This is a genomic window from Afipia birgiae 34632 (assembly GCF_000308295.2).
Taxonomy (GTDB): Bacteria; Pseudomonadota; Alphaproteobacteria; order Rhizobiales; family Xanthobacteraceae; genus Afipia; species Afipia birgiae.
Genome location: NZ_HG326652.1, coordinates 35,769 through 93,439, shown reverse-complemented (window position 1 = coordinate 93,439; position 57,671 = coordinate 35,769). Strand labels below are relative to the sequence as shown.

The window sequence follows — 57,671 nt, the reverse complement described above, 5'->3', positions numbered from 1 at the left end:
CCGAACGGGTCAGGTCATCGGATGGCCAGATCGGCTCCCACGGCGTCAGAAACGTCCGGCTGATCTCGCGCAGTTGGCTCCACTGCGGGTAATCGGGCATTTGCGGCGCGCGCAGCAGAAGGCCGTGTCCGCGCGGGGCGAGCGCCGGAGCCGTTGTCGTGGGCAAGCGAAACAGGGCCATGCCGGACCCTCCTTCCGTGTCCGGATGCAGATACGCATCCACGTACCTATTCTAGCACAATCTTCCGGCCATTCCGATCCGGCAGCAGTGCGATCGAAACACTACGACGGCCTCGAAAACACATAAACGAAGCCCGTCAGCATCAAGCCGCCGACAGCTAGCGCGAGCGGTAAGCCAGGATTGGCGGTAATCCAGAACAGGGTGAAACCGACGATGATCCCGGCAAGCGCAGCCAGCTTCGCCCTGCGAGGAATGGCGCCGCGCGAACGCCACGCGCGCAGGGTCGGCCCAAAGCGCTCATGCTCCAGAAGCCAGGTCTCGAACCGCGGAGAAGACCGCGCGAAGCACGCCGCCGCCAGAATCAGGAAAGGCGTCGTCGGCAGCACCGGCAGAAATGCACCGATAACGCCAAGCGCAACGAAGGCGAATCCAAAACCAAGGAACAGGGCCCGCACAAGACGCGGGAAGCGCGAAACCTTTCCGGCAGGATCGCCACTCACCTCGTCACATGCGGGGTCCCGCGTCAGTGCAGCAGCGCCTTGGCCTTCGGGCGCGCCAGGCCCTCGGCCAAGCTGACCGCGGTATCGAGCCCGCGGCCTCCGCCCAACGCCACCACCGCAGGACGGCTGCGGCTCAGCAAACCCCGCGCGGCATTGCGGGTCGATTCCACGTTGACTGCATCGATCCGCGCTACCAGTTCGTCCACCGTCAGCGGACGCCCATAGGCCAGCATATGCCGCGCCATCTGCTCGGCGCGAGCGCTGCAGCTCTCCATTCCCATCAGAAGGCCAGCCTTCATCTGCGCCTTGGAGCGGGCGATCTCCTTTTCGGTCAGCGTCTCGACCGCGTTGTTCATTTCATCGACGATGACTTCCACCATCTCCGGCGCATCGGCGGGATCTGTCCCGGTATAGAGTCCGAAAAATCCGGTGTCGGCATAGGCGGCGTGGAATGTGTAGATCGAATAGCAAAGCCCACGCTTCTCGCGAACCTCCTGGAACAGGCGCGATGACATGCCACCGCCGAGGATGTTCGAGAAAACCTGCACGCTGAACAGCGACAGATCCGATTGCGGCACACCTTCGAGCGCCAGCGTCAGATGCGCCTGTTCGAGGTCGCGGTGAACAACGCGCGAGCCGCCCTTGCCGAACATCGCCGGAGCCGGCTTCGGCGCCGGCGTGTCGGCGAAGCTCGCGAAGCGCTGCTCAACCTCGGAAACAACTTGCTTGTGATCGACTGCGCCGGCCGCAGCGACCACCATTTCGGGGCCGCGATAGTGCGTCGACAGGTAGTTATGCAGATTGTCGCGATTGAAACTGGCAAGCGTCTGCGGCGTTCCGAGCAGCGAACGGCCCAGCGGCTGGTCTGGATAACACAGTTCGCTGAGATGCTCGAAGATCACGTCGTCCGGCGTATCCTGCGCCGCGCCGATTTCCTGCTCGATGACGCCTTTCTCGCGCTCAAGCTCCTCGGAGTCGAACGACGGATTGGCGAGAATGTCCGACAGCACGTCGAGCGCCAGCGGCACGTCGGCTTTCAGCACACGTGCATAATAAGCGGTGGATTCGTTGCTGGTTGCAGCATTGAGATCGCCGCCGACCGCCTCGATTTCCTCGGCGATCTGCTGCGAGGTGCGCCGCGTGGTACCCTTGAAAGCCATGTGCTCGAGCAGATGCGAGATACCGTGCTCGTCCGGCTTCTCGTCGCGGCCGCCGACGCCAGCCCACACGCCGAGCGCCGCGGTCTCCAAATGCGCCATCGTATCGGTGACCACCGTCAGTCCGGAGGCCAGCTTGGTGACGTTGACGCTCATCCGGCGGCTCCCTGCTTCGCGGCCCGGCTCACCGAGAGAATGAACCGCTCGACCTCCGTCTGGTCGTTCTTCATGACCTTGATGTGTTCGGACTTTGTCATCAACCCGTCGAGCCAGGCCGGCAGCGGCGGACGAACCCCGCATGCCGCCTCGACGGCATCGGGGAACTTCGCGGCATGGGCCGTCGAGAGCACGATATTCGGCACCGTCGATACCGGCTTGTCCTGATCCGCGACCGCCAGTGCCACCGCTGTGTGCGGATCCACCAGTTCACCTGCTTCACGCCAGGCTGCACGGATCGCAGCGCTGGTTTCCGTCTCGTCGGCGCGGCCTGCATCGAAATCTTCGCGAACCTGCTTCAGCACCGCATCGCTCAGCACGAAGCGGCCCGACTGCGCCAGTGCCCCCATCATCGCGCGAATGGCGGCGCTGTCGCGGCCGGTGGCTTCGAACAGCAACCGCTCGAAATTGGACGAGATCTGAATGTCCATCGATGGCGACGTCGTGGCATGAACCTGCTTCACCTCGTAGATGCCGGTCTTGAGCGTACGCGCCAGGATGTCGTTGACGTTGGCGGCAATGCGCAAACGCCGGACCGGAAGACCCATGCGCTTGGCGACATAGCCCGCGAAGATGTCGCCGAAGTTGCCGGTGGGCACGGTGAAGTCCACCTCGCGCGCGGGCGCGCCCAAAGCAACCGCGGAAGTGAAGTAGTAAACCACCTGCGCAACGATGCGCGCCCAGTTGATCGAGTTCACGCCGGACAGCGAGACAGAATCGCGGAACTTGTGGTGATTGAAAAGGCCCTTCACGATTCCCTGACAGTCGTCGAAGTTGCCTTCGATGGCCAGCGCATGGACATTAGCCGCGCCGCTGGTGGTCATCATGCGCCGCTGCACGTCGGAAATGCGACCGTTCGGAAACAGCACAATGAGATCGGCATTGTCGCGGCCTGCGAATGCATCGACCGCAGCGCCGCCGGTGTCGCCCGAGGTCGCAACCACGATAGTGGTGCGCTGGCCGCGTTTCGCCAGTACGTGATCCATCAGCCGCGACAGCAGTTGCATCGCTACGTCCTTGAACGCGAGCGTCGGCCCGTGAAACAATTCGAGCACGAACTGGTGCGGGCCGATCTGACTGAGCGGCACCACCGCCGGATGACGGAACGTGGCGTAGGCTTCAACAGCCATGCGGCCAAGATCGGCTTCCGAAATCTCGCCCGCAACGAACGGGCGGATCACCTCGACGGCGACTTCCCAATAGGGGCGACCGAAAAACCCGGCAATGGTCTCGGGGCTGAGCTGCGGCCAAACCTCGGGTACATACAGGCCGCCGTCGCGGGCGAGCCCGGTCAGCATCACGTCACAGAAGCCCAGCCGGGGAGCTTCGCCCCGTGTCGAAATATAGCTCGTCAAGCGATCCTCCAAAGGCTCAAGCCTGTCGCAAGCCTTTGATAATGATGGGTTAATAACTTTGCCATGGGCAAAGTCGAGCTGCACCATATCGGCTGCGCCCCGGCTTCACAAGAATCCAAACCAGGCTGGATCAAGCCCGGCGCTGGCCTGCGACCCAGAAGCCGAAGGCTGCCGCAACCACGAGGGCCAGACCGAACCACGTGATGGCGTACTGCAGATGGTTGTCCTTGAGCTGCACGTGCAGCGGACCCGGCTTCGGACTGCCCGTGGCAGGCTGTGGCGATTCGAGATCGACATAGAAGGGCGCGACGTCGCCCCACGCCAGCACCTGCGCCATCGAATGATGATCGCGCACGAACCACAGCCGCTTGCCGCTATCTTCCCTCGGCGTCAGTGTGCTGGCCTCTTCCGGAAAACGGAGATAGCCGGTCAGCTCAACCGGCGCGCCTGTGACAAGCCGCGACACCGCACGGTCCTGCTGCGCGCGATCCTGCATCGTGTTCTGCACAAAGCCGGCGTTGATGACCACGCGGCGCCCATCGGCGAGCCGAGCCGGCATGAAGGCCCATGTCCCCGGCCCGGTAATATCATCGCGCACCGCGGAGCCGGAGCTGTACACCATGGCATCGGGCTTCGCCTCGAACGTCGCGCTGAATTTGATGCGCGAAAATTCGTCATGGGCTGGCGTGAGCGTGGGCCATGCGGCCGCGGACGGCAACGCAACCGGTTCCTTGGCAAGCCGTTCGGTCAAAGCGGCGATCAGTGCGTGCTTCTCGTCCTTGCGGCGAAGCTGCCAGACGCCGAGGCCGGCGAGCACCGACACCATGACCAGTGCGATCACGGCAAGACCGAAAATGCCACGCTGGCGCGTAGCTCTAATTTCTTGTGTCATGTTTGTTCACGCATGATCTCGGAAAACCGGCTCCCACTTTTCCGGATCATGCGTCCGGTTTGCGTTCGATGATCTGACCTTCGGCGGCCTTGTGGTGATACTGCAAGGCGATGAGGAGCGCCTTCATCGACCGCAGCGGCAGCAGGGTCGTCGCCAGAATCAGCGGCCCCCACAACGCAGCATGCACCCAGAACGGCGGCTGATACTTGATTTCAACGACCAGCGCCGAGCCGACCACGATAAACCCCGCGATCATGATGATGAACACGGCCGGGCCATCCCCCGCATCAATGAAGGCGTAGTCAAGGCCGCAGCGGTCGCAGCGCGGGCGCAGCGTGAGGAATCCCGCATAGAGCTTGCCATTGCCGCAACGCGGGCACTTGCAGGCGAGGCCGCGCAGCGCAGCCTGTGACACGCTCGCGGTCGCTGGATGATCGATCATGGCGCTGTTCTCATCGGCCTTCGCTACGCCCGCTGCCACGCCCCCGCAAGGGCAAAGCGCTCACGAAAAAGGGCGACCCGAAGGCCGCCCTGATCGATAAACCAGCGCGAGATCAGTGCGCGCCAGCCATGGTCGATGCGCCATGTCCCCAGACATAGATAGCGATGAACAGGAACAGCCAGACCACGTCGACGAAGTGCCAGTACCAGGCGGCGAACTCGAAGCCGAGATGCTGCTGCGGCGTGAAGTGTCCGGCATAGGCGCGGAACAAACACACCAGCAGGAAGATGGTGCCGACCAGCACGTGGAAGCCATGGAAGCCCGTGGCCATGAAGAAGGTCGCGCCGTAGACGTTGCCCGCGAAGCTGAACGCCGCGTGGCTGTACTCATAGGCCTGCACGCAGGTGAACAGCGCGCCGAGGGCGACAGTGAGAATCAGGCCCCACTTCAGGCCCTTGCGGTCGCCCTCGAGCAGCGCGTGATGCGCCCAGGTCACCGTGGTGCCGGAGGTCAGCAGGATCAGCGTGTTGAGCAGGGGCAGATGCCACGGGTCGAAGGTCTCGATGCCTTTCGGGGGCCACACGCCGCCGAACAGCGCCTCGCGGGTGACGTGAACCGGATCGGCCGGGAACAGCGCCGCATTGAAATAGGCCCAGAACCACGCCACGAAGAACATCACTTCGGAAGCGATGAACAGGATCATGCCGTAGCGGTGATGCAACTGCACCACGCGGGTATGGTCGCCCTTATACTGCGCCTCGCGGATCACGTCGGCCCACCAGCTTGCCATCGTGTAGAGAACGCCGATGGTGCCGACGCCGAACACGATCGGCGCGCCGGCGAACATCTTGTGCATCCATGCGACAGCACCCACGGCCATAATGAAGGCCGAGATGGAGCCGACGACCGGCCACGGGCTCGGATCGACGAGATGATAATCGTGGTGTTTGGCTTGGCCCGTTGCCATTTGGTCTCTCCGTGATGCCGGTGTGATCCGGCGCGTGTCGCAGTTAAAGCCGAAAACTCAAAGATTGCCCTTGCGCTTGTCCGTCTCTGTCGCCGCCAGCGGCTTCGGTGCCGGATCTTTCACAGGGTAGAACGTATAGGACAGGGTGATGGTGTTCAGGTCGTCATATTCGCGATCGGCGGCGAGCGCCGGATCGACATAGAACACCACCGCCATCTCGCGCTTCTCGCCGGGACCGAACGATTGCTCGGTGAAGCAGAAGCAATTGATCTTCTGGAAGAACGCGCCGACCGTGAGGGGCGCGACATTGTAGGCGGCCACTCCCGTGGTCGTGCGCGCAGCCTGGTTGGTGACGGTGTAATAGACGGTGACGACCTCACCGATCTTGACGCTGATCTCGGTCTGCTCCGGCTGGAACTTCCAGGGCAGGCCGCCGCTGACATTGGAGTCGAAGCGAACCGCGATGCGGCGCTCCAGTGACTTTTCAGGCGCGGAGGTCGCGACCTGCGTGGTGCCGTTGAATCCGGTGACGCGGCAGAACCAGTCGTAGAACGGCACGGCCGCGTAGGACGCGCCGACCATGAACGCGACAACGAACCCGCAGATCGACGCGACCATGACGTCGCGGCTGATGCGCGGCTTCGCCTTGCTGGTGGATTGCTGCGTCATGTCCTGTGCATCGCCTCCGTTCACAGCGGCCGATGAAGGACGATGGGACCCTTCACCATGGTCACCGCGAAAAACAGCAGCACCATCACACCCAGCGCCAGCGCTATGGCGATGGACCGCTCGCGTTGGCGCTTTTTCTGCTCCGGCGTGAGAACGATGCCCTCTGGCGGTTTCTTGCTGTCCATGACGACGCCCGCGCTCATGACCAGATCGCCCGCGCGGCTGCGGACACCACGACTTCGGCCAGCAACACGGCGAACAATCCGAACAAATACAGGATCGAGAACTTGAACAGCCCGCGCGTGGCGCGCAGCCCGGCGCTGCCGGTGCGATGACGGTACACACTCACGGCATACCAGAGCATACCCGCGCCAAGAACCAGCGATGTCACGCCGTAGATCGCGTCGAAATAGCCCAGTGGCCAGGGCGACGCCGCAACCGCCACCAGCAGGATCGTATAAAGCAGGATCTGCAGCCGCGTCGCGTCGGGACCGGCGACGTTCGGCAGCATCGGGATGTTGGCGCGCTGGTAATCGTCGGTGCGGAACAGCGCCAGCGCCCAGAAATGCGGCGGCGTCCACAGGAAGATGATCAGAAACAGCAAAATCGGCTCGGGCGACAGCGAGCCTGTGGCCGCGGCCCAGGCCACCACCGGCGGCAGAGCGCCTGCAGCACCACCGATGACAATGTTTTGCGCGGTCCACCGCTTCAGCCACATCGTGTAGACCACGACATAGAAAAAGATGGTGAAAGCCAGAAGCGCGCCGGCCAGCCAGTTCACCAGAATGCCGAGCGTCATCACCGAGAAGAACGCCAGCGTCAGGCCGAAGGCCAGCGCCTCGCCGGGCAGGATGCGGCCGCGCGGAATCGGGCGGTTGGCGGTGCGCGACATCAGGGCGTCGATATCGTGCTCGTACCACATGTTCAGCGCACCGGCCGCGCCGCCGCCGACCGCGATGCACAGGATCGAGGTGATTGCCAGCACCGGATGGAAATGGCCCGGCGCGATGACGAGACCCACCAGCGCGGTGAACACCACCAGCGACATCACGCGCGGCTTCAGCAGCGCGATATAATCAGCGACGCCAGCCTCGGAGATACGAGGCGACAGATCGATCGCGTGATGGTCGACAATCGACAAGATCTGAACTCACTTCCTGAACGTTTCATCCGCCGTGGCCGCTTGGCCGCGGCGGATGCATTGTCTCAGCCGCGTGCTTACTGAACGCGCGGCAGAACTTCGAACTGATGGAACGGCGGCGGCGACGACAGCGTCCATTCCAGCGTGGTGGCACCCGGACCCCACGGATTGTCCGCGGCCTGCTCCTTGCGGGCGAAAGCCTGGATCACGCCGTAGATGAAGATCAGCACGCCGAACGCAGAGATGTACGAGCCGATCGACGAGACCAGATTCCATCCGGCGAAGGCATCGGGATAATCGATGTAGCGGCGCGGCATGCCCGACAGGCCGAGGAAATGCTGCGGGAAGAAGATCAGGTTCACGCCGATGAAGGTGACCCAGAAGTGCAGCTTGGCGATGCCTTCGCTGTACATGTAGCCGAACATCTTCGGGAACCAGTAGTACCAGCCCGCGAAGATCGCGAACACCGCGCCGAGCGACAGCACGTAATGGAAGTGCGCGACCACGTAATAGGTATCCTGGAGAACGCGATCGACGCCGGCGTTGGCGAGCACCACGCCGGTCACGCCGCCCAGCGTGAACAGGAAGATGAAGCCCATCGACCAGATCATCGGAGCGCGGAATTCGATCGAACCGCCCCACATGGTGGCGATCCACGAGAAGATCTTCACGCCGGTCGGCACCGCGATGACCATGGTCGCCGCGACGAAATAGGCCTGCGTCGCCGACGACATGCCCACCGTGTACATGTGGTGCGCCCAGACCACGAAGCCGATGCCGCCGATCGCGACCATCGCGTAGGCCATGCCGAGATAACCAAACACCGGCTTGCGCGAGAAGGTCGAGACGATCTGCGAAACCATGCCAAAGCCCGGCAGAATCAGGATGTACACTTCGGGGTGACCGAAGAACCAGAACAGATGCTGGAACAGCACCGGATCGCCGCCGCCTTCAGCGGAGAAGAACGTGGTGCCGAAGTTGCGGTCGGTCAGCAGCATGGTGATCGCGCCAGCCAGAACCGGCAGCGACAACAGCAGCAGGAACACGGTGACGAGGATCGACCATACGAACAGCGGCATCTTGTGCAGGGTCATGCCCGGCGCGCGCATGTTGAAGATCGTGGTGATGAAGTTGATGGCGCCGAGAATCGACGATGCGCCAGCGATGTGCAGCGACAGAATCGCGAAATCGACCGCCGGACCGGGGTGCCCCGAGGTCGAGAGCGGCGCATACATGGTCCAGCCAGCGCCGACACCGTTGCCTCCGGGCTCACCCTCGACGAAGGTCGAGATCAGGAGCAGCGCAAACGAAGCAGGCAGCAGCCAGAACGAAACGTTGTTCATGCGCGGGAACGCCATATCCGGCGCACCGATCATCAGGGGCACGAACCAGTTGCCGAAACCGCCGATCATCGCCGGCATCACCATGAAGAAGATCATGATCAGGCCGTGGGAGGTCACGAACACGTTGTAGGTGTGGGCTTCGTGGAAGAGCTGCACACCGGGATACATCAGCTCGATGCGGATCGCGACCGACATCGCGCCGCCAATGAGGCCCGCAACGATCGCGAAGATAAGGTACATCGTGCCGATGTCCTTATGGTTCGTCGAATAGACGTAACGCCGCCACCCGGTCGGGTGATCGTGCGCATGGTCGTCATGAGCGTGATCATGTGTTGCAGCGGAGGTGGCCATTTTCAAATCCTTTAAGCCTTGCAGTCCCGTCAGCCTTGCGGTGCGGGCGCCCCGCGCCCGACTCGCCCTTGTCCGTCGATGCGCTTACTGCGCAGCAGCCCCGATCGACGCGTACGAATTCGCGGGGTTGCTCGCATACTTCTTCTTCGCCGCCTCAACCCAGGTCGTGAATTCCTGATCGTTCACGACGCGAATCGCGATCGGCATGTAGGCGTGGTCCTTGCCGCACAGTTCGGAGCACTGGCCGTAGAACATTCCTTCCTTGGTCGCCTTGAACCAGGTCTCGTTGAGACGACCCGGAACCGCGTCGATCTTCACGCCAAACGCCGGCACGGCAAAGGAGTGAATGACGTCGGCGCCCGTGACCTGCACCCGGATCACCTTGTTCACCGGTACGACCACCTCGTTGTCAACCGCCAGCAGCCGCGGCGCCTTGTTGGCGACCATCAGCGAATCGAATTCGAACTTGCCGTTATCGGGATAGGCGTAGGTCCAGTACCACTGCTTGCCGGTGGCCTTGATCGTCAGATCAGCCTTCGGAATGTCGAGCTGCTGGAACAGCAGGCGGAATGACGGCACGGCGATACCGACCAGAATCAGCACCGGCACGATGGTCCAGACCACTTCGATCATCGTGTTGTGGGTGGTCTTGGAGGGGACCGGGTTCTTGCGTGCGTTAAACTTGACCGCCACGATACCAAGCAAAATCGCGACAAAAATCGTGATCGCGGTGATGATCCAGAGCAGGAAATTGTGGAACCAGGTGATGTTGTCCATTACCGGCGATGCGGACGGCTGGAGCGTGTATTCCCAGGGCGACGGCTGACCAACGGTCCCGCCGGCCGCGAAAGCTGCCCCTGCCGCGGCAAGCACGGTGGCAGCCACCGCAAAGCCCAGTACTCGCCGGCCATTTTGGCCCTTCGACATCTTCATGCCGCTATCGCTCCTGCTTTAGTCACCCCAGCGACCCTGCCGGGCGGCAAGATCTGCTTTTAAGCCTGCTTTCTCGGTCGCGATCACGATTTCGGCCATCGGCCAAAGGTTAGAACGCGTCGAATTTCCAGCCTCTCAAACCATAATTCGATGCCTACCGCAATGCACGTAATAAGGCGGGCACACAGTCGGAATCCCCTTGGCAAATGGGCCAAAACCAGCAGTCCTGCAGCCGGAGATGCTTGACACTTGGATTGTCCGTTGTACCCCGGACAAGATATGCGGCGAAAACCCGATTCGCGGCTGTGAGGTGGTGCATCCCGGCGATAGGCTTTGCCCTCTAACAAGGCTTGCCCTCAAGACGCCGTCATTGCCCTATCAATCCAGCGATCAGGCAGGAGACGCTGCGAAAAACTGCCGGGAATCGTCAAGTTGCCGGAATTATTGCCGAGGATATGAGCCTGATGGGCGTGCGAAACCAACTTTTCTCGATCCGCAGCCTTGCGAAGGCGCCGATTTGGCTTGCAACGGTTGCGGTTGCGGCCTTTTTTGCGGTGCCCGCTCCGGCCCGGGCGCAGGGGGCGGTCAAATCGGTCCACGGCGACTGGCAGATCCGCTGCGACACCCCGGCCGGTGCGCAGGCCGAACAATGCGCCCTGATCCAGAGCGTGGTGGCCGAAGACCGCTCCAACGCAGGGCTGACCGTCATTATCCTCAAGACGGCCGACCAAAAGAGCAAGCTGATGCGGGTGGTCGCGCCGCTGGGCGTGCTGTTGCCGTCCGGCCTCGGCCTCAAGCTCGACGACAAGGACGTGGGCCGGGCCGGATTCGTGCGCTGCCTGCCCAACGGCTGCGTTGCCGAAGTCGTGATGGAAGACACGCTGCTCAATCAGTTCAAGACCGCCAAGACCGCGACCTTCATTATCTTCGAGACGCCGGAAGAAGGCATCGGCTTTCCGCTCAGCCTGAAGGGGCTCGGCGAAGGCTACGACAAGCTGCCGTAGTCTGCAGTCCGGTACAACAGACATCAGCCCGCCGTCTCAGCCCGCCATGGGACTCGCATAATAGCTGAGAAGATTTCTGGCATCGTCCGACAACCAGTCGGCTTCTCCGGTCAGATATCCTTCGATCCGGCCGGAGGGACCAACGACATATGAAATCGGCATTCCGTAAATCGGGAATGGGGCCGTAGCATTGTCATTGCCAACGCTCCCGACGCGCCCATCCGGATCGAGATAAACTTCGAGATGCCGGATCTTGAGCTTCTGCACGAACGGCAGGACGGCCGCGCGGCCGTTGCGATCGAGGGATATTGCGACGACCTTCAAATTCTTCTGGCCCGTGGTTTCCTGCAACCGATCAAGAATCGGCAATTCGACCCGGCACGCCGCGCACCATGTCGCCCAGAAGTTCACAAGAACTGTCTTGCCCCGAAACGCCGCAAAATTATCGGTCGCGCCGTTCAGCCGCGTCAGCGGAAGGGACGGCACTGTTTTCACAGGGGCTAGAAGCGTGAACTGGCTGCGAGCCGTTCCGAATGGCGGCGGCCCATTCGTCCGCGCTTGCGCACGGCTGGACGGCATCATGACTGATGAAGCGGCACCGAGCATGCCGCCAAGCACGGTGCGCCGCGCAATTGCATGGCGCGCCGGATCGGCAGCTTCATCGCTCGCGGTCATACAATTATCTCGATCCATACGGACTCACGAGCGGATATAGGACCATCCGGCTTCCTGCAGTCCGATCATATAGGCAGGCCCATTTGGCGCAAATGTGGTGCCTTCAACGAAAGATAGCGGGCGGCCTTCGTTACGCTCCATGCCCATCTTTGTCGCCTCACAAATGACGAAGCGAATATCCGGATTGGTGGTTCGCAGAACTTTCAACAGATCCTGCACGGGCGAGGTATCGGCGCGAAACATATGGAGCCCGGCGTTATAGCCGACGATCTCGACCGTGAATCCTTCGTTGATCGCCTTGTAATACTTCGTCAGGTGGACCGACGTCGAAATCACGGCCCGCATCGTAGTCGGATCGTCCGAGTTGATTTGCAGAACGAGACGATGCGAACGTGGCGGAGCCTTCTGCTCTTTCGGGGCGGCGGTGACCGCCAATGTCGCGGCGAGCAGCATCGCGAATGCAAGGCCGTATCCGGCAGTGGCGAACCATCGTCTGCGATTGATGCGCATCGTTTTCATCCTCGCCGCGGGTTATGCGTCGTATCGATCGAAGAGGTCGTCGATCTGATCGCGATGCGAAATGACAACGATGGCGCTCAGGGCCAGAAGAATGATCGCCGGGACCGCCGAGCCGCCAATCAGAAGCAGATGCGTTGCGATGGCCCCCACCATGATGCAGCTCACGAGCACGCCTCTGAACGCAGCAAGACGGGGCATCAGGATCGTGATCGCGCCGACAATTTCCAGAACCCCGGTGAGATAGCGGAACCATTGTCCCAGTCCGATCTGCTGGAAGCTCTCGACCATCATCGGCACGCCGAAGATTTTCGCCCCGCCCGCCGACAGGAACGCTGCTGCGAGCAGGCCTTTGAGGGTCCATAGAGCAGCTGGTTTCCAGCGTGGCGCCCTTTGAACATCCGTCGTCGACATCATCATTTCCCTGGATTGAGCACAGATCGCTTTCGCCAGGCAAAATTCAGAACTAAGATGGAAAAGACAAGTAGGATGCTTTTTCTGGTGTAGTATGAAATTTGAGACCAATGCAGAAAACCCTGATGAAATTTGCACCGGTGAAGAGGCCGTGAGCCAATTCCACCGCGCATTGGGAATGCTGACCGGAAAGTGGAAAGGCGAGATTCTCTAGCTGCTTGGTCAGGGCAAGCACCGCTTCGGCGAGTTGCGCCGCGCAATTCCCGGGGTCACCCAGCACATGCTGACGCTGCAGCTCCGCGATCTCGAAGCCGATGGATTGGTCAAGCGCACGATTTTTCCTGAAATTCCGCCGCGCGTCGAATACGAGATCACGCCCTCTGCCCTGGCGCTGCGCCCCGTGTTCGAAGAGTTGTTCAAATGGTCGCAAGAGCATGGCTTTCCGAACGCGCGTCCCAAGATGTCATCAACGGGCAAACAGAACAGACAACCGAGCCCGCCACGCTGAAGCCGGCTTTGAATTCCAGGTATTGCGACCGGCTGGTTCTGCCGCCCCGTCGTACCTATCTTTGATAAGCCCGCCCAAGCCAGATTCTCGAAAGCCAGATTCCCGGAGTTCCCATGAGCCATCCGTCCGACGCCGTGCCTGTGACCACCTCGCTGCTCGACCGAGCCGGGCTCGACCGCGACGCCGTGCGCAAGGAAATCGTGCGCGGGCTGGCCGGTGCCGACGACGGCGAACTGTTCCTCGAATACCGCCAGTCCGAAGGGCTCGGTTTCGACAACGGCCGCCTGAAGCAGGCGACCTATGACACTGCCCAAGGCTTCGGTCTGCGCGCGGTGAAGAATGACGCCGTCGGCTATGCCCACTCGTCCGATGTGTCGCTGCCCGCGCTGATCCGCGCCGCCGATGCCGTCCACGCGGTGCGCGGCGGCTATTCCGGGACATTCGCAGCCGCGCCCGGCCACACCAACACGCGCCTCTACGGCGATGAAAATCCGCTGGACGGACAGAGCTTCGAGACCAAGGTGAAACTACTCGCCGAAATCGACGCCTATGTCCGCGACAAGGACCCGCGTGTGCGGCAGGTCTCCGTATCTCTCGGCGCGACCTGGCAGGTGGTGGAGATTGTGCGCCCCGATGGCGAAAGCTATCGCGACATCCGCCCGCTGGTGCGCGTGAATATTTCCGTCGTCGCAGGCTCGGGCGACCGCCAGGAAAGCGGCAGCCATGGTTACGGCGGACGCGAAGGCTATGCGCGCTTCATCGAGACAAAGGCGTGGCGTTCGGCCGCCGACGGCGCGATCCGTCAGGCGCTGGTCAATCTGGAATCTGTGCCCGCACCTGCAGGTGAAATGGACGTGGTGCTCGGCCCGGGCTGGCCCGGCGTGATGCTGCACGAAGCCGTCGGTCACGGGCTCGAGGGCGATTTCAACCGCAAGCAGACCTCGGCCTTTTCAGGACTGATGGGCCAGCAGGTCGCAGCCAAGGGCGTTACCGTCGTCGATGACGGTACGATTTCCTCGAAGCGCGGCTCACTCTCCGTCGATGATGAAGGCACGCCAACCAACCGCACCGTGCTGATCGAAGACGGCATCCTCGTCGGCTACATGCAGGATCGGCAGAACGCACGGCTGATGAACATGAAACCGACCGGCAACGGACGGCGCGAGAGCTATGCGCACGTTCCCATGCCGCGCATGACCAACACCTACATGCTGGCCGGCGGTCGCGACCCTGCAGAAATTCTCGCGTCGGTGAAAAACGGAATCTTCGCCGCGAATTTCGGCGGCGGTCAGGTCGATATCGTGTCCGGCAAGTATGTGTTCCAGTGCACCGAGGCCTACAAGATCGAGAACGGCAAGCTTGGCGCTCCGTTGAAGGGCGCCATGCTGATCGGCAACGGCCCCACTGACCTGCATCGCATCTCGATGGTCGGCAACGATCTTCAGCTCGATGACGGCATCGGCACCTGCGGCAAGCAAGGCCAGGGCGTGCCGGTCGGTGTCGGACAACCGACGCTGCGCATGGATCGCATCACAGTCGGCGGCACGGGCTAGCGCACGATTCGGAAAGCGGCCACCGGCATACGGAGAAGGTCGTGTCCGATCAGCAAAGCCCTCAAGTGGCTTGCGGCAGCATCCAGCCGCAACCTTTAGAAATACGCGATCGAACGCCCGCAGATCGCGACAGCAATCCAGATCGAGATTGACGCCACGGCTGTGGCGCGCGCGCCCGACGGCAGCGGCGTCAGCGGCGGCAGGTTCTTCACTTTCGGCGCAATAGAGATTTCGAACAGCGCGATATTGAGAAGACCCAGCGCGATCAGCCCGAGCTTGATCTGAAACACGCGGTTCATGATGACGTGGCTGGCTTCCGCTGTGAACAGAAACGCACCGGAAATGACAAGGCAAATGAAGCCAATGATTGCAATGCGTCGCGCCGCCTTCAACACATACGCCGGCGACGTCGCGGACAGTGCGCGAACCATGCGCACGTCCATCACCGCGATGGCCCCTGCGAAAACCATCAGCGACACGATATGTCCGATATTGGCGGCCATATAGAGCCAGCGCGACTGCCGGATCGCCGCGCCGAATCCCGAGGCTTCAAGCGCGGCGAAAATCGCGGGCGCCGCATCCGTCATCAGCGCAGCTCGTAAGTCTTGCCGTCCACCGAAATCCGTTCAGCGCGCATTTCATTCATTTCGACGGTCGACGGATAACCGTAGACGGACACCGTCTTGCCAACTGCAACGACGTCAGCCAGCGCGCCGCGTGCGATCATACGCGACGTGGGCGCCAACGTGACGGTCCATATCTTGTCGGGAGCCTTGACTGCGATCGTCGCGTGCGGATTTTCGAACGTGCTGGTCAAGATCGTCCCGTCAACCGTGACCGGTTTGCTGGCGTCGTAACTTCCCCAGCCATGATGCGCAACCGCAGCCACTGTCGTGACCGCGAGAATGGAAAATCCGGCGATTGCAACGCGGGTGTGCTTCATCGGAACGCTCCTGATCACTCGATCCAGCTTGAACGATCCACGCTAACGCGCAAATCCGGCAATCGTTTGCTTTTTTGCAGCGCGGATTACCGCACCACGCCGGATATGAATCCCGGCTTGCGGCGCGGCGGCTTGACGTGATCCTTCAGGAAGCAGCGCGCTGATTTTCCGATGTAGCCGGGCCGCGCATAGGTCCATGCCCGACACCTCTTGTCATCGTCGCACACCGCCTTGCAGGTCTCGCCCCTGGGATCGGTCTCCACCTCGACATTCCGGTAGTCGCCACCAAGCCGGTCGGTCTCGACTTCGATCGCGCTGTTGCGCGGCTCAACGACGCCCGCACCGCGCACCCCGGAGACACAGCAGTTGCTTGGCACCCGCGGCGGCACCGCATTCTTGAGCCAGCAGACCGCGCTATCGTCGCTGACGGCCGGATAGTTGAAACTCCATGCGCGGCAGCGGCGGTCTCGTTCGCATTGCAGGGCGCATACAGCGGGATCGCCGGAGGGCATTGGCGTCCGCGAATAATCGTTGCCCGGGCGATCGAAATTGGCCTGCGCGTGAACCGGTCGAACGCCGACAAGCCACGTGAGCGTAAGCGCGACAACAACCGCCGCGCAAAAGCTCATGCATGATCTGAAATTGCAGATTGGAAGCATGCCATCGCTTTCAGCGGGGACGGGCGTAATGAGCCGGGCGAATATCGCCTATTCAATCGCCGCGCTGATGTATGGCAGATGAACGGCAGATAAATGCCGGAACAACATTCTCGTGATGGCAATAACTAATTGAATCAATAAGCGTATTCGCTATACGCGGGATCGACGGATTGTCCCCAGGGGCCGTTGAATTTCTCAAGCAACCGTTCAGCCGGGGTATGCCCGGTGTCCATGATGTGGTCGAGCGGCTCCAGATACCGCGACTCGTCGCGACCGAGATGATCGATTCGGCCCCGCCGCGCGAGGCCCTTATGCGCCAGGGCCATGCAATCCTTGGCGACCTCGAAGAGATAGCGGTTGCCGATCTTCGCCTTGAAGCCGAGACGCGGCACGTCGTCGCGCAGCGCCTGCCGCTCATCCGCGGTCCAGCGCTTGGCGATGTCCCACGCGGCCTCGAGACTTTCATCATGATACAGCAAACCAACCCAGAACGCCGGCAGTGATGGCAGCTGCTGCCATGGCACGCCGTCGGAGCCGCGCATTTCGAGATAGCGCTTCAGCCGGACCTCGGGGAAAATCGTCGAGAGATGATTGGCCCAGTCGGACAATGTCGGCTTCTCGCCCGGCAGCATCTTGTTCTTGCCGTCGAAGAAATCACGGAACGACGAGCCCGAGACATCGATGTAGTCGTCGCCGCGCTTGACGAAATACATCGGCACGTCGAGCGCATAATCGACCCAGCGCTCGAAACCCATGCCGTCCTCGAACGCCCATGGAATCATGCCCGCACGCGCGTTGTCGGTGTCGCGCCAGATTTCCGAGCGGAATGAGAGGAAGCCGTTCGGCTTGCCCTCGGTGAAGGGCGAGTTCGCGAACAGCGCAGTGGCCACCGGCTGCAACGCCACCGACACGCGCAGCTTCTTGACCATGTCCGCTTCCGAACAGAAGTCGAGATTGGTCTGCACCGTGCAGGTCCGGTACATCATGTCGAGACCGTACTGGCCGACCTTCGGCATGTAGTCGGTCATGATCCGGTAGCGGCCCTTCGGCATCAACGGCATTTCCTTGCGGGACCATGACGGGGTCATGCCGAGACCGAGAAAGCCGATTCCGAGCGGTGTCGCGACTTCGCGGACCTGCGCCAGATGCGCCATCAGCTCGGATGAGGTCTGGTGCACGGTTTCAACCGGCGCGCCGGACAATTCGAACTGGCCGCCGGGCTCCAGCGAAATCGCGCCGCCGCCGGTGACATCATGCAATCCGATGATGTTGCCGTTCTCCATGATCGGATCCCAGCCGAGCAGGAGTTTCATCCCTTCAAGCAATGCGCCGATGCCACGCGCGCCCTCATAAGGCACGGGTCTGTGACCCTCCAGCGTGAATGGCGTTTTTTCGTGCTCGGTACCGATGCGGAATTCGGATTTCGGCTTTACGCCGGCCTCCAGCCACGCGACCAGTTCGTCCCGCGAATGCAGCGGTGTCATATCGATCTGATCACGCGCCATAGGACATCCAGACAAGAGGTTTTGATTGACGGATCAGCGCACGATGCAGGCGGATGTCACGGACGCGAGCATCCGTAACCGCGAGAGGTAAAGAAAGGATCATCGGGCCGACGTGATTTCTTTGGCGGATTCTTTGACGGCGTCTTTCGAGATGGCCACAGCCTGCGGCGCGCCCGCGCAGCAACCGAGACGATCCAGCAGGCCAGCGAGTTTCACCGCATCGGTATCCGACAGCTTCGAGCCGATGTGCCGTTCGATTGCCGCGGAATATGAATTCCACATCTTCTTCTGCAGCTCGCGGCCGGCATCGGTGATCTCCACGAACAGACCGCGCTTGTCCATCTTGCACTCGCGCCGCGCCGCAAGACCTTCCTCGACCAGACGATCGATCAGGCGCGACGTGGAGTACTGCGGCAGCAACATCTGCTTCTCGAGTTCAACAGGGCGCAGCTCGCCGCTTGGCGCGCGCGATAACTCGAGCAGCGCGTCATACCAGGCCAGCGGCGGAAATCCCGCCTTTTTCAGATCCTGCTCGACCGCGCCGAGCACCTTGCCCTGAACCCGCATCAAACGGATCCAGACCTCTGTCGCCTCGGTAGATGGTTTGCGTTTCATGGTATCGTCCGTGCCTCAGGCTTTCCCGAGCTTACCCCAATAAATGCAGTTGCATCAATCTTGACATATCTGCATTTAGGGGGCGGTCATAGGTCTTGCCAATGCCCCAATCTTCAAATTTCGAGAAGGGATACCCATGAAACTGTATTATTCGCCCGGCGCCTGCTCGCTGTCCCCCCATATCGCCCTGAAAGAGGCCGGTCTGCCGTTCGACCTGGTCCGGGTCGATCTGAAGGCGAAGAAGCTCGAGGACGGCACTGACTACAACCAGGTTAATCCGAAGGGCCAGGTCCCGGCGCTCGGCCTCGACAATGGCGATCTGCTGACGGAAGGCGCGGTCATCGTCCAGATGATCGCTGATAGTGCGCCGCAGAAGAACCTTGCCCCCGCTGCCGGTTCATCCGAGCGCTACAAACTGCAGGAATGGCTGAATTTCGTCGCCAGCGAACTGCACAAGAACTTCAGCCCGCTGTTCCAGCCGGTCCTGTCGGACGACACCAAGGCGTTCTTCAAGGACCGCCTGATGGGCAAGTTCAAGTACATCGATCAAGCCCTGAAGGGCCGGGATTACGTCATGGGCAACCACTTCACCGTGCCGGACGCCTATCTCTTCACGATGCTCGCCTGGGCGGATCGCGTAGGCCTGGACATCTCCCGCCTTCCGAATCTCGTCGCCTACAAGGTGCGTGTTGCAGCGCGGCCGAAGGTGCAGGAAGCGCTCACCGCCGAGGGACTGCTAAAGGCATCATAAAACACGATCACATCCCAGAGATGAAAAAGGCGGGATCGATGATCCCGCCTCTTATTTTGTCAACTCGTGAAGCGTTTTTATTGTTACGCCGCAACCTTCTTCGGCGCGAAGCGGCCGTAGAACGTCTCGCCCTTGGCGGCCATGTCGATCAGAAGCTTCGGCGGCGTGAATCGCGAGCCGTATTTCTTCTCGAGCTTATGGCAGAGCTCGACGAAAGTCTTGGTTCCCATGAAGTCGATGTAGGACAGCGTGCCGCCGGTGAACGGCGCGAACCCAAACCCGAGGATCGAACCGACGTCGGCCTCGCGTGGATCCGTGATGACGTGATCCTCGACCGTGCGCGCGGCTTCCACCGCCTGCACCACCAGGAAACGCTGCTTCAATTCCTCGACGTCCAGCGTATCCGGATCGAGATGCTTCGACTGTAGCGTGCTCAGTTCAGGCCACAATTTCTTCTGGCCCTTGCCCTTCTCGGGGTAATCATAGAAGCCCTTACCGTTCTTGCGGCCAAAGCGTCCGCGCTTCTCCACCATCTCGACCAGAAGCGCCTTCTGCTCCGGATCAACGGACTGCGCGCCCATGTCGGCTTCGGTTGCCTTGAGAATCTTCAGCGACAGGTCGATGGCGACTTCGTCGTTGAGCGAGAGTGGGCCGACCGGCATGCCGGCCATCTTGCCGACATTCTCGATCATCGCAGGCGGCACGCCCTCCTTGAACATCTCGTAGCCTTCCGAGATGTAGCGCAGCACGCAGCGGTTGGCGAAGAAGCCGCGCGAGTCGTTCACCACGATGGGCGTCTTGTTGATCTGCCGCACGTAATCGAGCGCGGTGGCTAGCGCCACATCGCCGGTATTCTTGCCGACGATGATCTCCACCAGCATCATCTTCTCGACCGGCGAGAAGAAGTGGATGCCGATGAACTTCGATGGGTCCTTCCATTCCTCGGCCAGCGAATTGATCGGCAGCGTCGAGGTGTTGGAGGCGAAGATCGCACCGTCGCGCAGCAGCGGCTGCGCCTTGGCGTAGGTTTCCGCCTTGACCTTGCGGTCCTCGAACACGGCCTCGATCACGAGATCGCAATCCTTGATCGCATTGTAATCCGGCGTGGCCGTAATGCGCGCGAGGATGGCGTCGGCCTTGTCCTGCTTCATGCGGCCCTTGGCGATCTGGCCGTCGAGCATGGTCTTGGCGTGCCCCTTGCCCTTGTCGGCGCTTTCCTGATCGCGGTCGATCAGCACCACATCGATGCCAGCCTGGGCCGACACGAAGCCGACGCTCGCGCCCATGAAGCCCGCGCCGATAACGGCGAGCTTCTTCACTTTGGTGGGCGGCACGTTCTGCGGACGGCGCGCGCCCTTGTTGAGTTCCTGCATCGACACGAAGAGAGAGCGGATCATTGCCGCAGCTTCCTTCGAGCGAAGGATCTTCGAGAAGTAGCGCGACTCGACGCGCAGCGCCGCATCCATCGGCAGTTGCAGGCCTTCATAGACGCACTGCATGATCGCGCGCGCGGCCGGATAGTTGTCGTAAGTCTCGCGGCGCAGGATCGCGTTCGCCGGTGGGAAGAATTGCATGCCGGCTTTCGAATAGACCGGACCACCGGGCAGCTTGAAGCCTTTCTCGTCCCATGGCGCGACAGCCTTGCCGCCGGCCTTGATCCAGTCCTTCGCGGTCTTGATCAGATCGGCCGCGGGAACCACCGCACCGACGATGCCCAATGCCTGCGCCTTCTTGAGATTGATGGCGTCGCCCTTGAGCAGCATCTGCAAGGCGTCCATCGGCTGGATCATGCGCGGAAGCCGCTGGGTGCCGCCGCCGCCGGGGAACAGGCCGACCTTGATCTCAGGCAACCCAAGGCGCGTCTTGGGATTGTCGGAGGCAACCCGATAGTGACAGGCCAGCGTCAATTCAAAAGCACCGCCGAAGGCAAGGCCATTGATCGCGGCAACCCAGGGCTTGCCGGATACTTCGATGTTGCGCAGCGTCTGCGACAGCTTGCGGACCTCATCGAACACGTACTTGTTGGCGACTTCTTCGCCCTTGGCTTTCAGCAATTCGAGGTAGGCGCGGTTCATGCCTTCCAGCATGGTCAGGTCCGCACCCCCGGAGAACGCTTCCTTGCCGGAGGTGATGACGACACCCTTGATCGCGGCGTCCTTGGTGGTCGCATCGACGATGGCGGCGAGTTCGATGTTGGTGGTCTCGTCCAGCACGTTCATCGACTTGCCGGGAATATCCCACGTCACCAGCGCAATGCCGTCAGCGTCGGTCTCAACCTTGAAATTCTTGTAAGTCATCTGATTGATCCTCAAACGCGCTCGATGATGGTGGCGGTGCCCATGCCGCCGCCGATGCACAGCGTGACGAGAGCGGTGGACTTATTGGTGCGCTCGAGTTCGTCGAGCACGGTACCGAGGATCATCGCGCCGGTCGCGCCGAGCGGATGGCCCATGGCGATCGCGCCGCCATTGACGTTGATCTTGTCGTTGTCGATCTCGAAGGCCTGAATGTAGCGCAGCACCACCGATGCGAACGCCTCGTTGAGCTCAAACAGGTCAATGTCCTTGAGCTTCATGCCGGAACGCTCCAGCACCTTCTTGGTGACATCGACCGGACCGGTCAGCATCATCGCTGGCTCGGAGCCGATGTTCGCGAACGCGCGGATTTTCGCGCGCGGCTTCAGGCCACGCTTCTTGCCGGCTTCCGCACTGCCGAGCAGAACGGCGCCTGCGCCGTCGACAATGCCCGACGAATTGCCGGCGTGATGAACGTAGTTCACCGCCTCGATTTCAGGATGCGACTGCACGGCGACGGCATCGAAACCGCCCATCGCGCCCATCGCCGCGAACGACGCCTGCAATTGCCCGAGCGACTGCATCGTCGTCGAGGGACGCATATGCTCGTCCTTGTCGAGAATGGTGATGCCGTTGATGTCCTTCACCGGGATCACCGAATTCTTGAAACGGCCTTCGTCCCACGCCTTGGCGGCACGCTGCTGGCTCTGCACCGCATAGGCATCGACGTTGTCGCGGGAGAAACCGTACTTGGTGGCGATCAGATCCGCAGACACACCCTGCGGCATGAAATAGCTCGGCACCGCCATCGACGGGTCCATCGGCCACGACGCGCCCGATGAGAGAATACCGACCCGGCTCATGGATTCCGCGCCGCCGCCGATGGTCATCTCGTGCTGGCCGGACATCACCTGCGCCGCAGCGAAATTCACCGCATCAAGGCCTGACGCGCAGAAGCGGCTGATCTGGATGCCCGGAACCGATTCACCAAGACCGGCATTCAGCGCCGCAAAACGCGCGATATCGCCGCCTGCTTCGCCAATCGGATCGACCACACCGAGGATCACATCGTCGATGGTGTCGGGCGCGATGTTATTGCGCTCCTTGAGGGCCTTCAGCGGCGCAGTCGCCAGCGCCAGCGCCGTCACCTCATGCAGCGAACCATCGGACTTGCCCTTGCCGCGCGGCGTGCGCACGTGGTCGTAAATAAATGCCTCTGGCATGACGCCCTCCTGGGAATTTTGTTTGAAGAAGTGTGACCGGAAGCTCGCGCCGAACACCGGCGCGAGACAAATTCGAACTCAGAACGCCTCGCCCGGCAGTTCCATCATGGTGTCGGCACCGGCCTGGATGCGCGACAGGCGCAGCGAGGTTTCCGGCAGCATCCGTTCCATGAAGAACTTGCCCGTCACCAGCTTGGCCTTCAGGTAAGGCTGCTCGCCGGATTCCGCCAGCTTGTCTTGCGCGACTTTCGCCATGCGCGCCCACATGTAGCCCAGCGTCACCAGACCGAAGAGATGCAGGTAGTCGGTGGATGCCGCGCCCGCATTGTCGGGCTTCGCCATCGCGTTCTGCATCAGCCACATGGTGGCCTGCTGCAGATGCTGAACCGACGCGGTGAGCGGCGCGAGGTACGGCTTCATCGCCTCGTTCGCACCGTTCTCCTTCGCAAAGGCCGTAACCTCGTTGAAGAACGCGGTGATGGCGCGGCCGCCGTCGCGGCCGAGTTTGCGGCCGACGAGATCGAGCGCCTGAATGCCGTTGGCGCCTTCATAGATCATGGCAATGCGCGCATCGCGCACGAACTGCTCGACGCCGGTTTCGACGATGTAGCCATGACCACCGAACATCTGTTGCGCGGAAACGGCATTGGCGAAGCCCTGATCCGTCAGCATGGCTTTGATGACCGGGGTCAGCAGGCCCATGTGATCGTCAGCGGCCTGACGCTCCTTCTGATCGTCGGAACGATGGGCGAGGTCGCTCTTCAGCGAGGTCCACACCACCAGCGCTCGCGCCGCTTCGTTGAAGGCGCGGATCGACATCAGCGTGCGGCGCACGTCGGGGTGTACGATGATCGGGTCGGCAGGCTTGTCCTTGGCCTGTGGTCCGGTCAATGCGCGGCCCTGCAGGCGATCCCGGGCATAGGCGGCGGCGTTCTGATAGGCGACCTCGGATTGCGACAATCCCTGCACACCAACGCCGAGGCGAGCCTCGTTCATCATGACGAACATCGCCGCCATGCCCTTGTTCTCTTCGCCGACCAGCGTGCCGACAGCGTTGTCGAAGTTCAGGACGCAGGTCGAATTGCCGTGGATGCCCATCTTCTCCTCGATCGAGCCGCACGACACGCCGTTCGGCGCGCCGAGCGATCCGTCGGCATTGATCGTCTTCTTCGGGACCACGAACAGAGAGACGCCCTTGATGCCGGCAGGCGCGCCTTCGATGCGCGCCAGCACCAGGTGCACGATATTCTCGGTGAGATCCTGCTCGCCGCCCGAGATGAAGATCTTGGTGCCGGTGATCTTGTATGTGCCGTCGGCCTGCTTCACCGCTTTGGTGCGCATCAGGCCGAGATCCGTGCCGCATTGCGGCTCGGTGAGATTCATGGTGCCGGCCCACTGGCCCGCGACCATCTTCGGCACGAAGGTCTTCTTCTGTTCGGGCGAGCCGTGAACCAGCAGCGCCGCCATCGCGCCCTGCGTCAGGCCCGGATACATCGAGAAGGCCATGTTGGCCGACATCATGAATTCGTTGACCGTCTGCGACAGTGAGACCGGCAAGCCCTGCCCGCCGAACTCGGCCGGCGCCGACAGACCGAGCCAGCCGCCGTCGGCGAGCTGCTTGAACGCGTCCTTGAAACCCTTCGGCGTCGAAACGCGCCCATCGTCGTGACGGGTGCAGCCTTCGAGATCGCCTGAATGATTGAGCGGCTGCAGCACCTGTTCGCTGAACTTGGCGGCTTCATCGATGATCGCGGAGCGAACATCGGCCGACGCATCGCTGAACCCCGGAAGGTTGTTGTACCGGTCGATCTGGAAAACGTCGTTGAGGAGAAAACTCACATCTTCCACGGGCGCTCGATAGGTCGGCATCAACGTTCCTCCTGGGTGAAAAGCGGCCCTTCCATAGGCATTTTTTTGCAGTGCGGCAATATCGGCCGGAACTCTATCCCAATTGCGGGGCGATAAGGAGAACGTGCGGCATCATGACTGATCCGCGCGTCGGCCGGTGTGGCCCGGTTCACAGAAAAACGGCATGCCAAATTTGCATGCCCCACGGGTAACTTTTCGGCCCCGGAGAGGGTCTCATTAACCCGGTATTTACCGTAACGCGAAAAAGTCAGGACTGGAAACAGACGTCCCACGTCGAAATTTGATTGTCTCTTCAAGGGGACGCGGGGCCTGAAGCGCTCTGGCAGGAGCCAGCGCCTACACCGGACCAAGGCATGACAGCGCGCGTATCGTGGAGTGTTGACGGAATCGAGCCATCGGTCCGCGAAAGGGCCGAAGCTTCCGCGCGCCGCGCCGGTATGTCCTTGGGAGAGTGGCTGAATTCCGCGATCGGGAGCCCCAATCCCGGGTCCCGGGAAGCCCAGGATGTCGCTGAAATCCACAAGCGCCTCGACTCCATCGCACGGCAGGTTGAACACATGTCGCATGCGCCGGGAGCCCCCAAGGGCGATCCCGCAGTCGCACGGCAGTTGAACGACGCCATTTCTCGCCTCGACGCCCGGCTGTCGCAGCTTTCGGATACCCCGCCGCCTCAAGGCGCGCCTTACCGCGCAGCACCGGGTCCCCGCATGGCTCCCGCGACCTCGCCCGTCATGTCGCCGATGGATTTCTCGATCGCCGAAATTGTTGCGCGACAGGGCGAACTCGACGGCGCGCCGCGTGTCATGCCGCAGTCCGCGACACGGATGCCGCCGCCGTCGTTCGTGAATCATGCGCCGCCGATTCAGCCGCAGGCCGATTTCTCCGGCCTCGAGCAGCAGCTGTCCCACATTACCAGCCAGATCGAGACGCTGCGCCGCCCCGACGGCATCGAACAGTCGATTGCCGCGTTCCGCGGCGAGCTTGCCGAGATCCGTCAGGCCATCACAGAGGCGCTGCCGCGCCGCGCGATCGAATCCCTAGAAGGTGAAATCCGCTCGCTGGGACGGCGGATTGACGAGACCCGCTCCAGCGGAATCGATAGCACCGCTTTATCCGGTATCGAACGCGCCCTGTCGGACATCTACAGCGAGCTCCGTACGCTGAAGCCCGCCGAGCAACTCGCGGGCTTCGACGACGCGATCCACAATCTCGGCGGCAAGATCGACACAATCGTGCGCTCCAGCCACGATCCCGCGACCGTCCGTCAGCTTGAAGACGCCATTGCCGCGCTCAAGGTGATCGTGTCGAACGTCGCATCGAATGATGCGCTGAACGAACTCGCAGGACATGTACAGTCATTGTCGGCCAAGGTCGATCAGCTGACGCATGCGAGCGGCAACGGCGACATCCTCTCGGCGCTGGAACAGCGCATTGCCGTGCTGACCACCGCGCTCGAACAGCGCGACCGTCCGCCAGCGGGCGACACGGTCTATTTCGACAACGCGGTGCGCACGATTTCGGACCGGCTCGATCACCTTCAGGTCGGCAACGACAGCTCGGCGTCCCTGAGCCACGTCGAGCAGCGTGTCCATCATCTGCTCGAGCGGCTGGAAATGTCGGAACCGCGCGGGGGAAATCTCGCACGGGTCGAGGAAGGCCTCTCCGATATTCTGCGTCATCTCGAAAGCCAGCGCATGAACAGCGCAGGCGCCGATCAGGGATTGCGCGCCGCCGCGCCGATGGACGGCGATCTGATCGACACCATCAAGCGCGAACTCTCCGACATCCGCTTCAGCCAGTCGGAGACCAATCGTCATACGCAGGATTCGCTCGAGGCCGTTCACAACACGCTCGGTCACGTGGTCGATCGCCTGGCGCAGATCGAGGGCGACTTGCGCAACGCACGCTCGGCTTCCGCCCCCCGCGAGATTCCGCCCGCGCCGGCGATGCCCGAGCCGCGCGAGAGAGAGACCTATGCGCCGGAACCGTCGCGTCAGCCGACGTCCTTTGCGCCGGTACCACGCCCCGAAATGCCGAATCCTGCTGCGGCGCAGGCTCCGATCGCACGCGCGCCCGTCGTGCAGGCACCCGTCGCGCCGCCTCTCGTGCGGGCTCCCGCGATCGCGCCGTCCTATGATGCAAACGAAATTGCGACGCCGCCGGCCGCGTCAGTGCGCCCGCCTCCGTCGCCGCGCAGTCCAATCGATCCCAGCCTGCCGCCGGATCATCCCCTTGAGCCGGGCACCCGCGTGCAAACGGCGAGAAGCGGATCCAGCCCGTCCGAGCGTATCGCCGCGTCGGAAGTGGTGCTGAACGAGATTTCAGCAGGGAAGCAGGAGCCTGTCAGCTCGACCAATTTCATCCAGGCCGCGCGCCGCGCCGCGCAGGCCGCCGCTGCTGCGCCGCCCGCATCGTCGGGTCCAAAGCCGAACCGCGTCACCGCACTCAACGACGCCGCACGCAACGCAGCCAAGGCTGCGGCTGTCGGCGACTCCGGCATTTCGTCGAAGATTCGCGCGCTGCTGGTCGGCGCGAGCGTGGTTGTGATCGTGCTTGGCACGGTCAAGATGGGCATGAACCTGCTCAGCGGCCGCGACGATGCAAACTCATCGCTTCCGGCGGAATCCAGCGTCACAAAACCGGCACCGCCGCCTGCGCCCGAGAACGGGCCGCGCTCCGATGTGATGCCATCGATGCCGTCGATGACTTCCCCGACGCTGCTCACACGTCAGTCGATGAGCGCGTCGCCGCAAATCATTTCCGTTCCTGCCATGTCCGCGATCCCTGCTGCTGCACCGGCTGAACCGGTCGTTGCGCCTGCAGCCGCGCCTGTTGCACCCGACGTCACCGGTTCGATCGTCACGCCGCAAGACCGGATATCCGTGACGATTCCCCCGGTGGCAAAGGACAAGGCGAAGATCAAGCTGACACCCGTGGCAGACAAGCTGCCTGAGACTATTGGCACCGCCGCGCTTCGCACCGCTGCCAACAAGGGCGACGCCGGTGCGGCTTTTGAGATCGGCGTCCGCTACGCCGAAGGCAAGGGCGTCGCACAGGACTACACAACGGCGGCGACCTGGTATGAGCGCGCCGCACAGGGCGGCATTGTCCCGGCGACGTTCCGGCTCGGAACGCTTCACGAAAAAGGACTTGGCGTCAAAAAGGATGCCGCCGCTGCGCGCGGCTATTACCTGCAGGCGGCCGAGAAGGGCAGCGCCAAGGCCATGCACAATCTCGCCGTGCTGGATGCCGACGGCGGCGGTGCCGGCCCGAATTACAAGAGCGCGTCGCAGTGGTTCCGCAAGGCAGCCGAACGCGGCGTCGCCGACAGCCAGTTTAATCTCGGAATTCTCTACGCCCGCGGTATCGGGGTGGAACAGAACCTTGCCGAGTCCTTCAAGTGGTTCAGCCTCGCGGCCGCCCAGGGCGACGCGGATTCCGGCCGAAAGCGCGACGATATCGCCAAGCGCCTCGACCCTCAGTCGCTCGCCGCGGCGAAACTCGCAACCCAGACCTTCGTGCCTGAAACCCAGCCTGACGAAGCCATCGCCAACGGGGCGCCGGCGGGGGGATGGGACATAGCAACGCCGGCAAAACCGGCAACGAAGCCCGCAGCCAAGACGGCTGCCAAAAGCACTGCTCACTGACACCATTCAGCGATCCCCGACCACCGAATGAACCGCGCCAGCGGCCCGGCACCACACCGTTAACATTAACAGGCAACGTGAACGGGAAACCGCGTCGCTTCGTGGCCACTCGCCAAATCTTTAACCCCACCGCAGACGATTTCGGGTAAGCAGAAGCGCGGCGCATGACCCGCGTCGCGGCAAATTCATTGCTGCGAGGGGCACACCAAGCCTCACGCCAAACTCAAGCGAACGCGCGTGCAACTTTTCCTCCCCATCGCCGACATTCCGGTCAATGTGTTTCTCATCCTGGGGATGGGCGCCGCGGTCGGCTTCGTATCCGGCATGTTCGGCATCGGGGGCGGCTTCCTGATGACGCCGCTGCTGATCTTCATCGGAATTACACCCGCGGTCGCGGTCGCTTCGGTGACCAGCCACATGGCTGCCTCGTCGTTTTCCGGCGCGTTGTCCTACTGGCGCAAGCGGGCGATCGATCCGGCCCTGTCCCTGGTGCTGTTATGCGGCGGTGTCGCGGGCACCGCATTGGGCGTGTGGATATTTACGCTGCTGCGCTCGGTCGGGCAGCTCGATCTCATCATCGCACTGTCCTACGTGGTGCTGTTGACCGCCGTCGGGACGCTGATGTTTCTCGAAGGCGCGCGCGCCATCCTGCGCGCACGACGCGGCAACACGACAATCACCCGGCGGGCGCGGGCGCAGGGGTGGATTCTCGGCCTGCCGCTGAAGATGCGTTTCAAGCGCTCGAAGATCTATCTGTCCGTTATCCCGGTACTCGCAGTCGGCCTTTTCGTCGGCTTTCTCGGCGCCATCATGGGTGTCGGCGGCAGCTTCCTGCTAATTCCGATCATGATCTATGTGTTGCGGGTACCCACCTCCACCGTCATCGGCTCGGCGATGGTGCTGACGCTGGTCACGATGGTGGTCGCAACCGTCCTGCACGCCGTAACCAATCACCTCGTCGATGCAGTGCTCGCTCTGGTGCTGATGATCGGCGGCGTCTTCGGCGCGCAGTTCGGCGCACGGGCCGGTCAGCGTATTCGGGGCGAACATCTGCGCCTGCTGCTCGGGCTTTTGATCCTGTCGGTCGGCATCCGCTTTGCCGTCGAACTGGTGATCCGTCCGGACGAGCTCTATTCCATTCGCGATCTGGGGATCGGCGGATGAAGTATCGCCCACCTATCTTCTTCGCCGCTTTACTGCTCATGCTTGCCGCAGGCGGAAACGCGCGGGCAGAAAATCTAATCGTCTCGGTCTCCAATCACCGCATTACCGTGACGCCGAACTACTCTGGCGAAGAGCTTGTCCTGTTCGGCTCCATCGAACGCGACAGCAAATCGAAGCCGCCGGGCACCGCTTACGACATCGTCGTGACGGTAAGCGGACCGCGCGCCGACATGGTGACCCGGCGCAAGGAGCGCAAACTCGGTATCTGGGTCAACGTCGATTCGCGCGAATTCATTCAGGTCCCTTCCTATCTCGGCATCTTCGCCAACCGCCCGATCGACAACATCGCCTCGCCGGACGTCCAACGGCGGCAGCAAATCGGGCTGACCAGCTTTCCGCTGCCACAGCGCATGGGGCCAGACGTCGCAAACACTGTGGCCAGCGATCCGTTCCGCTCGGCATTCGTACGGCTGCGCACCGAACACGGGCTTTACCTCGAGCAGACCAGCGCACTGACGTTCCTGACGCCGACATTGTTCCGCACCGGCATTCCGCTCCCGGCGGAGGTCCCGACCGGCACCTACACTATCGACATCAAGTTGTTTGCGGGCGGTACATTCGCTGCCAGGACCGAGACCGCGTTTGAGATCGTCAAGGTCGGCTTCGAGCAGTTCGTCGCGAACTCCGCGCGCCAGCACGGACTGCTCTACGGTCTCGCCACCGCGATGATGGCGATCATGACCGGGTGGCTCGCGTCCGTGATCTTCCGCAGGGATTAAAGAAAAAATCCAGCGATCATAGCGACGACGCATATCGCCATTGCCGCTGCCGACAACCATCCCAGCCAGTACAGCGGCCCCGCGACGATGAACTTGCTCATCACATCGCGGCGGCGTGCCATCACCATCAAAAGCATCATGACCGGCACGGCCAGCACGCCGTTAATTACCGCGCTCCAGTACAGCGCCGAGATGGGATTGATCGGCGTGAAGTTGAGAACAATGCCGATGCCGGCCGACAGCGCCAGCACGCCGTAGAACGACGCCGCTTCACGCGGCTTGCGCGCAAGACCGACAGTCCATTTGCGCCCCTCCCCGATCGCATACGCTGCCGAGCCCGCCAGCACCGGAACGGCCAGCAAGCCGGTGCCGATAATGCCTAGCGCGAAGATGAACTCAGCGAAATTGCCGGCGATTGGCTTTAGCGCTTCCGCAGCCTGGGCGGAGGTTTGAATATCGGTTTTGCCGGTCGCATTCAGCATCGCGGCTGCCGTGATGATGATCGAGATCGCGATCAGGTTTGAGAATGCCATGCCGACCATCGTGTCGGCGCGGATGCGATGAAATTCTCTTTGCGCGCCGTAGTGTTTCTCCGCCAACGGCTGCTTTTTGGCGTCGACGCGCTGATCCTCCGCCTCCTGCGACGCCTGCCAGAAGAACAGATAAGGTGAGATCGTGGTGCCGAGGATGGCGACCAGCGTGGTCAGGAACGCCGATGTCCATTGTATCTGCGGGATAGCGATGCCGCGCAAAGCATCGCCCCACGAGACTTTCGTGACAGCCAGCGCAGCAACATAGGCGAACAGGCTGAGTGTGAGCCACTTCAGCACAGCGCTGTAGCGTTTGTAGTCGAGAAAGATTTGCGCCGCCGTCGAGGCGACGCCGAACACCAGCACATAAAGAAAGCCGGGGCCGCCAATCAGCAGCTTGAGCGCATCGCCCATCGCGGCGAGATCGGCCGCGATATTGATCGTGTTGGCGATGAACAGCAGCGCAATGACGGTGTTCAAAAGCCAGGCCGGGTAGAGACGACGGACGTTGCCGGCGATGCCGTGGCCGGTTACCCGCCCCACCCGCGCGGAGATTTCCTGAATCGCCGCCATCAGCGGAAATGTCAGCAGCATGGTCCAGCCGATGCCGTAACCGAGCTGCGCGCCCGCCTGACTGTAAGTGCCGATACCGGATGGGTCGTCGTCAGATGCGCCGGTGACGAGACCAGGGCCTAAGGTCTTCAGAAAGCCGCGCACGCTGAATGGCTCCGGCTTGTCTTGTTGGGCCAATTTTTCCGGCTTCGGTGTTTTCCGGTGATCAACGTTGTTATGTGCCATGCCTATGTCCCGCCGCGCCAGATAACGGCCCCTGAATGCTTCGGTTCCACGAAGTTGGCGGGCAGCGTGAGCAACAGAGGCAGATCAAACCTTGAGGCGATCTCCGCCGCGAAGGCTGCTTCACACGGCCTTGGCAGGGAATCCGGCTGGGCCGCGTTACCAGATAGATGCCGAGCGCGACCGGCACGATCCCCACAACATCCGCCACCGTGACATGCTCACCGATCAGGAGCCAGCCGAACAGACCCCCGAACGGCGGCATCAGGAAGTGATAAGAGCTCGCCGCCGTCGCACCCATGACGCAGATCAGATGCTGCCACAGCAGACAGCCGACGAGCGATCCTAAAAGGGCATGATCTTGTCCGAAACCGATGACCACTTTTCGGGATCATGCCTAGTAACACCGCGACGCCGCGATGGTGTGCACGCGGCGATCGCCGAGCACATGCGCGGTGAAAGCCAGCGTCTGGAAGATCGCAGCAAAGGCGACGTCGCGAATGCTCAGACCGCCGGTATAGGCGCCGAACGCCGGCATCACGACTCGCTCGCCGTCGCTGGCAAAGCAACGCCGTTCCACCGAGCGCCCGCGCGTCGACACGCGTGCTTTGGGATGAAGATGGCCTGCGATTTCGCCAACCGCGCCGGTCGGCTCATGGCGAAACACAATCGGTCCGATGGCAACTTCGTCCGCAACCACGCCGCCAAGATCGCGCGGCAGTGCCGGATCGTGATTGCCGGAAATCCAGATCCAGTCGCGCCGCGATTGCAACGTCGACAGCGCCTCGCGGTCATCCGGTGACAACCGTTCGTGCGCGTCGCGATCGTGGAAGCTGTCGCCCAGCGCAATCACCGCACGCGGATCGTGGCGCGCAATCACCGCGCCGAGCCGCGCCAGCGTTGCCGCCGTGTCGAATGGCGGCAACAACACGCCGCGTGCCGCGAAACTTGATCCCTTTTCTAGATGCAGGTCCGAGACGACCAGAAGGCGCTCGTCCTCCCAGACCAGCGCGCCTGCAAGGTCAGCAGCAAAAGCGACGCCTGCGACAGAGACCTCCGAAATTCGTTCTGTCGCCCGCGCGCCTTGCATCTGTCATCAGTCCTAATCGGGCGACATCGCCTCTTTGACGAGCTCCTCGGCGGCTTCCGCCAGCAACTCATCGGAAGCTTCGCCATAAACCGCTTCGCGGCCGATTTCCAGCATCACCGGCACCGCGAGCGGCGACACTCGGTCGAGTTCCTTATGCGTGATTCGGCCCTTGATCCGGATCAGCATATCGCTCAGCCGGCGAATATCCAGCAATCCGGTGGCGGCATCGGCTCGTGCCGCACGCAGCAGGACATGGTCGGGCTGGTGCTTGCGCAGCACGTCATAGACGAGGTCGGTCGAGAACAGCACCTGCCGGCGCGATTTTTCCTCCCCGGTAAACCGCCGCGCGATCAAGCCCGAGATCACGGCGCAGGTCCGAAACGTGCGTTTCATCAGCGCCGATTCCGCGAGCCACGCCTCCAGATCGTCGCCCAGCATGTCTGCATCAAACAACGCATCGAGATCAAGGCGGCCATTGCGGATCATCGATGACATGTCGCCGACCGACCACACCGCAAGCGCGTACTCGTTGGCGACGAAACCGAGCGGTTTGGCCCGCCCCCGCTCCAGCCGCCGTGTCAACAACATGCCGAGTGTCTGATGCGCGAGACGGCCCTCAAACGGATAGCAGACGAGATAGTGCTTGTCGGCGCGGGGAAATGTCTCAACGACCAGCTCGCGCGGACCCGGCACCCGGGAAAACACCGCCTGCAGCGACAACCATTCGCGGACCTGATCGGGCAGGCCTTTCCACGCGCGCTGATCGGCGAGCAGGAGACGCACGCGCTCGGCCAGATAGGTCGAGAGCGGAAACTTGCCTCCCGCGTATGACGGCACCTTGGCATTGGCGTCGTTGCTGCGCGACACGTACACCTCGTCTTCCATCAAGGCTTCGTAGCGCACGACTTCGCCGCCGAACACGAAGGTGTCACCCGGCACGAGCCCTTCAATGAAGTACTCCTCGATCTGGCCGAGCATCCGCCCGCCGCGCGCGATCGCACCGGTCGAGCCTGAACCTTTGCTGCGGCCGCGCACCAGTTTCACCTTCAGCATCGGCTCTTCGACGATGGTGCCGACATTGAGGCGGTAGCTTTGGCGCACCTTCGGATTAGTGACACGCCAGCGTCCGACCTTGTCCTGCTTGATCCGCGCAAAGCGTTCATAGCTTTTAAGTGTATATCCGCCGGTGGCGACAAAATCGATCGCGTCGTCGAAATCGACGCGGGTCAGATCCATATACGGCGCGGCACTGCGCACCTCGTCGTACAGCGCATCAGCCAGAAACGGCTCACCGCACGCGCAACCAAGGATATGCTGCGCCAACACATCGAGCGAGCCGGTGCGCTGCGGCGGCGTGTCCTGCGCATTCTCCGCGACCGCATCAATGGCGGCGCGGCACTCCAGCACTTCGAACCGATTGGCCGGCACCATGACCGCACGCGATGGCTCGTCGAGACGATGATTGGCGCGGCCGATCCGCTGCATCAAGCGCGACGCGCCCTTCGGCGCGCCGACATTGATAACGAGATCGATGTCGCCCCAGTCGATGCCGAGATCGAGCGACGACGTACACACCACGCCGCGCAGCTTGCCCGCCGCCATCGCGTCCTCGACCTTGCGGCGCTGCGCGACATCGAGCGAGCCGTGATGGAGCGCTATCGCAAGGCCGTCATCGTTAATGCGCCAAAGGTCCTGAAACAGCATCTCCGCCTGCGCGCGGGTGTTGACGAACATCAGCGAGGTCTTGTTGGCCTTGACCAGATCGTAGATCTCGCCGAGCGCGTGCCGCGCCATGTGACCGGCCCACGGCAGGCGTTCCCTGGTATCAAGCATTTCGACGATGGGCGCCGCGCCGGCGTCCGCGATAACAAGATCGGCCATGTTCTGCATGCCGCTCGCCTGCGGCATCAGATAGCGACGCAGATCATCAGGCTCCGCAACCGTCGCCGACAGGCCCACGGCCGTCGCCTGCGGTGCAAGCCGCCACAGCCGCGCAAGGCCGAGCGACAGCAGATCGCCGCGCTTCGAGGTCACCAACGCGTGTAACTCGTCCAGCACGATGCGCTTCAACGAAGAGAACAGATACGGCGCGTCGTCGGACGACAGCAGCAATGCTAGTTGTTCGGGCGTCGTCAGCAGAATATCCGGCGGATATTTGCGCTGCCGCTGCCGCCGCGACACCGGCGTATCTCCGGTGCGGGTCTCGACCCGAACCGGCAGCTTCATGTCGGCGATGGGCCGTTCGAGATTGCGGGCGATGTCCACCGCCAGCGCCTTCAGCGGGGAAATGTAAAGCGTGTGCAGGCCGCTGCTGCGCACGACGCTACGCCCCGTCGACATTGTCTTCGCGGATTTGGGTTGCGGCGTGCCGAGTTCCACCAGTGTCGGCAGAAATCCCGCCAGCGTCTTGCCCGCGCCTGTCGGTGCGATCAGCAAGGCAGACCTGTCGTCTCGCGCCTTCGCCAGCAGATCGAGCTGATGCGCGCGCGGCGACCAGCCCCGCGCCGCGAACCAGCGCTGGAAAATCTCGGGCAGAAGATCGGAAGATGGGGTCCTGGTATCCACGCCCTAGAGTTAAGGCGTCGCAGGCGTCCGGTCGAGAGCGGAGACGGACGATCCGCCTCCGCTCCGCAGCGTTATTCGGTGACCGGTTTGTCTGAAATATCCCAGTCCTTGCCATTGAAGGTCGCGATGTGAAGCGTCTTCATCGGCGGGTAGTTGTCCGGCATAAAGCTGTAGGTAATGCCATCCAGCATGTAGGGCGAATGGAAGCCCGCCAGCGATTGCGCCTGCTTCAGCACATTGGCGCGGGTCAGGTCGTCGCCGCACCGGCGTAGAATTTCCGCCATGGTCACCGCCTGCCCGTATCCTGCATAAGCGATGGTATTGTCAGGATCGACATTGGGCAGGTAATTCTTGCGCAGTTCCTCGAAGCCCATCACGTCCGCATCCTTCTCCCAGCGCGGCACGCCGACTTCCTTGGCGTAGCGCATAGCGACAATGCCGGCGGCATTGTCGAGGCCTGCGGCATTCAGGATCGAGCGTCCGGTGGAACCGGCCGTCAACAGGTGCAGTGGCTTCCAGCCGAGTTCGACGACCTTGCGGACCGACTGCGACGTCGCCTTGCCGGTGGTGATGTTGAAGAAGACGTCCGCGCCCGACTTGGACAGATTGATGAGCTGCGAATCGATTGTCGGATCGGTGAGATCGTAGGTGGCTTCCGCAACGACGGAGGCTTTGCCGCCGGCATGCGCCAGCACTTCCTTGAACGGGCCAAGGAAATCACGTCCGAAGTCGTCGTTCTGATAAAGAATCGCAACCTTGGCGTTGGGCTTCACGCTGATTCCATGTTTGGCGAGGATGCGCGCCTCGGTCGGATAGAGCGGCAGGCCCGCCATGGTCCACTTGTAGTTTTTCGGGTCGTTCCATTTGGACGCGCCGGTGTTCAAGAGGAGCTGCGGCACGCCCTTGGAGTTAAGATATTTGTGGACGGCGGTTTGCGGCGCTGTGCCCAGAGAGCCGAACAGCGCCAGCACCTCTTCCTGTTCCACCAGCCGGCGCGTCGCTTCCACCGTCTTCGGGGCGGAATAGGAGTCGTCCAGCGAGAGCATTTTCACCTTGCGGCCGTTGATGCCGCCTTTTTCGTTGATCATTTCGAAATAGGCGGTCGCGACGCGGCCGAGCACGCCATAGAGCGAGCCCGGTCCCGAATGCGGCACGGTTTGGCCGAGCTTGATTTCGGTATCGCTCGCGCCCGGATCGTATTTCTTCTGCGCGTGTGTCGCCGTCGTGGCCGTCAGAACGGCGATTGCAAGCGCAGCACCGGTGACGAATGATTTCATCGACGTTTTCATTTTCTTGTTGTCTCCCCGAATTGGTCCAGCGGCGTTCTGCAATTCCTTTGAAGCCGGAATCGGCGACCATTTGGTTCGCGGCCGGAGCGGCATGCTGGCAGGCCCCAACCGTCTGTCTTGCGTCTTGTCGCTACGGACCCAATTTGGGGGGCTCGTCTTGTGGCGGATCTGAAACCGGTTACCCCTTGCTTGCGGTCACCACAAATCCCGGAACATCCTCGCCTGCCTCGACGCGCGTCGATGCGGCCATAATTGTGCAGGATGTCAGTCCAGCATTGGCGACCGCCGCCCGCAGATAGGCCTCGCCATGGGCGTAGCGCAGACCGCGCCCGAGAATAACGCCCTCACCCGGATGGGTCTCCACCGTGAACGCCAGCAGCCCCTGCGATTTGAGCACGCGCACGGCCTCTCGCAGCAGCGTCTCCAGTTCCGGTACATAGACAAAGGCGTCAGCGGCCATGACGAGATTCGCACTGGCCTCGCTCTCCGCGCACAGGCCTTGCAACATGTCCGTAACATCGAGCCGTGCATAGAGGCCGGTGGCGCGGGCGCGCTCGATCATGCCAGGCGACAGATCGATCCCGATCAATTCGTCGGAGAGTGAGGCGAACTCACGCCCGGCCAGCCCCGTTCCGCATCCGAGATCGATCACCCGCTTGAAATGCGCCGGTAGTTTTGCCGCATGACTGGCCGCCAGCACCGCCTTCAGCAGCACCTGAGGCCCGCAATAATCCAGATCCTGCACCAGCGTCTTGTCGAATCTCGGCGCATACTGATCGAACAGCGCGCGCACATAGCCCGGAGGCATGGAGGAGACTTCCTCCGCACCGAGACGCATCAACCGCAGCTTCGCGCCGTGCCTGTCGTCAGAATCGCACGCGCAGGCATGAGTATAGGCGACAATGGCCTCGTCCCACGCGCCGAGCTGTTCGCGCAAATCCCCGAGCGTAAACCACGCCGATGCAAAGCCCGGCTCCAGCTCAATCGCCTGCTCCATCAACTCGGCCGCCGCCGCAAGATCGCCGCGCAACATCAAATCCCGTCCGAAATCGAAGCGCCGGTCGGCGATCAGATTTCCCGAGGACAGGAACAACGCGGCAGGCATGGACTTGGTCTGAACCTGATTGGCTAAGTTAGAAGACAAATTGATCCTGGGAAGCAAGTGGTTGAGCCTGAGCGTTGCGAACCAAGACTCGAATGAAGGCCCGCACAACCTATATGAAGTCCATGCGTCCGCAAGACATCCTGATGCCCGTGACCGCCGGCCTGTGCTGCAAGCCCGGCGGCTTTCACATCGACCCGGTCCGGCCGGTCGAACGCGCGCTGATCACCCACGGCCATTCGGATCACGCCCGTCCCGGACATGGAGCGGTGCTGGCCACGCAGGAAACCCTCGACATGATGCGGCTTCGCTACGGCGATAATTTCGCCGGCAGCACGCAGGTGATTTCCTATGGCGAGACCCTCAGGCTAGGCGGGGTCAGCGTCACATTTCATCCCGCGGGACACGTACTGGGATCGGCGCAGATCGCGGTGACCCACGGCAAGACCAAAATCGTCGCCTCGGGCGACTACAAGGACACGGCAGATCCGACCTGTGCCCCATTCGAGGTGGTGCCGTGCGACGTGTTCATTACGGAGGCGACCTTCGGACTGCCGGTATTCCGCCACGGGAATGTCGACGGCGAGATTGCGAAACTGCTGGCATCAGTCGCGCTGTTTCCGGAACGCGCGCATCTGGTCGGCGCCTATTCGCTCGGCAAGGCGCAACGTGTTATCGCCCTCATTCGCGCGGCGGGTTACGACGCACCGATTTATCTGCACGGCGCGATGGAAAGGATTACGCGCTACTACGAAGGTCGCGGCATTGATCTCGGCGACCTGCGGATGGCGAAGGGCATGAAGAAGGCCGACCTCGCCGCCACCATTACCCTCGCCCCGCCTTCCGCCATCACCGACATCTGGACGCGGCGATTTCCAGACCCGGTTGCCGCCTTTGCATCGGGCTGGATGCGAGTGCGCGCTCGCGCGCGGCAAAAAGGCATCGAACTGCCACTGGTGATTTCCGATCACGCCGACTGGGACGGATTGTGCGCGACCATCAATGCGACGGGTGCGGGCGAAGTTTGGGTCACCCACGGTCAGGAAGACGCGCTGGTGCACTGGTGCCGGTCCAAGGGACTGACAGCGCGTCCCCTCGATCTTGTCGGCTACGGCGACGAGGACGAAGGCGCTGCGCCGGGAGAGCCGGCGTCATGAATCGATTTGCGCGACTGCTCGATCGTCTTGCCTATGAGCCCGGACGCAACAACAAGCTGCGGTTGATCACGAATTACTTTCGCGAGGTGCCGGACCCGGACCGCGGCTGGGCGCTGGCTGCACTGACCGGCGCGCTGTCGTTTCGTCACGCCAAGGCTGGATTGATCCGCAACCTGATTGCCGAGCGCACCGATCCGGTGCTGTTCGCGCTGTCGTACGATTATGTCGGCGACCTTTCGGAGACTGTCGCGCTGATGTGGCCGGCGGACAGGCGGGCGACAAACTCGCCTCCGCCACCGACGCTGACCGAAGTGGTCACCACCTTCAACACACTGGGCAAGACGGAAATCCCCACGCAGCTTGTGCGCTGGCTCGACGAGCTTGATGAAACGGGGCGATGGGCTCTCCTGAAACTCGTGACCGGTGGCCTGCGGATTGGCGTTTCTGCCCGGCTGGCAAAAACAGCTGCCGCTGCACTCGGCCACAAGGAGGCCCATGACGTCGAGCTGATCTGGCCCGGACTAACACCTCCGTATCTCGATCTGTTCGCGTGGCTGGAGGGCCGCGCCGACAAACCGGTCAACCGCGATCCGGCGCCGTTCCGGCCGGTGATGCTGGCGCACGCCATCGAGGACTCGGACTTCGCCAACCTCGCGCCGGAGGATTTCACCGCCGAGTGGAAGTGGGACGGCATCCGCGTGCAGGCTGTCAGCGGACGCGATGAGAAAGGCAACATGGTTACACGTCTTTATTCGCGCACCGGCGAAGACATCACCAAGAGCTTTCCCGATCTGATGCCGTCGTTAAGGCAGCCCGGTGCACTCGATGGCGAATTGCTGGTGTTGCGCGACGGGTGGGTGCAGACCTTTAACGTGCTGCAGCAGCGGCTGAACCGTAAATCGGTAACACCGAAACTGATGAAGGATTACCCGATTCACCTGCGGGCCTACGACCTGCTGAGCGATGGAGACAACGACCTGCGCATGCTGACGTTCAGCGAGCGGCGCGCGAAGCTCGAAACCTTCGTAACGCAACTCTCTGACCCGCGCATCGACTTGTCTCCGCAAGTCGCTTTCAAAACATGGGACGACCTTGCGGCAGCCCGCGCCAATCCTGATAGCGCCGGAGCCAGCGAAGATTCGGAAGCCGTCGAGGGTGTGATGCTGAAGCGACGCGATGCGCCGTATTTGCCGGGCCGACCAAAGGGTCAGTGGTGGAAATGGAAACGCGATCCGCACATTATCGACGCCGTGTTGATGTACGCGCAGCGCGGCCACGGCAAGCGCTCATCGTACTATTCCGACTACACCTTCGGTGTCTGGACCAAGATCGACGGCACCGATCAGCTCGTGCCAGTCGGCAAGGCCTATTTCGGCTTCACCGACGAGGAGCTGATTCAAATCGACCGCTTCGTTCGCCGCCATACTACCGAGAAATTCGGTCCGGTGCGCCACGTGGTACATGAGCCAGATCAGGGACTGGTGTTCGAGGTGGCGTTCGAAGGGCTGGCGCGCTCGGCGCGACACAAATCCGGCGTTGCCATGCGTTTTCCCCGAATCAGTCGCCTGCGCTGGGACAAACCGCCGCGCGACGCCGACCGGCTGGAGACACTTGAACGAATGTTAATCTCCGAGACGAAGATTCCGTCTGCAGCAGCGAACGGCGACCATTGACGCCGCCGAGACAGTTCCCCATGTGGCGTGCTAGTGTGCGGTGACGCACCCACTCAGGAGACGACGATGCCGGACGATGTGAAGGAATTGCCAGCCAGGAACGACGACACTCTGTCGCGCTTCCTCGGCGGTTCGCCGTTGGCGGTGCTGGTGCGGCTGGTATTGCTGTCCCTGCTGGTCGGCGTCGTGCTCGCCGCGATCGGCTTCGATCCGTGGAATATCGTCTACAGCATCCGCCGCCTGATCGACTGGATCTGGAATCTCGGCTTCGATGCCATCAACGGCCTGTGGCGTTATTTCCTGCTGGGCGCGGTGATCGTGATCCCGGTTTGGCTGATTTCACGGCTGTTCAGCACCCAGCGGCCGCGCTGATTGAGAGACGCCGCGAAAGTTACAACCGCACAGGTTTTCAGCATCGCCGGACCGGCAATGCTGGCCAATTTGACGACACCGCTGCTTGGTGTCGTCGCTACAGCCTGTATCGGCAGACTGGGTGAACCCGCGCTGCTCGGCGGGGTTGCCATCGCGTCCGTCGTTTTCGATTGCCTTTTCTGGCTGTTCGGCTTCCTGCGCATGGGCACCGTCGCGTTTACCGCGCAGGCCCTGGGTGCCCAAGATCATGCCGAGATCCGCGCAACCCTGTTTCGCGCCATTACTGTCGCGGCGGCAATCGGCCTGCTCCTGATCGCGGTGAGCGAACCTCTTGGCACAGTCATTCTGTCATTGATGGGAGGCAGCGAGCCGGTGACGACGGCAGCGCGCGCATACTTCGCGATCCGTCTGTGGTCTGCGCCAATGGCGCTCGGCAACTATGTTCTCCTCGGCTGGTTCGTCGGTCAGGCGCGCGCGAAGACCGCGCTCGCCCTGCAAATCCTGATCAATGTCGTCAACATCGCGTTGACGGCGTGGCTGGTCCTTGTGTTGAACCAGGGCATTGCAGGGGCGGCGATTGCCGCGGTCCTCGCCGAAACAACCGGATTCGTTGTGGGTGCGGTGCTGGCGTGGCGCCTGCTTGGCCGGGTGTTCGATATCAGCGCCGACCGGCTGTTCGACCGCGAGCGGCTCCTGCATATGTTCTCGGTCAACCGGGACATTCTTATTCGCACCGCCGCACTCATCGCGGCATTTCTCTTTTTTACATCGCAAGGTGCTCGCGCCGGCGATACCGTGCTGGCGGCCAACGCCGTCCTCAACAATTTCCTTCTGATCAGCGCGTTCTTTCTCGACGGTATCGCGAATGCCGCCGAGCAGATTTGCGGTCGGACGTACGGCAAGCGCGACCGCGAGGGCTTCCTGACCGCAACCAGGCTCGTCATGCTGTGGGGGTCCGTATTCGCACTGGCCGTGACCACCGCTTATTTGTTCTTCGGATCGGGCCTGATCGCGCTGATGACGCCGAATATCGACATTCAGCACGTCGCAAACGACTATCTTGTCTTTGTCATTCTCGCGCCGATCGTGGGCTTTTTCGCATTCGCCTATGACGGCATTTTCATCGGCGCAACCTGGGCGCGCGACATGCGCAATCTTATGCTGTTGTCGCTGGTGATCTTTCTCACGGCGTGGGCGCTTCTGCGGCCGTTCGGCAATGCGGGCCTCTGGACCGCGCTTCTCATCCATTATGTCGCGCGCGGTGGCCTGCAGGCGCTGCGTTATCCGGCGCTGTTCAGGGCTTCATTCGGCAACAGCACTCTTAGTCCGGCCAGGGTTCCGCAGTAATCGTCGCGGCATCCGCGCCGACGATTTCGGAGAGACTGTCGCGGCTGGTCCGCCGCAGCGTCGACACAAGATCGGCCTTGATGTCGTCGACCAGCCCGAGGCCCTTGTAGATCAGCGACGAGTAGAGCTGGATCAGTGTCGCCCCGGCACGGATCTTCATCAGCGCGGCACCTCCGGAATCGATGCCGCCGACGCCGATCAGCGGGAATGCGCCCTCGGCGCGCACATACGTTTCCGCCACCATGCGCGTGGATAGTCTCAAGAGCGGCCGTCCCGACAATCCGCCCTGCTCTTTCGCCTTCGCCTGATCACGCAGCGCTGCAGGCCGCGACAACGTGGTGTTGGCGACGATCATGCCGTCGACCCGGCGTGAGCGCGCGATATGCACAACGTCGTCAAGCTCTTGCAGAGTAAGGTCAGGCGCGATTTTCAACAGCAACGGTGAATCGCCCGCGTTCTTGCGGACGCGCTCGCGCGCATCGACCACCCGCGCCAGAAGATCATCAAGCGCCGCCGCCTGCTGCAGATTGCGCAGGCCCGGCGTGTTGGGTGACGACACGTTGACCGTGAAATAACTCGCCACCGGCGCGAACAGTTCGATCAGTCGGACATAATCCGCCGTGCGATCTGCCGAATCCTTGTTGGCGCCGACATTGACGCCGACGATGCCCCCGTGTCGTGCGCGGGTGGCAAGCCGGCGCAGCACAGCTTCCGCGCCGTCGTTGTTAAAGCCCATCCTGTTGATGACGCCGGAATCCTGCTCCAGCCGAAACAAACGAGGACGCGGATTGCCGTCCTGCGGTTTCGGCGTCACCGAACCGATCTCGACAAAGCCGAAGCCCAGCCGGAGCAACGCGTCCGGCGCTTCGGCGTTCTTGTCGAAACCCGCAGCCATGCCGACGGGATTTGGGAAGTTCAAACCGAAGGCACGCGTTGCGAGTTTCGAGTCGTCGGCGCGCGGCTTGCCCGGCGGCAACAACCGCAACCCACCCATCGCCAGCCGGTGCGCATCCTCCGGGTCGAGCCGGCGCAGCAGCGGCAACGTGAGAGAATCGAAGGCGCGGATCACGAGGCCAACTCCGGAATATCGTGCGAGCCGTCGGAGCGGGCCCGCAGGTCGCGAATTTCGATCACCGCACCGGTGTCGAGTTCGCCGTAGAGATGCGGAAACAACTCGCCACCGCGCGAGGGCTCCCATCTCAACGCCTCACCCAGCACCTCGGTATCGACAGCAATCAGAAACAATCCTGTTTGCCCGGCAAAATGCTTGGCAACTGTTCCTGCAAGCTGCGACGCCGTCGAAAAATGGATAAACCCGTCGCGCCGGTCGTCGGCGCTGCCGCGATAGGCTCCTTGCCGCTCGGCCTCGCGCCAGGCCGAAGCCGAACAAACTTTGTAAATTGTGGACACGGTCGCCGGATTCTCGCTAGCTATTGAATTCATTCGGGATTTTTCGAAGCTAAGCCGAAAGCCCTGCAGACCGTATCGGCGCACTTCGGCCACTTCAAGGGCAGCGTTCGGCTGATCGCTATGCATTGCGGAGACGCCGGTTTCGAGGTAATAATTCCTAGTTCCTGATAAAATTCACTGCCCGGTCCGGTCGGCTGGGCCAGACATCCGGCCTCCCCATGTTGACCCACGATCAAATCTGGAATGCGCTCGATCGCCTCGCCGAACGTGCAGGTCTATCGGCGTCCGCGTTGGCCAAACGTGCAGGCCTCGACCCCACCACTTTCAACAAATCCAAGCGCATCACGCCGGACGGGCGTGAACGCTGGCCATCGACCGAATCGGTGGCGAAAGCGCTGGCCGCAACCGGCACCACCGTCGACACCTTCGTGCAGTTCATTGAGGACACCGCGCGCTCCGTACAGGCCGTGCCGCTTCTCGGTTTCGCCGAAGCCGGCACCGGCGGATATTTCGACGATGGCGGCTTTCCTGTCGGCAAGGGCTGGGACGAGGTCGGACTGCCCTCGGTCAGCGACGAACATGCCTATGCGCTGGAAATTTCCGGCGACTCGATGAAACCAGCCTATCGCGACGGCGACGTCATCATCGTCTCGCCTGGTTCACCGATCCGGCGCGGCGACCGTGTTGTGGTGAAAACCAAGGACGGTGAGGTTACGGTCAAGGAACTGAAACGCCGAACCGCAAAAGTCATCGAGCTGCAATCGCTCAATCCGGCGCACAAAGACCGCGTCATCGATGCCAAGAACGTCGAGTGGATCGCACGGATCGTCTGGGCAAGCCAGTAAAGTTAGCGCTTCAGGCGACCAGCGGCGCAACGATCGCGCTCAACACCTTCGCTGCGTCACGCGGAGCGAGCCGCACCTGCAATCCGCGCTGCCCGCCATTGATGAACACCAGATCGTGCGCCATCGCCTGCTCCTCGATGGCCGCGCGAGGTGCGCGCATTTGCCCGAAAGGACTGATGCCGCCAACCTTGTATCCCGACAGGCGCTCAGCATCGGCCGGCTTCATCATCTGCGCAGACTTTCCGCCGAATGCCGCTGCAAGCTTTTTCATCGATACTTCGCGATCCGAAGGAACGATCACACAAACCGGCTTGCCATCGACCAGCGCCATCAGCGACTTGAGCACGCGCGACGGAACTTCGCCGAGCGCCTCGGCGGCCTGCAGTCCGATCCGGTCTGCGTCGCCGTCGTAATCGTAAGTATGAACCGTGAAGGCGACGTCCACCTGTTCCAGCATCTTGGTCGCGCGCGTCACCTTCGACATGCGTTGCTCCGAAGCGGCGACTAACCCGCCGCCCGTTTCAGCGCCGTGTCGATCATCGCAATCGAATTTGCGACGCCGTAAACGGCCACGAACGATCCGAAGCGCGGACCTTTCTCCTGACCGAGCAGCACCTGATAGAGCATATTGAACCAGTCCAGCGACACGCCTGGACGGCCATCCTTGCCAGCCTTCTTGTGATCTAGGAACGGCTCGCGGCGGCCGATCTCATAGACCACGTTTTGGATGTCTTCGGCGGAAGCATCGGCAGGCAGCTGCGCCAGCGCGTTGCGCAGATCGGCCAGCGCCACGCGTTCGCTCTCGGTCGGCTCGCGGAAGGTCTTCGTCGGCGCCACGAAGTCGCGATAGTAGTTGATCGCGTAGCCAACCATGTCGTCCAGCTTCGGATGCGTCTTCGGCGTCACGCCCGGACGATAGCGGCCAATGAAACCCCACAGTGTTTCAGCGTTTTCCGCGTTCGATGACGACACCAGGGTCAGCAGCAACTGGAACGTCACCGGCATGTCGGCGAGCGGCGGATCGCCCGCATGGATATGCCAGACCGGATTGCTCAGGCGCTGCTTGCCATCCTGACGCGGATAGCCGTCGATGAACTGCTGATAGTCGTCGACGTTGCGCGGGATGACATCGAAATACAGCCGCTTCGCCGCCTTCGGCTCGCGGTACATGAACAACGACAGCGATTCCGGCGAGGCGTAACGCAGCCATTCATCGATGGTGAGACCATTGCCCTTTGACTTGGAAATCTTCTGGCCCTTGTCGTCGAGGAACAGCTCGTAGTTGAAGCCTTCCGGCGGCGTGCCGCCGAGCGCCGAGCAGATCTTTCCCGACAGCTTGACCGAATCGATCAGGTCCTTGCCCGCCATTTCATAGTCGACGCCGAGCGCAACCCAGCGCATCGCCCAGTCTGGCTTCCATTGCAGCTTGCAATGCCCGCCGGTGACCGGAACGGTGACGCGCTCCCTTGTGTCGGGATCGTCGTAGGACACCGTGCCGGCCTTGGCGTCATGCGCCACGATCGGCACCTGCAGCACAACGCCAGTGCGCGGTGAAATCGGCAGGAACGGCGAATAACTCGCGGCACGCTCCTCGCGCAGCGACGGCAGCATGATCGCCATCACCTTGTCGATGTTCTCCAGCATCTTCAGCAGCGTCGCGTCGAAGCGCCCCGACTTGTAATATTGCGTCGAACTGGCGAATTCGTAATCGAACCCGAAGGTATCGAGAAACGCGCGCAGCCGTGCGTTATTGTGCTCGCCGAAACTCGGATGGGTGCCGAAGGGGTCGCGGACCTGGGTCAGCGGCTTGCCGAGATCTTCCGTCAGCATCTCCTTGTTCGGCACATTGTCCGGCACCTTGCGCAGGCCGTCCATGTCATCGGAAAACGCCAGCAGTCTGGTCTTGATCTTGTCTTCGGTCAGCACGCGAAAAGCATGGCGCACCATGGTGGTGCGCGCGACCTCGCCGAAGGTACCGATATGAGGCAGCCCCGACGGACCATAGCCGGTCTCAAACAGCACTTCGTCCTTCGGCTTTTTCTTCAACCGCGCGACAATCTGCTTCGCCTGTTCGAACGGCCAGGCGTTGGATTGTTCGGCAAGCGCCCGAAGGTCGCTCGCGGTTGCAGGCATTTCATTCGACATCAAGGATCTCCGCGCACGGACAGATTTTAAGCTGGCTGGCGGCGTGATAGCCACCATCCGATCAACACCAGACACATACCGATCGCAGCGCAGACGACCAGCAATCCGGCTGTATTAGCCGCAACCCCTGCATAACCCAAGGTCTTCGCGTCGAGAAAAGGATAGGGATAGAAGCCGGACATCTTTCCGCGCACCAGCACCAATCCAAGGTAGAACAGCGGATAGATCAGCCACAGCAACGGATCGTACCAGCGCAGCCCCGCTTTGCGGACACAGGTCAGCCAGAACACCAGATAGCCCAACGGCATCAGGTAGTGCATCGCGATGTTGGTGAATGATTGAACATTCTGCAGCGGCTCGATCGGGCTTAGCATCGTCTCGTAGATGATCCCGACCATCACGATATAGGCAGCAACCGCCGAACGCACGAAAGGATGCACCAGCCATTCCTCGGGGCCGGTCTTTACTGCAAATGCCGTCAGTACCAGCACCGCGAGAATATTGGCCTGGATCACAAAGAACGAAAAGAAGCGCACCGTTGCCTCGGCGAGCGACAGTCCCTGATCGCCCGTCGCTCCAATGAAGCGAACATATCCCAGCACGAGTGTCACCCAGCCCAGCAGCGCGAGAAGCGCCGCGGCGGTCCGCTTGAGTTTCGCCGTTCGCGTCAGAGTCATTTCCCGCATCCGGAATCTAGAACGGACTGACCGAGAAATAGCGCAGCCACAAATCCGTATAGCGGCCCTTTTCCCAGAGCCGGAACATTGCCCAGTTCAGCGCCTGACGCAGCACATCATTGCCGCGCTTCACCCCGATGCTGACCCCTTCGCCAAAATACCGGCTCTCGATGAACGGGCCTCCGCTGAAAGCACAGCAATCGCCGGAATCAGTGCCGTTGATCCAGAACGCCAGCGCGATAGCGTCTCCAAAAATGAAATCGACCTCGCCCCGGCGCAGCGCAAGGCGTAGCGCGTCGTCATTCGGGAAGCTGACAAGCTGCGCGTCGGTGAAGAGCATCTTCAGATAAGCCTCATGCGAGGAGCCGGCGATGGCGCCTACCTTTTTGCCTTCGAAATATTCCGGGCGAACCTCCGCCATCACCGCATCCCGCCGCGACACGAAGCGTGCCGGCGAGCGATAGTAAGGATCGCTGAAATCGAGCTTGGCGCGAAGCTGCGGCGTGACCGCCAGCGACGCGATAATGGCATCACCACGGTTGCCGTTGATCGCATCCACCAGCGTCTCGAACCGGCGCATCTGAATCGTGCAAGCCACCTTGATCTCTTCGCAGATCATCCGGGCCAGATCGACATTGAAGCCGGCCGGATTGCCATCGGGACCGGTAAAATTGAAGGGCGGGTAATCGGTTTCAGTCAGGAAACGAATGACCGTCAGGCGCGAAAGGTCTGGCCGGTCGGGACGCCGCCGCGGGTCCCAAAAGCCCGGCACGGCCTGAGGCGCAGCAGGCTGAGGGATGGTGACTTGAGGCTGCGATGACCGAGGCGGTGTGGACGGCGGCGCGCCTTGGGCTAACACAGGCTGGACCCCCGCAGCAAAGCACAGCGCGGCCCAAACGATGGCCAGCCTTGCGGTTGCACCGGCGGCACGGCCCAATCGGATATTGAAGGCAGATACTATCTGTGGTTGCATTGGCTGGGGGTTCCGCGTGTTGGGTCTTATAGACCATCCACGGAGCGATTCGAGTGCGTTTGTGGCGTGGGGTAACGGTCGAATGGCCGTGGCTGGGCGGGCAAGCGAGTTGGACGGGACACCGCCGCAAGGTTTTGCGCGCCTGACGGCGTCCGCCCGAAACCTGACAACCTTCCTCGCCGGCTTTCTCGGCATCCCGCGCTCACAGAACGACAACCGGCCCGGACATCGCGAACCAGGGCCTGCCGTGGAGCTCGATTGCCTGCGGCACATTCTCGCTCCCGCGCTCCTCGCCGCGGCCGCGCAGCGAAGCGAGGAGATCGGCATTGGTGCCGATCGCGTTCTGATCCAGCGGGGCATCATCGACGAGGACGCCTATCTCGATCACCTCGCCACATATATCGGAATCGGGATTGAAACACTTGAAGACGTCAGTCCCATCGATTGTCTTCTGCCCGCCGACGGCATTCACCTGTGCGCGCGGCATGGCATTCTGCCCATCCGGCAGCAGGACGAACCCGTGTATGTGTCGGCACCGCACGGGTACTGCGCCCGCCGCATCGTCCGGCTGATCGCGCAATATCCGTCGCTTCTTCCGCGCATCCGCCTCACGTCGACCGCACGTTTCAACGCATTCCTCGAGTATCATTCCGGCAACGTGCTGGCTGGCACCGCCGCCGAAGGCCTAGCGAGCCGTTTTCCCGATCTGTCAGCGGCACCAGCGTCGGCTTCGCATGGCCGTCTGTTTCATTTATTCCGCCATATCCTGCGGCTTGTCGGTCCCGTTGTACTTCTGACGCTGGCACCCATGCTGTTACTCGAGTTGTGCAGCGTGATCCTCGCCATATGGTTTCTGCTATTTACGAGTTTGCGGCTTGCGGGATGTTTCTCAACGCCAAGACGACGGCCTCCACTGCCGCGGCTGCACGACAGTCAGCTTCCCATCTATACGGTGGTCGCAGCGCTCTACCGCGAGGCCTCGTCCGTCGCGCCGTTGATGCAGCACATTAATGCGCTGGACTATCCCCGCGAGAAACTGGACATCAAGCTCGTCATCGAAACCGACGACTTGCAAACCCGGGCGGCGATCGCACGGCTCGGGCCGATGCCGCACGTTCAGGTCATCATCGCGCCGGACGTCGGACCGCGGACGAAGCCCAAGGCTCTCAACTGCGCACTCACTTTTGCACGCGGAACCTTCATCACGGTTTTCGATGCGGAGGACAAGCCCGAACCCGGCCAGCTCCGCGAAGCGCTGGACGTCTTCCGGACACACGGACCGGAGGTGGTCTGCGCGCAGGCCAGTCTCTGTATCGACAACACCGCGGATGGCTGGATACCGCGCATGTTCACCGCCGAGTACGCCGGCCAATTCGACGTATTCCTGCAGGGTTTTTCCAACTTCGCGATGCCGCTGCCGCTCGGCGGATCGTCCAATCACTTCCGCACCTGCGTGCTTCGCGAGGTCGGCGGCTGGGATCCTTACAACGTTACGGAAGATGCCGACCTCGGCTTCCGGCTCGCACGATTCAACTACCGCTGCGTGATGTTTCCATCGACCACTTATGAAGAAGCTCCTGCGAGTTTCGGCGCATGGCTACGTCAGCGCTCCCGATGGATGAAGGGCTGGATGCAGACCTGGAGCGTGCATATGCGTTACCCGCGACAGCTGTGGCAAGATGCGGGACCCGGCGGCTTCTTCACACTCAATATTCTTGTCGGCGGGAATGTCCTGACGGCACTCGCGCATCCGTTTCTGCTTGGCGAACTTCTGGTGCGGAGCGTAATGAGCGCCTTTGATGACAGCGTTGCATCATTCTTTGCCAAGCCATTCATCGAGCTCTATTTGGCAGCGATTGTGGCAGGTTACCTGACCACCGTGGCAATCGGATTGATCGGACTGGCAAAGCGGGATCTGCTTGGCGAGGCATGGGTCCTGATCCTTACGCCGGTCTACTGGGTCTGCTTATCCATCGCTGCGTGGCGCGCGCTCTATCAACTTCTCGCCGAGCCCTACCACTGGGAAAAAACAGAACATGGCCTCGCGCGGCATTCGCGACTCGCTTCGCGGTCTCGAACCGAAACGAGTGAGCACCGACGCGGCGTGGCTCAGAGATAACGCTTGAGATCAGTCGCGGCTTCTTCGGGCGTGCGCTTCAGGTTAAATGGGCGAATGAAGTTTCCATTCTTGTCCATCAGATAGATCAGCGCGGTGTGATCCATCGTGTAGTCGCCATCCTTCAGCGGAATTTTCTTGGCATACACCCGATAGGCAGAGATCACCTTGCCGATTTCATCCGGGGTGCCAGTCAACCCCTTGAGATGCGGATCGAAGCTTGAAATGTAATCCTTCATCACTGCCGACGTGTCGCGTTCGGGATCGACGGACACAAAATACGCGTTCATTTTGTCGGCGTCGGGACCCATGGCGCGCAGGACTTCGGACATTTCGAACAGCGCTGTCGGACAGACATCCGGACAATGCGTGAAACCAAAGAAGATGATCGTCGGGCGGCCGATGAGGCTCTTTTCAGTGACCGTTTGTCCCGCCTGATCGGTCAGGCGAAACGGGCCACCAATCGCCGCCGGCGCGGCGGCGCGGGGCAGACCACCCATCAGCCACAGGGTGACCAGCAGCCCGATCGCGAGACTGGCGGCAAACGCGGCAATAATGACAAGCGGCCGGGTCGTCCTATCCATCGCAAATCCGATCCTTGATCAATCGCGGGGCACGGCCGAACGACTGGCCGCTTGTTCCGAGTTGGGCATGGGATAGAGCGCGCGGCCCGGACGAGCAAGCGCCACGCCCGCATGTCTGATCAAATGACGGGGAGCAACAGGCTGTTTGATCTTGGCTTTTGGCGTCAGCGCGGGTGCGCGGAAGCCTGTGCGTCCATATAGCACGGGCGATACATGCTCGCGAGTTCGCGTCCGCGGAGGAAGATCATGCGCTGCTTCAGCCCGCCGCGCCGGGAAATCCAGCTACGGATGGTCGCCGGGTACATATCGTACAACATCCGGGTCGCTTCACGGTTCGTCACCGGCCGGCCACTTGCGCCAAAATCCCACGCAGCATGGAATCCGAGACTGGCGCGCGAGGTCACACAAATCTTGTCATGGGGAACGGCACCCAGCACGATGGTGCAGGCCGACGCACACAGCCCGTCGATCACCACGGTCTCGCCGGAGCCCTTGAGGCTCTGATACTTGTCGACATAGGTCCCGATGCGGCCGCCGCGGTCATCGGAAATCCGGACCACAGCCTGACTCGCGCCCACTCCACTCAGGAGCAGGACTGCCGCAAGAAACCCCGTCACAATCTTCATTGCCGGCCCCGTCGCCCCCTGCCTGTATTGATCGGGGCAGCATCAGCGTGTTGCGAGTCTGGTTTTTTGTCCAGATCGCCTTGCAACGCGCGGACGGATTCTGCTGCAGTGTTGCTGGCTTGCTGCACCTGCACTGGCAGATCCCGAATTGGAACAGCCGGCATGGTCCATTGAACGACCCGAGATTGAATCTCTAACCGCGATTTCCGTTGACCGGGCTTGAAGCGCCGCGTTTCTATCCCGACAGGGTATGAGGGGAACAATATGGCGAGCGATGCGGACGTGATTGTTGTCGGAGCCGGGCTGGCTGGCCTTGTCGCTGCGACCGAACTGGCCGACGCCGGTAAACGCGTGATCGTTGTCGATCAGGAAGGCGAGCAGAATCTCGGCGGGCAGGCGTTCTGGTCGCTCGGCGGGCTGTTCCTGGTCGATACGCCGGAGCAGCGGCGGCTCGGCATCAAGGATTCCCATGATCTGGCATTACAGGACTGGATGGGAACGGCCGGATTCGATCGCGACGAGGATCACTGGCCGAAGAAGTGGGCGGAAGCCTATGTCGCCTTCGCCGCCGGTGAGAAACGCGGCTGGCTGCAGGCGATGGGTCACCGGCTCTTTCCCGTCGTGGGGTGGGCCGAGCGCGGCGGCTACGATGCCATGGGGCACGGTAATTCAGTGCCTCGGTTTCACATCACGTGGGGCACCGGCCCCGGTGTCGTGGAACCGTTCGAGCGGCGCGCCCGGGAGCATGCGAAGAACGGCCGCATCATCTTCAAGTTCCGGCATCGGGTCGATGCGCTCGAGATGACGGCCGGCGCGGCGACCGGCGTGAGCGGCAAGCTGCTCGAAGCATCCTCCGAAGCCCGCGGCGAAAGTTCCTCCCGCGTTGAAACCGGCGACTTCTCGTTCAGGGCGCAGGCCGTGATCGTCGCCTCCGGGGGGATCGGCGGCAATCATGATCTCGTCCGTCAGAATTGGCCAAAGCGTCTCGGTACGCCTCCCAAACATATGGTGAGCGGCGTTCCTGCTCACGTCGACGGTCGCATGATCGGTATCACCGAGGCAGCAGGCGCTCGCCTCATCAATCGCGACCGCATGTGGCATTACGTCGAAGGCGTGCACAACTGGTCGCCGATCTGGCCGGGTCACGGCATTCGCATTCTGCCCGGCCCGTCATCGATGTGGTTCGACGCGGTCGGCAAGCGCCTCCCCTCACCGCTCTATCCGGGCTACGACACGCTCGGTCAGCTCGAGTACATCATGCGCACGGGCCACGACTATTCTTGGTTCATCCTGACGCAGAGCATCATCAAGAAGGAATTCGGTCTTTCCGGCTCCGAACAGAATCCGGATCTCACCGGCAAAAGCTGGCGGCAGGTGATCCGCCGCGCCGGCGCCAAGGGCGGTCCTGCACCGGTCGAGGCGTTCAGGAACAAAGGCGCGGACTTCATCGTCCGCGACAATCTGGAGGATCTCGTCGCCGCCATGAACAAGCTCGGTGGCGCGAACGTGCTCGATCCCGCTTCTATCAGGACGCAGATCGAGGCGCGCGACCGCGAGATCGACAATCCTTACGTCAAGGATACCCAGGTCATGGGCATCCACAACGCGCGGCGTTACATCGGCGACAAACTGATCCGCACCGCCAAGCCGCACAAGATTCTTGATCCGGCGCACGGCCCGCTGATCGCGGTGAAGCTCAATATCCTGACACGCAAGACGCTCGGCGGATTCGAGACCGATCTCGACTCGCACGTGTTCGGTAACGACGGCAACATCATTCCGGGACTCTATGCTGTCGGAGAGGCCGCCGGATTCGGCGGCGGCGGCGTGCACGGTTATCGCGCGCTGGAAGGCACCTTCCTCGGCGGATGCCTGTTTTCCGGACGCAATGCCGGACGGGCCGCAGCCAAGGCGGTGGTCTGACGCCCGGTAGCGGCGAGCACTCCTGCGTCAGAAGCCGATCCAATAGGCGTCGACTTCGCGCACGCGGTTGCCCCAGTCGAATTCCTTGTCCACGCCGAAGGATGGTGCCTTCTTCAGTTCCTCATCGGACATCAGCGTCAGGAGTTCGTAGGCTTCAATCGCGGGATTGTACTTCATGCTTGCCCACGGAAGCGGACGATAATCTTCGCCGACGCCGAGAAAGCCGCCGAAGCACAGAACGGCATAGGCGACGTTGCCGCTGGTCTTGTCGATCATCAATCGCTTGATGCTTCCGATTTTCCTGCCATCGGCATTGAAGACCCGCGTCCCCTCCACCCTGTCGCTGGCGACAAGACGATGTGGTTTGAGACTCATGGTGTCCGCATGCATGTGACCCTCCAGGCGTTGAGGTCCTCATCCCGCAAACAGTCCGCACACGCAACACAGCGTCGGTTGACGCCAATCCCGCGGATCGGCAGCCGGAACAAGGGCCTGTGAACCGGGCTCGCGGGCAAGAGAATTGCGGGCTTTACCCGGCACTTGCATCAACTGGTCCATTCTAATCCCGCAGCGACCTTCCTGCCAGCCCGCCAAAGGGAAAATTAACCCGAACGCACAGGCGAACGGATTTGCTCCGGCGTCAGGCCCGGCGATCCCTTGCCCGCCTGCTCGGCCTCACGGATCAGCGCGACGATGCGCGCGGACAATGGCGCCCTTAGCCCATGGCGCTCGGCGAGCGTAACGATTAGGCCTTGAAGATGATCGATTTCGGTGCGGCGGCTGCGCTGCAGATCCTCCCACATCGACGAGCGGGCTTTTGGATCGATCTTCACCATCGACGCGGCGATCTTCGTAAACAGCGCGTCGGGTAGTTTCAGAATGAACGGCGTGAAAGATGCAGGCAATGGCGTCGTCGATACCGGCGCAATGCCCTCGGCCTTGATCACCGCCAATGCCTCGCGCATCTGATCCGCAAACAGAATGCGCCAGGATCGCCGCGCAAGCTGATCGCGCAGCGGTAGGCCCGACAGCGCATTGAGCGCGTTGTTCAGATTGATAAGCAGCTTGCCCCATTGCACGCCCTCAATGTCATCTACGCTGCGGAAAACGAGTTGAGGCTGCGAGAGCAACTTTGCGATGTCAGGATCATCCTTCTCCAGCAAGATCTCGCCGGAGGTAGCACGATGAAAATGACCCTCGCCGAGCGACAGCACATTGAACGGCACCATACCCGCCAGCACGTCGTGGTCCGGCAGCGCCTCGCGCAGCACGGAGACGTTGCCGGTGCCATTCTGAAGACTGACAATCACGGCGTCCTTCGCGGCATGTTGCGCGATCAGGTCCGCAATCTCGGTGGTATCGTCGCTCTTGACGGTGACAAGGACGATGTCTGCGTCCGCAAAAAGGGGCGCCGGATCGTCGGACAGCTTGATCTCAGCAGGCGTTAGGCGATGCTCAATACCTTCAAAGCTCGTGACCTTCAGCCCGTGCCGATTGATGTCCTCAATGAGTCGCGGACGGGCCAGCAGCGAGACCGGGTGCCCGCCGGCGCGCAGCATACCGCCCACGAAGCAGCCGATGCTACCGGCGCCTGCGACCGCAACGGACTTCAATGTCCTCATATTGCTAATCATTCCTTGTATCAGCCCGTCGGCATCTCGCTGCCGGTTACTTTTTCGGGGCCGGATCGCAGAAATCCGGTAACGTCATTGCCTCTGCTGCATCCAATGCTCAAGTATGACTGAATCCGGCCATAAGGGCACCCGTCGTGGAACAGCAATCCATACCGCAGATTACGGCCGACGACGACGCACTGCTGGTGCAGGGAGCCCGCGACCGCGATGAGGCGGCCATTCGCGCGATCATGCAGCACAACAATCGCCGGCTATTCCGGGTTGCCCGGGGACGGTGAAGCTGAGGATGTCGTCCAGGAGACTTATGTCCGGGCGTTTACCCATTTGGATAGTTTCCGGGGCGACTCTAGCCTCGCGACCTGGCTTACCCGTATCGCAATGAACGAAGCCTTGGGCCGGCTGCGGCGCGAGCGGCCGCAGGTCGAACTGACAAGCCTCAAGCCTGGCGTGCTGGAAGCGCAGATCATTCTGTCCGTCGTCAGATAATTTGAGACAGATGGCGGGCTGATCTAGCGGAGGCTCTGGCCCATCTCGGTTGACATTTTAAGCGGCGGCTTTGCGATGTAGCAAGCGCCGCTGTTCGATGGTCTTTCGCTTGATCCTTTCTCTCTGCAACAGGACAGTTTGGCCGCGCCCGAAGTAAACGTCGGCGGGGGTGAGATTGTCCAGGCTCTCGTGGTAGCGGCGATGGTTGTAGCGCTCGACGAAAGCCGCGATCTGGGCTTCGAGATCACCCGGCAGGAAGTAGTTCTCCAGCAGGATACGGTTCTTGAGCGTCTGGTGCCAGCGCTCGATCTTGCCCTGGGTCTGAGGATGGTTCGGTGCACCGCGGGTGTGATCCATGTCGCGCTCCTGAAGCCATTGCGCCAGCTCGCCGGCGACGTAGCACGGCCCGTAGCACCTACGGAAGGAATGAGGAGAGGTCACTGAGCAGCGGTGCGCGCAGCCTTTCGCTGCAAGCGCGCACCGGCTGAGGTGGCCATGGCCGATCAAGGTTTCTCTAGAATGCGAATGTTCACAACCCATTCGGGAGAGACCGACCATGACCAGCCCAAATGTTATACTCGCCGATGCCGTGTTGGTAGCCATCGATATTGCCAAGGTTTGCAATGAAGTTCTGATCGAGGCTCCGAGCCATAAACGCCGGCGCCGGCTGCCGGTCCTCAACACCCGTGCGGAGCATGATCGGCTGATTGAGATTCTGCAGACGTATGGCCGACCGGTGGTCTGCGGCTTTGAAGCCACCGGGAACTATCATCGTCCCATTGCATGGCGCCTGGCTGAAGCCGGCTTCGAGGTGCGGCTGGTGTCGTCGCTGGCGCTCGCTCGAACTCGGGAGGCCCTGCACAACAGTTGGGACAAGAATGACCCCAAGGATGCGCAGGTGATCCTTCACATGCTCAGGATCCAAGCGACGCAGGCCTACCATGATCCGCTGCGCGCTGGCATCAACGATGTGCAGGAACTGTCGAAGACGCATGAAGCAGTCGCCAGGGCCAAGACCGAGATCCAGCATCGTATCCTGACGCACTACCTGCCGCTGTATTTTCCAGAGATCGATCGCTTCCGGGGCAACAGCCGCAGCGATTGGTTCTTCGCTTTCCTCGATGCGTTTCCAACGCCGGCAAGTATCACGACGCTAACGAAGGAGGCGTTTGTGGCCGGAGCCTGGGACGTCGTCGGCCGCAAAGTCAGCAAGACGCAGATTCTAATGGATATTTACGAGACGGCGCGCACATCAATCGGATTGCCGTTGCCGCTGGATGCCCCTGCTATTCGCATGTTCCGGATGGTCGTCGCCGAAGCACGCAGCCTGATCCGACAACGCAATGAGATCGAGACGCAGGCTGACGAACTGCTGCGATATAGCCAAGATTATCATCTCCTGCGGCAGATCCCGGGTATCGGGCCGATCAATGCGCTGACGATCATTGCCGAGGCTGGAGATCTTCGCCGCTTCCATCATCATCGCCAGTTTCTTAAATTCTGCGGACTGGATCTTTCGACACAGCAGTCAGGCCAGTATCGAGGCCAGACCCGCCTTTCCAAGTTCGGCAATGCGCGACTGCGCCGCACCCTGTGGATCGCCGGACAGGTCGCCATCCGCCAGCGCGAGAACGGATTCCGGCACAAGTTCGAACGCTACATCGCGAGAGATCGCGACAATCCCGATCTGCGCCGCAAGGCGATGACCGCTATTACCGCCAAGATGGCGCGTGTCGTCCACGCCGTCGTCAAAGGCGGTTCCGACTACCGGCCCTTCGTTGAGGGGCGGGTGCCAGGTGGAAGAACCTCTGTCAGTTAGGGCCGTGAGGGCATCGCTTCGATGACCCTGTAGATAATGTTCGGGTCTTCCACCTGGATCAGAAGCTCGTGTTGAGGACGGTGAGGGCCGCAATCGGCGTACCCTGTGTTTGCTATGGACGAGATCTTTTCCTTTACTCGTGGAAGCCGCCTGGTTCGACCATGCAACTTGACGAGCGTCATGCTGCGAGAGCATGCTGGCGTACAGAGAGACTTTTGACTGTCCTCTCTATTTCCTTCCGCTCTTA

General features: G+C 61.8%; 52 protein-coding genes and 4 pseudogenes (1 of these 56 only partly in view). 16 read left to right on the top strand and 40 right to left on the bottom strand.

The window, feature by feature from the left end; all coding sequences use genetic code 11:
• The 12 genes from BN32_RS00410 to coxB form a co-directional block, all read right to left on the bottom strand.
• Positions 1-181 carry the beginning of a GNAT family N-acetyltransferase gene (locus BN32_RS00410; RefSeq protein ID WP_040425760.1) on the bottom strand. It extends 407 nt beyond the left edge of the window, so 181 of the gene's 588 nt are visible here — the first part of the coding sequence; it begins with the start codon at positions 179-181; the stop codon falls past the left edge of the window.
• Between the two features lie 101 nt (positions 182-282).
• A complete protein-coding gene (locus tag BN32_RS00405; protein WP_019195254.1) occupies positions 283-681 on the bottom strand; it encodes a YbaN family protein in 399 nt (132 codons plus the stop codon).
• Positions 682-704: 23 nt separating this feature from the next.
• Positions 705-1,994 carry a M16 family metallopeptidase gene (locus tag BN32_RS00400; protein ID WP_019195253.1) on the bottom strand — a complete coding sequence of 430 codons (1,290 nt, stop codon included), beginning with the start codon at positions 1,992-1,994 and terminating at the stop codon, positions 705-707.
• Positions 1,991-3,409, bottom strand: a complete 1,419-nt coding sequence (thrC, locus tag BN32_RS00395) for a threonine synthase (protein ID WP_040425758.1) — start codon at positions 3,407-3,409, stop codon at positions 1,991-1,993. The genes BN32_RS00400 and thrC overlap by 4 nt, the downstream gene beginning before the upstream one ends.
• A gap of 130 nt (positions 3,410-3,539) precedes the next feature.
• On the bottom strand, positions 3,540-4,301 hold the full coding sequence (locus BN32_RS00390) for an SURF1 family protein (RefSeq protein ID WP_019195251.1): 762 nt from the start codon (positions 4,299-4,301) through the stop codon (positions 3,540-3,542).
• 46 nt (positions 4,302-4,347) lie between these two features.
• Positions 4,348-4,743, bottom strand: a complete 396-nt coding sequence (locus BN32_RS00385) for a DUF983 domain-containing protein (RefSeq protein WP_040425756.1) — start codon at positions 4,741-4,743, stop codon at positions 4,348-4,350.
• 112 nt (positions 4,744-4,855) lie between these two features.
• Positions 4,856-5,710, bottom strand: coding sequence for a cytochrome c oxidase subunit 3 (locus BN32_RS00380; RefSeq protein WP_019195249.1), 855 nt, complete (start codon positions 5,708-5,710; stop codon positions 4,856-4,858).
• Between the two features lie 57 nt (positions 5,711-5,767).
• Positions 5,768-6,379 (bottom strand): cytochrome c oxidase assembly protein, encoded by a 612-nt coding sequence (locus tag BN32_RS00375; RefSeq protein WP_040425754.1) that lies wholly within the window; start codon positions 6,377-6,379, stop codon positions 5,768-5,770.
• 20 nt (positions 6,380-6,399) lie between these two features.
• The gene (locus BN32_RS00370; protein ID WP_019195247.1) at positions 6,400-6,582 is read right to left on the bottom strand and encodes a hypothetical protein; all 183 of its coding nucleotides are present in this window, start codon (positions 6,580-6,582) and stop codon (positions 6,400-6,402) included.
• Positions 6,579-7,520, bottom strand: a complete 942-nt coding sequence (locus BN32_RS00365) for a heme o synthase (RefSeq protein WP_019195246.1) — start codon at positions 7,518-7,520, stop codon at positions 6,579-6,581. The genes BN32_RS00370 and BN32_RS00365 overlap by 4 nt, the downstream gene beginning before the upstream one ends.
• Positions 7,521-7,597: 77 nt before the next feature.
• Complete coding sequence (gene ctaD / locus BN32_RS00360) at positions 7,598-9,214, bottom strand: cytochrome c oxidase subunit I (RefSeq protein WP_019195245.1); 1,617 nt, start codon at positions 9,212-9,214, stop codon at positions 7,598-7,600.
• Between the two features lie 84 nt (positions 9,215-9,298).
• The gene (gene coxB, locus BN32_RS00355; RefSeq protein ID WP_019195244.1) at positions 9,299-10,147 is read right to left on the bottom strand and encodes a cytochrome c oxidase subunit II; all 849 of its coding nucleotides are present in this window, start codon (positions 10,145-10,147) and stop codon (positions 9,299-9,301) included.
• A gap of 464 nt (positions 10,148-10,611) precedes the next feature.
• Here coxB and BN32_RS00350 point away from each other — a divergent pair, with 464 nt between their 5' ends.
• Complete coding sequence (locus BN32_RS00350; protein ID WP_040425752.1) at positions 10,612-11,151, top strand: invasion associated locus B family protein; 540 nt, start codon at positions 10,612-10,614, stop codon at positions 11,149-11,151.
• 36 nt (positions 11,152-11,187) lie between these two features.
• On the opposite strand, the gene BN32_RS00345 is transcribed toward BN32_RS00350, so the two are convergent.
• From BN32_RS00345 to BN32_RS00335, 3 genes are read right to left on the bottom strand one after another with little or no spacing between them, the layout of a single operon-like run.
• Positions 11,188-11,826, bottom strand: a complete 639-nt coding sequence (locus tag BN32_RS00345) for a TlpA disulfide reductase family protein (protein WP_019195242.1) — start codon at positions 11,824-11,826, stop codon at positions 11,188-11,190.
• A gap of 24 nt (positions 11,827-11,850) precedes the next feature.
• Positions 11,851-12,336 carry a DsrE family protein gene (locus BN32_RS00340; RefSeq protein WP_040425750.1) on the bottom strand — a complete coding sequence of 162 codons (486 nt, stop codon included), beginning with the start codon at positions 12,334-12,336 and terminating at the stop codon, positions 11,851-11,853.
• Positions 12,337-12,357: 21 nt separating this feature from the next.
• The gene (locus BN32_RS00335; protein WP_019195240.1) at positions 12,358-12,762 is read right to left on the bottom strand and encodes a DoxX family protein; all 405 of its coding nucleotides are present in this window, start codon (positions 12,760-12,762) and stop codon (positions 12,358-12,360) included.
• Positions 12,763-13,003: 241 nt separating this feature from the next.
• Between BN32_RS00335 and BN32_RS00330 the strand changes: the two genes are divergently transcribed.
• Complete coding sequence (locus BN32_RS00330; protein ID WP_430641869.1) at positions 13,004-13,264, top strand: winged helix-turn-helix transcriptional regulator; 261 nt, start codon at positions 13,004-13,006, stop codon at positions 13,262-13,264.
• A 113-nt stretch (positions 13,265-13,377) separates the two neighbouring features.
• Complete coding sequence (gene tldD / locus BN32_RS00325) at positions 13,378-14,817, top strand: metalloprotease TldD (RefSeq protein ID WP_019195237.1); 1,440 nt, start codon at positions 13,378-13,380, stop codon at positions 14,815-14,817.
• Positions 14,818-14,912: 95 nt separating this feature from the next.
• Here tldD and BN32_RS00320 read toward each other — a convergent pair whose 3' ends face one another.
• The 5 genes from BN32_RS00320 to BN32_RS00300 form a co-directional block, all read right to left on the bottom strand.
• The gene (locus BN32_RS00320; RefSeq protein WP_019195236.1) at positions 14,913-15,404 is read right to left on the bottom strand and encodes a DUF6644 family protein; all 492 of its coding nucleotides are present in this window, start codon (positions 15,402-15,404) and stop codon (positions 14,913-14,915) included.
• Complete coding sequence (locus BN32_RS00315) at positions 15,404-15,760, bottom strand: DUF6152 family protein (RefSeq protein ID WP_019195235.1); 357 nt, start codon at positions 15,758-15,760, stop codon at positions 15,404-15,406. Before BN32_RS00315 ends, BN32_RS00320 begins: the two co-directional genes overlap by 1 nt.
• 86 nt (positions 15,761-15,846) lie before the next feature.
• On the bottom strand, positions 15,847-16,389 hold the full coding sequence (locus tag BN32_RS00310) for a PAN domain-containing protein (RefSeq protein ID WP_019195234.1): 543 nt from the start codon (positions 16,387-16,389) through the stop codon (positions 15,847-15,849).
• 164 nt (positions 16,390-16,553) lie between these two features.
• The gene (locus BN32_RS00305; RefSeq protein ID WP_019195232.1) at positions 16,554-17,924 is read right to left on the bottom strand and encodes a glutamate--cysteine ligase; all 1,371 of its coding nucleotides are present in this window, start codon (positions 17,922-17,924) and stop codon (positions 16,554-16,556) included.
• A 99-nt stretch (positions 17,925-18,023) separates the two neighbouring features.
• Positions 18,024-18,539: a MarR family winged helix-turn-helix transcriptional regulator gene (locus BN32_RS00300; RefSeq protein WP_040425270.1), complete on the bottom strand. Its 516-nt coding sequence runs from the start codon at positions 18,537-18,539 to the stop codon at positions 18,024-18,026.
• A 136-nt stretch (positions 18,540-18,675) separates the two neighbouring features.
• On the opposite strand from BN32_RS00300, the gene gstA reads away from it, so the two are divergent.
• Complete coding sequence (gstA, locus tag BN32_RS00295; protein ID WP_019195230.1) at positions 18,676-19,290, top strand: glutathione transferase GstA; 615 nt, start codon at positions 18,676-18,678, stop codon at positions 19,288-19,290.
• An 83-nt stretch (positions 19,291-19,373) separates the two neighbouring features.
• Here gstA and BN32_RS00290 read toward each other — a convergent pair whose 3' ends face one another.
• From BN32_RS00290 to BN32_RS00280, 3 genes are all read right to left on the bottom strand, one after another.
• Positions 19,374-21,587 carry a 3-hydroxyacyl-CoA dehydrogenase NAD-binding domain-containing protein gene (locus BN32_RS00290; RefSeq protein WP_019195229.1) on the bottom strand — a complete coding sequence of 738 codons (2,214 nt, stop codon included), beginning with the start codon at positions 21,585-21,587 and terminating at the stop codon, positions 19,374-19,376.
• Positions 21,588-21,598: 11 nt separating this feature from the next.
• Positions 21,599-22,807, bottom strand: a complete 1,209-nt coding sequence (locus BN32_RS00285) for an acetyl-CoA C-acetyltransferase (RefSeq protein WP_019195228.1) — start codon at positions 22,805-22,807, stop codon at positions 21,599-21,601.
• A 78-nt stretch (positions 22,808-22,885) separates the two neighbouring features.
• The gene (locus tag BN32_RS00280; protein WP_019195227.1) at positions 22,886-24,676 is read right to left on the bottom strand and encodes an acyl-CoA dehydrogenase C-terminal domain-containing protein; all 1,791 of its coding nucleotides are present in this window, start codon (positions 24,674-24,676) and stop codon (positions 22,886-22,888) included.
• A gap of 353 nt (positions 24,677-25,029) precedes the next feature.
• Between BN32_RS00280 and BN32_RS00275 the strand changes: the two genes are divergently transcribed.
• The 3 genes from BN32_RS00275 to BN32_RS00265 all read left to right on the top strand — a co-directional run bounded on the left by BN32_RS00275 (position 25,030) and on the right by BN32_RS00265 (position 30,266).
• Positions 25,030-28,323 (top strand): tetratricopeptide repeat protein, encoded by a 3,294-nt coding sequence (locus BN32_RS00275; RefSeq protein ID WP_019195226.1) that lies wholly within the window; start codon positions 25,030-25,032, stop codon positions 28,321-28,323.
• Between the two features lie 237 nt (positions 28,324-28,560).
• Positions 28,561-29,487, top strand: a complete 927-nt coding sequence (locus BN32_RS00270) for a sulfite exporter TauE/SafE family protein (RefSeq protein WP_019195225.1) — start codon at positions 28,561-28,563, stop codon at positions 29,485-29,487.
• Positions 29,484-30,266: a TIGR02186 family protein gene (locus tag BN32_RS00265; RefSeq protein ID WP_019195224.1), complete on the top strand. Its 783-nt coding sequence runs from the start codon at positions 29,484-29,486 to the stop codon at positions 30,264-30,266. The genes BN32_RS00270 and BN32_RS00265 overlap by 4 nt, the downstream gene beginning before the upstream one ends.
• Here BN32_RS00265 and BN32_RS00260 read toward each other — a convergent pair.
• From BN32_RS00260 to BN32_RS00240, 6 genes and pseudogenes are all read right to left on the bottom strand, one after another.
• Positions 30,263-31,594: an Nramp family divalent metal transporter gene (locus BN32_RS00260; RefSeq protein ID WP_019195223.1), complete on the bottom strand. Its 1,332-nt coding sequence runs from the start codon at positions 31,592-31,594 to the stop codon at positions 30,263-30,265. The two genes, BN32_RS00265 and BN32_RS00260, sit on opposite strands and share 4 nt — an antisense overlap.
• Positions 31,595-31,736: 142 nt before the next feature.
• Positions 31,737-31,937: pseudogene (locus tag BN32_RS27475) on the bottom strand (EamA family transporter); the annotation flags it as partial.
• A gap of 51 nt (positions 31,938-31,988) precedes the next feature.
• Entirely contained in the window at positions 31,989-32,681 is a 693-nt protein-coding gene (pdeM, locus tag BN32_RS00255; RefSeq protein WP_019195222.1) for a ligase-associated DNA damage response endonuclease PdeM, read from the bottom strand.
• A 12-nt stretch (positions 32,682-32,693) separates the two neighbouring features.
• A complete protein-coding gene (locus BN32_RS00250; protein ID WP_019195221.1) occupies positions 32,694-35,246 on the bottom strand; it encodes a ligase-associated DNA damage response DEXH box helicase in 2,553 nt (850 codons plus the stop codon).
• A gap of 71 nt (positions 35,247-35,317) precedes the next feature.
• Entirely contained in the window at positions 35,318-36,523 is a 1,206-nt protein-coding gene (locus BN32_RS00245; RefSeq protein WP_040425746.1) for an ABC transporter substrate-binding protein, read from the bottom strand.
• A gap of 190 nt (positions 36,524-36,713) precedes the next feature.
• Positions 36,714-37,640 carry a class I SAM-dependent DNA methyltransferase gene (locus BN32_RS00240; protein ID WP_019195219.1) on the bottom strand — a complete coding sequence of 309 codons (927 nt, stop codon included), beginning with the start codon at positions 37,638-37,640 and terminating at the stop codon, positions 36,714-36,716.
• Between the two features lie 122 nt (positions 37,641-37,762).
• Here BN32_RS00240 and BN32_RS00235 point away from each other — a divergent pair, with 122 nt between their 5' ends.
• The 4 genes from BN32_RS00235 to BN32_RS00220 all read left to right on the top strand — a co-directional run bounded on the left by BN32_RS00235 (position 37,763) and on the right by BN32_RS00220 (position 42,186).
• Positions 37,763-38,794, top strand: a complete 1,032-nt coding sequence (locus BN32_RS00235) for a ligase-associated DNA damage response exonuclease (protein ID WP_040425744.1) — start codon at positions 37,763-37,765, stop codon at positions 38,792-38,794.
• Positions 38,791-40,467 carry a cisplatin damage response ATP-dependent DNA ligase gene (locus tag BN32_RS00230; RefSeq protein ID WP_019195217.1) on the top strand — a complete coding sequence of 559 codons (1,677 nt, stop codon included), beginning with the start codon at positions 38,791-38,793 and terminating at the stop codon, positions 40,465-40,467. Before BN32_RS00235 ends, BN32_RS00230 begins: the two co-directional genes overlap by 4 nt.
• A 66-nt stretch (positions 40,468-40,533) precedes the next feature.
• Entirely contained in the window at positions 40,534-40,839 is a 306-nt protein-coding gene (locus tag BN32_RS00225) for a DUF6460 domain-containing protein (protein ID WP_040425742.1), read from the top strand.
• Positions 40,840-40,896: 57 nt separating this feature from the next.
• Positions 40,897-42,186 carry an MATE family efflux transporter gene (locus BN32_RS00220; protein ID WP_019195215.1) on the top strand — a complete coding sequence of 430 codons (1,290 nt, stop codon included), beginning with the start codon at positions 40,897-40,899 and terminating at the stop codon, positions 42,184-42,186.
• Here the strand turns inward: BN32_RS00220 and BN32_RS00215 are convergent.
• On the bottom strand, positions 42,161-43,255 hold the full coding sequence (locus BN32_RS00215) for a quinone-dependent dihydroorotate dehydrogenase (RefSeq protein WP_019195214.1): 1,095 nt from the start codon (positions 43,253-43,255) through the stop codon (positions 42,161-42,163). The two genes, BN32_RS00220 and BN32_RS00215, sit on opposite strands and share 26 nt — an antisense overlap.
• Complete coding sequence (locus tag BN32_RS00210) at positions 43,252-43,596, bottom strand: DUF952 domain-containing protein (protein WP_040425740.1); 345 nt, start codon at positions 43,594-43,596, stop codon at positions 43,252-43,254. The genes BN32_RS00215 and BN32_RS00210 overlap by 4 nt, the downstream gene beginning before the upstream one ends.
• 218 nt (positions 43,597-43,814) lie before the next feature.
• Here BN32_RS00210 and BN32_RS00205 point away from each other — a divergent pair, with 218 nt between their 5' ends.
• A complete protein-coding gene (locus tag BN32_RS00205) occupies positions 43,815-44,441 on the top strand; it encodes a S24 family peptidase (RefSeq protein WP_019195212.1) in 627 nt (208 codons plus the stop codon).
• 10 nt (positions 44,442-44,451) lie between these two features.
• Here the strand turns inward: BN32_RS00205 and ybaK are convergent, their stop codons facing one another.
• The 4 genes from ybaK to BN32_RS00185 are packed head-to-tail and all read right to left on the bottom strand — an operon-like array spanning position 44,452 to position 48,236.
• Positions 44,452-44,925: a Cys-tRNA(Pro) deacylase gene (ybaK, locus tag BN32_RS00200; protein WP_019195211.1), complete on the bottom strand. Its 474-nt coding sequence runs from the start codon at positions 44,923-44,925 to the stop codon at positions 44,452-44,454.
• A gap of 20 nt (positions 44,926-44,945) precedes the next feature.
• A complete protein-coding gene (locus BN32_RS00195) occupies positions 44,946-46,586 on the bottom strand; it encodes a lysine--tRNA ligase (RefSeq protein ID WP_019195210.1) in 1,641 nt (546 codons plus the stop codon).
• Between the two features lie 26 nt (positions 46,587-46,612).
• Positions 46,613-47,263: a Pr6Pr family membrane protein gene (locus BN32_RS00190; RefSeq protein ID WP_040425739.1), complete on the bottom strand. Its 651-nt coding sequence runs from the start codon at positions 47,261-47,263 to the stop codon at positions 46,613-46,615.
• A 16-nt stretch (positions 47,264-47,279) separates the two neighbouring features.
• Positions 47,280-48,236, bottom strand: a complete 957-nt coding sequence (locus BN32_RS00185) for a transporter substrate-binding domain-containing protein (protein ID WP_040425268.1) — start codon at positions 48,234-48,236, stop codon at positions 47,280-47,282.
• An 82-nt stretch (positions 48,237-48,318) separates the two neighbouring features.
• Between BN32_RS00185 and BN32_RS00180 the strand changes: the two genes are divergently transcribed.
• A complete protein-coding gene (locus BN32_RS00180) occupies positions 48,319-50,355 on the top strand; it encodes a glycosyltransferase family 2 protein (RefSeq protein ID WP_019195207.1) in 2,037 nt (678 codons plus the stop codon).
• Here the strand turns inward: BN32_RS00180 and BN32_RS00175 are convergent.
• Together BN32_RS00175 and BN32_RS00170 are read right to left on the bottom strand one after the other, a co-directional pair.
• A complete protein-coding gene (locus BN32_RS00175; RefSeq protein WP_019195206.1) occupies positions 50,346-50,936 on the bottom strand; it encodes an SCO family protein in 591 nt (196 codons plus the stop codon). The two genes, BN32_RS00180 and BN32_RS00175, sit on opposite strands and share 10 nt — an antisense overlap.
• 164 nt (positions 50,937-51,100) lie before the next feature.
• The gene (locus BN32_RS00170; protein ID WP_019195205.1) at positions 51,101-51,562 is read right to left on the bottom strand and encodes a hypothetical protein; all 462 of its coding nucleotides are present in this window, start codon (positions 51,560-51,562) and stop codon (positions 51,101-51,103) included.
• A 264-nt stretch (positions 51,563-51,826) separates the two neighbouring features.
• Here BN32_RS00170 and BN32_RS00165 point away from each other — a divergent pair, with 264 nt between their 5' ends.
• Complete coding sequence (locus tag BN32_RS00165) at positions 51,827-53,485, top strand: FAD-binding dehydrogenase (protein ID WP_019195204.1); 1,659 nt, start codon at positions 51,827-51,829, stop codon at positions 53,483-53,485.
• A 27-nt stretch (positions 53,486-53,512) separates the two neighbouring features.
• Here BN32_RS00165 and BN32_RS00160 read toward each other — a convergent pair whose 3' ends face one another.
• On the bottom strand, positions 53,513-53,875 hold the full coding sequence (locus BN32_RS00160) for a PRC-barrel domain-containing protein (protein ID WP_019195203.1): 363 nt from the start codon (positions 53,873-53,875) through the stop codon (positions 53,513-53,515).
• A gap of 212 nt (positions 53,876-54,087) precedes the next feature.
• Positions 54,088-55,107 (bottom strand): 2-dehydropantoate 2-reductase, encoded by a 1,020-nt coding sequence (locus BN32_RS00155; protein WP_019195202.1) that lies wholly within the window; start codon positions 55,105-55,107, stop codon positions 54,088-54,090.
• 146 nt (positions 55,108-55,253) lie between these two features.
• Here BN32_RS00155 and BN32_RS00150 point away from each other — a divergent pair.
• A pseudogene (locus BN32_RS00150) lies at positions 55,254-55,587 on the top strand (sigma-70 family RNA polymerase sigma factor); the annotation flags it as partial.
• Positions 55,588-55,662: 75 nt separating this feature from the next.
• Here the strand turns inward: BN32_RS00150 and BN32_RS00145 are convergent.
• Positions 55,663-56,082 (bottom strand): annotated as a pseudogene (locus tag BN32_RS00145) (integrase core domain-containing protein); the annotation flags it as partial.
• A 79-nt stretch (positions 56,083-56,161) separates the two neighbouring features.
• On the opposite strand from BN32_RS00145, the pseudogene BN32_RS00140 reads away from it, so the two are divergent.
• Positions 56,162-57,449: pseudogene (locus BN32_RS00140) on the top strand (IS110 family RNA-guided transposase).
• Positions 57,450-57,671: the final 222 nt, after the last annotated feature.

Coding starts and splice junctions, on each gene's coding strand:
- BN32_RS00290 (WP_019195229.1), bottom strand. CDS start 21,587: ATGACTTACAAGAATTTCAAGGTTGAGACCGACGCTGACGGCATTGCG.
- BN32_RS00265 (WP_019195224.1), top strand. CDS start 29,484: ATGAAGTATCGCCCACCTATCTTCTTCGCCGCTTTACTGCTCATGCTT.
- BN32_RS00315 (WP_019195235.1), bottom strand. CDS start 15,760: ATGAAGCACACCCGCGTTGCAATCGCCGGATTTTCCATTCTCGCGGTC.
- BN32_RS00190 (WP_040425739.1), bottom strand. CDS start 47,263: ATGACTCTGACGCGAACGGCGAAACTCAAGCGGACCGCCGCGGCGCTT.
- BN32_RS00300 (WP_040425270.1), bottom strand. CDS start 18,539: ATGAAACGCAAACCATCTACCGAGGCGACAGAGGTCTGGATCCGTTTG.
- BN32_RS00320 (WP_019195236.1), bottom strand. CDS start 15,404: ATGACGGATGCGGCGCCCGCGATTTTCGCCGCGCTTGAAGCCTCGGGA.
- BN32_RS00400 (WP_019195253.1), bottom strand. CDS start 1,994: ATGAGCGTCAACGTCACCAAGCTGGCCTCCGGACTGACGGTGGTCACC.
- BN32_RS00310 (WP_019195234.1), bottom strand. CDS start 16,389: ATGAGCTTTTGCGCGGCGGTTGTTGTCGCGCTTACGCTCACGTGGCTT.
- BN32_RS00370 (WP_019195247.1), bottom strand. CDS start 6,582: ATGAGCGCGGGCGTCGTCATGGACAGCAAGAAACCGCCAGAGGGCATC.
- tldD (WP_019195237.1), top strand. CDS start 13,378: ATGAGCCATCCGTCCGACGCCGTGCCTGTGACCACCTCGCTGCTCGAC.
- BN32_RS00335 (WP_019195240.1), bottom strand. CDS start 12,762: ATGATGATGTCGACGACGGATGTTCAAAGGGCGCCACGCTGGAAACCA.
- BN32_RS00375 (WP_040425754.1), bottom strand. CDS start 6,379: ATGACGCAGCAATCCACCAGCAAGGCGAAGCCGCGCATCAGCCGCGAC.
- ybaK (WP_019195211.1), bottom strand. CDS start 44,925: ATGTCGAAGGTGACGCGCGCGACCAAGATGCTGGAACAGGTGGACGTC.
- BN32_RS00245 (WP_040425746.1), bottom strand. CDS start 36,523: ATGAAATCATTCGTCACCGGTGCTGCGCTTGCAATCGCCGTTCTGACG.
- BN32_RS00235 (WP_040425744.1), top strand. CDS start 37,763: ATGCGTCCGCAAGACATCCTGATGCCCGTGACCGCCGGCCTGTGCTGC.
- BN32_RS00180 (WP_019195207.1), top strand. CDS start 48,319: ATGGCCGTGGCTGGGCGGGCAAGCGAGTTGGACGGGACACCGCCGCAA.
- BN32_RS00220 (WP_019195215.1), top strand. CDS start 40,897: ATGCTGGCCAATTTGACGACACCGCTGCTTGGTGTCGTCGCTACAGCC.
- BN32_RS00225 (WP_040425742.1), top strand. CDS start 40,534: ATGCCGGACGATGTGAAGGAATTGCCAGCCAGGAACGACGACACTCTG.
- BN32_RS00350 (WP_040425752.1), top strand. CDS start 10,612: ATGGGCGTGCGAAACCAACTTTTCTCGATCCGCAGCCTTGCGAAGGCG.
- BN32_RS00275 (WP_019195226.1), top strand. CDS start 25,030: ATGACAGCGCGCGTATCGTGGAGTGTTGACGGAATCGAGCCATCGGTC.
- BN32_RS00385 (WP_040425756.1), bottom strand. CDS start 4,743: ATGATCGATCATCCAGCGACCGCGAGCGTGTCACAGGCTGCGCTGCGC.
- BN32_RS00285 (WP_019195228.1), bottom strand. CDS start 22,807: ATGCCAGAGGCATTTATTTACGACCACGTGCGCACGCCGCGCGGCAAG.
- BN32_RS00380 (WP_019195249.1), bottom strand. CDS start 5,710: ATGGCAACGGGCCAAGCCAAACACCACGATTATCATCTCGTCGATCCG.
- BN32_RS00230 (WP_019195217.1), top strand. CDS start 38,791: ATGAATCGATTTGCGCGACTGCTCGATCGTCTTGCCTATGAGCCCGGA.
- BN32_RS00205 (WP_019195212.1), top strand. CDS start 43,815: ATGTTGACCCACGATCAAATCTGGAATGCGCTCGATCGCCTCGCCGAA.
- BN32_RS00195 (WP_019195210.1), bottom strand. CDS start 46,586: ATGTCGAATGAAATGCCTGCAACCGCGAGCGACCTTCGGGCGCTTGCC.
- BN32_RS00185 (WP_040425268.1), bottom strand. CDS start 48,236: ATGCAACCACAGATAGTATCTGCCTTCAATATCCGATTGGGCCGTGCC.
- BN32_RS00240 (WP_019195219.1), bottom strand. CDS start 37,640: ATGCCTGCCGCGTTGTTCCTGTCCTCGGGAAATCTGATCGCCGACCGG.
- BN32_RS00305 (WP_019195232.1), bottom strand. CDS start 17,924: ATGGCGCGTGATCAGATCGATATGACACCGCTGCATTCGCGGGACGAA.
- BN32_RS00160 (WP_019195203.1), bottom strand. CDS start 53,875: ATGCATGCGGACACCATGAGTCTCAAACCACATCGTCTTGTCGCCAGC.
- BN32_RS00165 (WP_019195204.1), top strand. CDS start 51,827: ATGGCGAGCGATGCGGACGTGATTGTTGTCGGAGCCGGGCTGGCTGGC.
- BN32_RS00345 (WP_019195242.1), bottom strand. CDS start 11,826: ATGACCGCGAGCGATGAAGCTGCCGATCCGGCGCGCCATGCAATTGCG.
- BN32_RS00155 (WP_019195202.1), bottom strand. CDS start 55,107: ATGAGGACATTGAAGTCCGTTGCGGTCGCAGGCGCCGGTAGCATCGGC.
- gstA (WP_019195230.1), top strand. CDS start 18,676: ATGAAACTGTATTATTCGCCCGGCGCCTGCTCGCTGTCCCCCCATATC.
- BN32_RS00170 (WP_019195205.1), bottom strand. CDS start 51,562: ATGAAGATTGTGACGGGGTTTCTTGCGGCAGTCCTGCTCCTGAGTGGA.
- BN32_RS00175 (WP_019195206.1), bottom strand. CDS start 50,936: ATGGATAGGACGACCCGGCCGCTTGTCATTATTGCCGCGTTTGCCGCC.
- pdeM (WP_019195222.1), bottom strand. CDS start 32,681: ATGCAAGGCGCGCGGGCGACAGAACGAATTTCGGAGGTCTCTGTCGCA.
- coxB (WP_019195244.1), bottom strand. CDS start 10,147: ATGAAGATGTCGAAGGGCCAAAATGGCCGGCGAGTACTGGGCTTTGCG.
- BN32_RS00390 (WP_019195251.1), bottom strand. CDS start 4,301: ATGACACAAGAAATTAGAGCTACGCGCCAGCGTGGCATTTTCGGTCTT.
- BN32_RS00280 (WP_019195227.1), bottom strand. CDS start 24,676: ATGCCGACCTATCGAGCGCCCGTGGAAGATGTGAGTTTTCTCCTCAAC.
- BN32_RS00340 (WP_040425750.1), bottom strand. CDS start 12,336: ATGCGCATCAATCGCAGACGATGGTTCGCCACTGCCGGATACGGCCTT.
- BN32_RS00260 (WP_019195223.1), bottom strand. CDS start 31,594: ATGGCACATAACAACGTTGATCACCGGAAAACACCGAAGCCGGAAAAA.
- ctaD (WP_019195245.1), bottom strand. CDS start 9,214: ATGGCCACCTCCGCTGCAACACATGATCACGCTCATGACGACCATGCG.